54 protein-coding genes and 2 pseudogenes (2 of these 56 running past the window's edge) are annotated in these 57,671 nt (G+C 51.8%); 32 read left to right on the forward strand and 24 right to left on the reverse strand.

Going from position 1 to position 57,671, the window contains the following annotated elements:
- Window positions 1–129 carry the 5' end (the start) of an efflux RND transporter periplasmic adaptor subunit gene (locus AC6I8R_RS25475; RefSeq protein ID WP_497833218.1) on the reverse strand. 945 nt of this gene lie to the left of the window's left edge, so only the first 129 of its 1,074 coding nucleotides appear in the window; its start codon is at window positions 127–129; its stop codon lies off the left edge, out of view.
- A 23-nt stretch (window positions 130–152) separates the two neighbouring features.
- Window positions 153–407 (reverse strand): EF-hand domain-containing protein, encoded by a 255-nt coding sequence (locus tag AC6I8R_RS25480; protein ID WP_208726960.1) that lies wholly within the window; start codon window positions 405–407, stop codon window positions 153–155.
- Between the two features lie 232 nt (window positions 408–639).
- Here AC6I8R_RS25480 and AC6I8R_RS25485 point away from each other — a divergent pair, with 232 nt between their 5' ends.
- Window positions 640–1,212, forward strand: coding sequence for a flavin reductase family protein (locus AC6I8R_RS25485; protein ID WP_497833219.1), 573 nt, complete (start codon window positions 640–642; stop codon window positions 1,210–1,212).
- A gap of 68 nt (window positions 1,213–1,280) precedes the next feature.
- On the opposite strand, the gene AC6I8R_RS25490 is transcribed toward AC6I8R_RS25485, so the two are convergent.
- The 3 genes from AC6I8R_RS25490 to AC6I8R_RS25500 all read right to left on the reverse strand — a co-directional run bounded on the left by AC6I8R_RS25490 (window position 1,281) and on the right by AC6I8R_RS25500 (window position 5,506).
- Window positions 1,281–2,603 (reverse strand): aspartate aminotransferase family protein, encoded by a 1,323-nt coding sequence (locus AC6I8R_RS25490; RefSeq protein WP_208726958.1) that lies wholly within the window; start codon window positions 2,601–2,603, stop codon window positions 1,281–1,283.
- Window positions 2,600–4,066, reverse strand: coding sequence for an APC family permease (locus AC6I8R_RS25495; protein WP_497833220.1), 1,467 nt, complete (start codon window positions 4,064–4,066; stop codon window positions 2,600–2,602). The genes AC6I8R_RS25490 and AC6I8R_RS25495 overlap by 4 nt, the downstream gene beginning before the upstream one ends.
- A gap of 69 nt (window positions 4,067–4,135) precedes the next feature.
- Window positions 4,136–5,506, reverse strand: coding sequence for a type I glutamate--ammonia ligase (locus AC6I8R_RS25500; protein ID WP_497833221.1), 1,371 nt, complete (start codon window positions 5,504–5,506; stop codon window positions 4,136–4,138).
- A gap of 172 nt (window positions 5,507–5,678) precedes the next feature.
- Between AC6I8R_RS25500 and AC6I8R_RS25505 the strand changes: the two genes are divergently transcribed.
- The 10 genes from AC6I8R_RS25505 to AC6I8R_RS25550 all read left to right on the forward strand — a co-directional run bounded on the left by AC6I8R_RS25505 (window position 5,679) and on the right by AC6I8R_RS25550 (window position 16,020).
- Complete coding sequence (locus AC6I8R_RS25505) at window positions 5,679–6,530, forward strand: MurR/RpiR family transcriptional regulator (protein ID WP_021183976.1); 852 nt, start codon at window positions 5,679–5,681, stop codon at window positions 6,528–6,530.
- Window positions 6,514–7,335, forward strand: coding sequence for an N-formylglutamate amidohydrolase (locus AC6I8R_RS25510; RefSeq protein ID WP_497833222.1), 822 nt, complete (start codon window positions 6,514–6,516; stop codon window positions 7,333–7,335). Before AC6I8R_RS25505 ends, AC6I8R_RS25510 begins: the two co-directional genes overlap by 17 nt.
- 3 nt (window positions 7,336–7,338) lie before the next feature.
- On the forward strand, window positions 7,339–7,986 hold the full coding sequence (locus AC6I8R_RS25515) for a cysteine hydrolase family protein (RefSeq protein ID WP_208726954.1): 648 nt from the start codon (window positions 7,339–7,341) through the stop codon (window positions 7,984–7,986).
- A gap of 435 nt (window positions 7,987–8,421) precedes the next feature.
- Window positions 8,422–9,954, forward strand: a complete 1,533-nt coding sequence (locus AC6I8R_RS25520) for an ABC transporter substrate-binding protein (RefSeq protein WP_497833223.1) — start codon at window positions 8,422–8,424, stop codon at window positions 9,952–9,954.
- An 11-nt stretch (window positions 9,955–9,965) separates the two neighbouring features.
- Entirely contained in the window at window positions 9,966–10,883 is a 918-nt protein-coding gene (locus tag AC6I8R_RS25525; RefSeq protein WP_021183981.1) for an ABC transporter permease, read from the forward strand.
- 9 nt (window positions 10,884–10,892) lie between these two features.
- Window positions 10,893–11,816, forward strand: coding sequence for an ABC transporter permease (locus tag AC6I8R_RS25530; protein WP_497833224.1), 924 nt, complete (start codon window positions 10,893–10,895; stop codon window positions 11,814–11,816).
- A 12-nt stretch (window positions 11,817–11,828) separates the two neighbouring features.
- Window positions 11,829–12,824: an ABC transporter ATP-binding protein gene (locus tag AC6I8R_RS25535; RefSeq protein WP_497833225.1), complete on the forward strand. Its 996-nt coding sequence runs from the start codon at window positions 11,829–11,831 to the stop codon at window positions 12,822–12,824.
- Window positions 12,821–13,672: an ATP-binding cassette domain-containing protein gene (locus AC6I8R_RS25540; RefSeq protein WP_497833226.1), complete on the forward strand. Its 852-nt coding sequence runs from the start codon at window positions 12,821–12,823 to the stop codon at window positions 13,670–13,672. The genes AC6I8R_RS25535 and AC6I8R_RS25540 overlap by 4 nt, the downstream gene beginning before the upstream one ends.
- A gap of 5 nt (window positions 13,673–13,677) precedes the next feature.
- Window positions 13,678–15,072 carry a M20 family metallopeptidase gene (locus tag AC6I8R_RS25545; RefSeq protein WP_497833297.1) on the forward strand — a complete coding sequence of 465 codons (1,395 nt, stop codon included), beginning with the start codon at window positions 13,678–13,680 and terminating at the stop codon, window positions 15,070–15,072.
- 15 nt (window positions 15,073–15,087) lie between these two features.
- The gene (locus tag AC6I8R_RS25550; RefSeq protein ID WP_497833227.1) at window positions 15,088–16,020 is read left to right on the forward strand and encodes a LysR family transcriptional regulator; all 933 of its coding nucleotides are present in this window, start codon (window positions 15,088–15,090) and stop codon (window positions 16,018–16,020) included.
- Window positions 16,021–16,077: 57 nt separating this feature from the next.
- On the opposite strand, the gene AC6I8R_RS25555 is transcribed toward AC6I8R_RS25550, so the two are convergent.
- Window positions 16,078–17,094, reverse strand: a complete 1,017-nt coding sequence (locus AC6I8R_RS25555) for a 1-aminocyclopropane-1-carboxylate deaminase (RefSeq protein WP_021183987.1) — start codon at window positions 17,092–17,094, stop codon at window positions 16,078–16,080.
- Between the two features lie 389 nt (window positions 17,095–17,483).
- Between AC6I8R_RS25555 and AC6I8R_RS25560 the strand changes: the two genes are divergently transcribed.
- A complete protein-coding gene (locus AC6I8R_RS25560; protein ID WP_497833228.1) occupies window positions 17,484–18,395 on the forward strand; it encodes a DMT family transporter in 912 nt (303 codons plus the stop codon).
- Between the two features lie 8 nt (window positions 18,396–18,403).
- On the opposite strand, the gene AC6I8R_RS25565 is transcribed toward AC6I8R_RS25560, so the two are convergent.
- Window positions 18,404–18,901: an Lrp/AsnC family transcriptional regulator gene (locus AC6I8R_RS25565; protein ID WP_497833229.1), complete on the reverse strand. Its 498-nt coding sequence runs from the start codon at window positions 18,899–18,901 to the stop codon at window positions 18,404–18,406.
- Window positions 18,902–19,054: 153 nt separating this feature from the next.
- On the opposite strand from AC6I8R_RS25565, the gene AC6I8R_RS25570 reads away from it, so the two are divergent.
- A complete protein-coding gene (locus AC6I8R_RS25570; protein ID WP_497833230.1) occupies window positions 19,055–19,267 on the forward strand; it encodes a helix-turn-helix domain-containing protein in 213 nt (70 codons plus the stop codon).
- Between the two features lie 103 nt (window positions 19,268–19,370).
- Here AC6I8R_RS25570 and AC6I8R_RS25575 read toward each other — a convergent pair whose 3' ends face one another.
- The 3 genes from AC6I8R_RS25575 to AC6I8R_RS25585 are packed head-to-tail and all read right to left on the reverse strand — an operon-like array spanning window position 19,371 to window position 21,720.
- A complete protein-coding gene (locus AC6I8R_RS25575) occupies window positions 19,371–20,231 on the reverse strand; it encodes an NAD(P)-dependent oxidoreductase (protein WP_497833231.1) in 861 nt (286 codons plus the stop codon).
- Window positions 20,232–20,250: 19 nt separating this feature from the next.
- Window positions 20,251–20,556 carry an EthD family reductase gene (locus tag AC6I8R_RS25580; protein ID WP_497831366.1) on the reverse strand — a complete coding sequence of 102 codons (306 nt, stop codon included), beginning with the start codon at window positions 20,554–20,556 and terminating at the stop codon, window positions 20,251–20,253.
- 36 nt (window positions 20,557–20,592) lie between these two features.
- Complete coding sequence (locus AC6I8R_RS25585) at window positions 20,593–21,720, reverse strand: MFS transporter (protein ID WP_021183996.1); 1,128 nt, start codon at window positions 21,718–21,720, stop codon at window positions 20,593–20,595.
- 294 nt (window positions 21,721–22,014) lie between these two features.
- Between AC6I8R_RS25585 and AC6I8R_RS25590 the strand changes: the two genes are divergently transcribed.
- The 4 genes from AC6I8R_RS25590 to AC6I8R_RS25605 all read left to right on the forward strand — a co-directional run bounded on the left by AC6I8R_RS25590 (window position 22,015) and on the right by AC6I8R_RS25605 (window position 26,375).
- Window positions 22,015–22,635 (forward strand): TetR/AcrR family transcriptional regulator, encoded by a 621-nt coding sequence (locus AC6I8R_RS25590; protein WP_497833232.1) that lies wholly within the window; start codon window positions 22,015–22,017, stop codon window positions 22,633–22,635.
- A 192-nt stretch (window positions 22,636–22,827) separates the two neighbouring features.
- Window positions 22,828–23,529, forward strand: coding sequence for a hypothetical protein (locus AC6I8R_RS25595; protein ID WP_497833233.1), 702 nt, complete (start codon window positions 22,828–22,830; stop codon window positions 23,527–23,529).
- Window positions 23,530–23,575: 46 nt separating this feature from the next.
- On the forward strand, window positions 23,576–25,012 hold the full coding sequence (locus AC6I8R_RS25600) for a hypothetical protein (RefSeq protein WP_497833234.1): 1,437 nt from the start codon (window positions 23,576–23,578) through the stop codon (window positions 25,010–25,012).
- Between the two features lie 325 nt (window positions 25,013–25,337).
- Window positions 25,338–26,375: a tyrosine-type recombinase/integrase gene (locus AC6I8R_RS25605; RefSeq protein ID WP_497833235.1), complete on the forward strand. Its 1,038-nt coding sequence runs from the start codon at window positions 25,338–25,340 to the stop codon at window positions 26,373–26,375.
- A 7-nt stretch (window positions 26,376–26,382) separates the two neighbouring features.
- Here AC6I8R_RS25605 and AC6I8R_RS25610 read toward each other — a convergent pair whose 3' ends face one another.
- The 3 genes from AC6I8R_RS25610 to AC6I8R_RS25620 form a co-directional block, all read right to left on the reverse strand.
- Entirely contained in the window at window positions 26,383–27,240 is an 858-nt protein-coding gene (locus tag AC6I8R_RS25610) for a helix-turn-helix transcriptional regulator (protein WP_021184002.1), read from the reverse strand.
- 22 nt (window positions 27,241–27,262) lie between these two features.
- Window positions 27,263–27,895 (reverse strand): YbhB/YbcL family Raf kinase inhibitor-like protein, encoded by a 633-nt coding sequence (locus AC6I8R_RS25615; protein ID WP_497833236.1) that lies wholly within the window; start codon window positions 27,893–27,895, stop codon window positions 27,263–27,265.
- A 509-nt stretch (window positions 27,896–28,404) separates the two neighbouring features.
- Entirely contained in the window at window positions 28,405–28,731 is a 327-nt protein-coding gene (locus AC6I8R_RS25620) for a hypothetical protein (protein WP_208726936.1), read from the reverse strand.
- 431 nt (window positions 28,732–29,162) lie between these two features.
- Here AC6I8R_RS25620 and AC6I8R_RS25625 point away from each other — a divergent pair, with 431 nt between their 5' ends.
- From AC6I8R_RS25625 to AC6I8R_RS25635, 3 genes are all read left to right on the forward strand, one after another.
- Complete coding sequence (locus tag AC6I8R_RS25625; RefSeq protein ID WP_021184006.1) at window positions 29,163–29,564, forward strand: H-NS family histone-like protein; 402 nt, start codon at window positions 29,163–29,165, stop codon at window positions 29,562–29,564.
- Between the two features lie 442 nt (window positions 29,565–30,006).
- Entirely contained in the window at window positions 30,007–30,531 is a 525-nt protein-coding gene (locus AC6I8R_RS25630; protein ID WP_497833237.1) for a cysteine hydrolase family protein, read from the forward strand.
- Between the two features lie 32 nt (window positions 30,532–30,563).
- Window positions 30,564–31,319 (forward strand): AraC family transcriptional regulator, encoded by a 756-nt coding sequence (locus AC6I8R_RS25635; RefSeq protein ID WP_036626115.1) that lies wholly within the window; start codon window positions 30,564–30,566, stop codon window positions 31,317–31,319.
- Here AC6I8R_RS25635 and AC6I8R_RS25640 read toward each other — a convergent pair.
- From AC6I8R_RS25640 to AC6I8R_RS25660, 5 genes and pseudogenes are all read right to left on the reverse strand, one after another.
- On the reverse strand, window positions 31,316–32,893 hold the full coding sequence (locus AC6I8R_RS25640; protein ID WP_497833238.1) for an MDR family MFS transporter: 1,578 nt from the start codon (window positions 32,891–32,893) through the stop codon (window positions 31,316–31,318). The two genes, AC6I8R_RS25635 and AC6I8R_RS25640, sit on opposite strands and share 4 nt — an antisense overlap.
- Window positions 32,886–34,004 carry an HlyD family secretion protein gene (locus tag AC6I8R_RS25645; RefSeq protein WP_497833239.1) on the reverse strand — a complete coding sequence of 373 codons (1,119 nt, stop codon included), beginning with the start codon at window positions 34,002–34,004 and terminating at the stop codon, window positions 32,886–32,888. The genes AC6I8R_RS25640 and AC6I8R_RS25645 overlap by 8 nt, the downstream gene beginning before the upstream one ends.
- Entirely contained in the window at window positions 34,001–35,482 is a 1,482-nt protein-coding gene (locus tag AC6I8R_RS25650; protein WP_497833240.1) for a TolC family protein, read from the reverse strand. Before AC6I8R_RS25650 ends, AC6I8R_RS25645 begins: the two co-directional genes overlap by 4 nt.
- Window positions 35,483–35,842: 360 nt before the next feature.
- Entirely contained in the window at window positions 35,843–36,016 is a 174-nt protein-coding gene (locus AC6I8R_RS25655; RefSeq protein ID WP_497833241.1) for a hypothetical protein, read from the reverse strand.
- 58 nt (window positions 36,017–36,074) lie between these two features.
- Window positions 36,075–36,206, reverse strand: a pseudogene (locus AC6I8R_RS25660) (recombinase family protein); the annotation flags it as partial.
- 286 nt (window positions 36,207–36,492) lie between these two features.
- Here AC6I8R_RS25660 and AC6I8R_RS25665 point away from each other — a divergent pair.
- Both AC6I8R_RS25665 and AC6I8R_RS25670 read left to right on the forward strand, forming a co-directional pair.
- Window positions 36,493–36,882 (forward strand): hypothetical protein, encoded by a 390-nt coding sequence (locus tag AC6I8R_RS25665; RefSeq protein WP_497833242.1) that lies wholly within the window; start codon window positions 36,493–36,495, stop codon window positions 36,880–36,882.
- A 65-nt stretch (window positions 36,883–36,947) separates the two neighbouring features.
- Window positions 36,948–37,343 (forward strand): secretion/conjugation apparatus DotM-related subunit, encoded by a 396-nt coding sequence (locus AC6I8R_RS25670; RefSeq protein WP_497833243.1) that lies wholly within the window; start codon window positions 36,948–36,950, stop codon window positions 37,341–37,343.
- 224 nt (window positions 37,344–37,567) lie between these two features.
- Here AC6I8R_RS25670 and AC6I8R_RS25675 read toward each other — a convergent pair whose 3' ends face one another.
- Entirely contained in the window at window positions 37,568–38,608 is a 1,041-nt protein-coding gene (locus AC6I8R_RS25675; protein ID WP_497833244.1) for a hypothetical protein, read from the reverse strand.
- An 800-nt stretch (window positions 38,609–39,408) separates the two neighbouring features.
- On the opposite strand from AC6I8R_RS25675, the pseudogene AC6I8R_RS25680 reads away from it, so the two are divergent.
- Window positions 39,409–40,519: pseudogene (locus AC6I8R_RS25680) on the forward strand (IS3 family transposase).
- 66 nt (window positions 40,520–40,585) lie between these two features.
- Here the strand turns inward: AC6I8R_RS25680 and AC6I8R_RS25685 are convergent.
- On the reverse strand, window positions 40,586–41,023 hold the full coding sequence (locus AC6I8R_RS25685; protein WP_497833298.1) for a VOC family protein: 438 nt from the start codon (window positions 41,021–41,023) through the stop codon (window positions 40,586–40,588).
- A gap of 938 nt (window positions 41,024–41,961) precedes the next feature.
- On the reverse strand, window positions 41,962–42,222 hold the full coding sequence (locus tag AC6I8R_RS25690) for a hypothetical protein (protein WP_497833245.1): 261 nt from the start codon (window positions 42,220–42,222) through the stop codon (window positions 41,962–41,964).
- 575 nt (window positions 42,223–42,797) lie between these two features.
- Between AC6I8R_RS25690 and AC6I8R_RS25695 the strand changes: the two genes are divergently transcribed.
- On the forward strand, window positions 42,798–43,157 hold the full coding sequence (locus tag AC6I8R_RS25695) for a hypothetical protein (RefSeq protein ID WP_497833246.1): 360 nt from the start codon (window positions 42,798–42,800) through the stop codon (window positions 43,155–43,157).
- A 389-nt stretch (window positions 43,158–43,546) separates the two neighbouring features.
- On the opposite strand, the gene AC6I8R_RS25700 is transcribed toward AC6I8R_RS25695, so the two are convergent.
- From AC6I8R_RS25700 to AC6I8R_RS25710, 3 genes are all read right to left on the reverse strand, one after another.
- The gene (locus tag AC6I8R_RS25700; RefSeq protein ID WP_497833247.1) at window positions 43,547–43,756 is read right to left on the reverse strand and encodes a YdgH/BhsA/McbA-like domain containing protein; all 210 of its coding nucleotides are present in this window, start codon (window positions 43,754–43,756) and stop codon (window positions 43,547–43,549) included.
- A 227-nt stretch (window positions 43,757–43,983) separates the two neighbouring features.
- The gene (locus tag AC6I8R_RS25705; RefSeq protein ID WP_036626135.1) at window positions 43,984–44,175 is read right to left on the reverse strand and encodes a DUF6404 family protein; all 192 of its coding nucleotides are present in this window, start codon (window positions 44,173–44,175) and stop codon (window positions 43,984–43,986) included.
- 58 nt (window positions 44,176–44,233) lie between these two features.
- The gene (locus tag AC6I8R_RS25710) at window positions 44,234–44,515 is read right to left on the reverse strand and encodes a hypothetical protein (RefSeq protein WP_071783572.1); all 282 of its coding nucleotides are present in this window, start codon (window positions 44,513–44,515) and stop codon (window positions 44,234–44,236) included.
- 817 nt (window positions 44,516–45,332) lie between these two features.
- On the opposite strand from AC6I8R_RS25710, the gene AC6I8R_RS25715 reads away from it, so the two are divergent.
- From AC6I8R_RS25715 to AC6I8R_RS25750, 8 genes are all read left to right on the forward strand, one after another.
- Window positions 45,333–46,073 carry a YMGG-like glycine zipper-containing protein gene (locus AC6I8R_RS25715; RefSeq protein WP_497833248.1) on the forward strand — a complete coding sequence of 247 codons (741 nt, stop codon included), beginning with the start codon at window positions 45,333–45,335 and terminating at the stop codon, window positions 46,071–46,073.
- Between the two features lie 87 nt (window positions 46,074–46,160).
- On the forward strand, window positions 46,161–46,643 hold the full coding sequence (locus tag AC6I8R_RS25720; RefSeq protein ID WP_497833249.1) for a hypothetical protein: 483 nt from the start codon (window positions 46,161–46,163) through the stop codon (window positions 46,641–46,643).
- A 57-nt stretch (window positions 46,644–46,700) separates the two neighbouring features.
- On the forward strand, window positions 46,701–47,843 hold the full coding sequence (locus AC6I8R_RS25725) for a tellurite resistance domain protein (RefSeq protein ID WP_497833250.1): 1,143 nt from the start codon (window positions 46,701–46,703) through the stop codon (window positions 47,841–47,843).
- A 49-nt stretch (window positions 47,844–47,892) separates the two neighbouring features.
- Window positions 47,893–49,350: an SrfA family protein gene (locus AC6I8R_RS25730; RefSeq protein WP_497833251.1), complete on the forward strand. Its 1,458-nt coding sequence runs from the start codon at window positions 47,893–47,895 to the stop codon at window positions 49,348–49,350.
- A gap of 16 nt (window positions 49,351–49,366) precedes the next feature.
- The gene (locus AC6I8R_RS25735) at window positions 49,367–52,441 is read left to right on the forward strand and encodes a virulence factor SrfB (protein ID WP_497833252.1); all 3,075 of its coding nucleotides are present in this window, start codon (window positions 49,367–49,369) and stop codon (window positions 52,439–52,441) included.
- The gene (locus AC6I8R_RS25740; RefSeq protein ID WP_497833253.1) at window positions 52,441–55,134 is read left to right on the forward strand and encodes a virulence factor SrfC family protein; all 2,694 of its coding nucleotides are present in this window, start codon (window positions 52,441–52,443) and stop codon (window positions 55,132–55,134) included. Before AC6I8R_RS25735 ends, AC6I8R_RS25740 begins: the two co-directional genes overlap by 1 nt.
- Window positions 55,128–56,117, forward strand: coding sequence for a hypothetical protein (locus tag AC6I8R_RS25745; protein ID WP_497833254.1), 990 nt, complete (start codon window positions 55,128–55,130; stop codon window positions 56,115–56,117). The genes AC6I8R_RS25740 and AC6I8R_RS25745 overlap by 7 nt, the downstream gene beginning before the upstream one ends.
- Window positions 56,117–57,671, forward strand: partial view of a vWA domain-containing protein gene (locus AC6I8R_RS25750; protein ID WP_208726992.1) — the 5' portion only. The gene runs 404 nt beyond the window's last position; 1,555 of the gene's 1,959 nt are visible here — the first part of the coding sequence; its start codon is at window positions 56,117–56,119; its stop codon lies beyond the right edge, outside the window. Before AC6I8R_RS25745 ends, AC6I8R_RS25750 begins: the two co-directional genes overlap by 1 nt.

A 57,671-nucleotide genomic window follows, 5' to 3' on the forward strand; every position in this document is an offset into this window, starting at 1 on the left:
TTGCGGCACACTCACCGACACGGCGGGAACGGGTTGCGGGTGAGCGTTTTGCTGTGGCTTGCACCCCGCCAGTGCACAGCCCGCCATCACCAGCAGCCCGAATCGGCATGCCACACTAAGTATCTTCATGGATAGCACGTTCATCAGCCAGGTTATTTTTTCGCAGCCATAAATGCGCTGAGTTGTGCGAAGGTGATATAGCCTTTTTTCGCCGTATCTATTTCAGAAAAATGCTGCGCAACGCGGGGCATGCCAGCCTGCGCTTCAGCCAGGGTTAACTTGCCATCATGATTGGTGTTCGCAGCATTGAAGCGATTTTGCATCAGTTGTGCGAATGCGGCGGTCGGTGCGGCGTTGGCCGCGCTCATAAAGACCAAACCTGCCACCAGAATCAGAAACTTTTTCATTTGTTACCTCGATTAATCGTTAAAGAAAGCATAAAGGGATGTGAGGAAATTCACGGGGAGGAGAATATAAAAAAGCCGCGTCGGCAGGGGTTATCAATTGTTCCAGACTTATGTCATCGCATGTCATGGAGAGGCAAGCCAACGCTTTTTATCTGCTGTTTTATGAGGGGAAAAGGTAAAATGACGCAGGCCGTGACCTTATTTTTTCCGCCAACAGTGACAGGAAGATGCAATGAACCCCTATTTCACCTCAGTCGAGCTAGAAAAGGCTTACCGCCTGATAAATCATGGGCCTGCAACACTGGTATCCGCCAGCCATGATGGCATTGAAAACGTTATGGCGGCGTCCTGGGTTTGTGGTCTGGATTTCACCCCAGCCAAACTGACGGTGGTGCTGGATAAATCCGCCTATACCCGCCAGTTAATTGAGAAGAGCAACAAGTTTGTTATTCAGGTTCCGAATGCCAAACAGGCGGAAATGGTGCACTACCTCGGGACCCATTCAAAAGCCAGCGAGCAGGACAAGCTTTCTCACAGCGATGTCGAGTGTTTTTATGTTGAGGGGATTGATCAACCTTTTGTCAGCGGCTGCTCCGCCTGGTTGTATTGCGAACTGATTCCGCTGGAAGCGAATCAACGCGATCACGATCTGTTTATCGGCGAAGTCAAAGCGGCATGGGCCGATAGCCGTATTTTCCAGGATGGGCACTGGTTGTTTGAATCGGCCGGGGATGAGTGGAGAAGTTTGCATTACATCGCGGGAAAACACTTTTATAAAATTGGTGAAGTGCTGGACGTCGAGTAGCCAGACATCTTATTCATGAGGACGATCTCGCCAGACCGGCTGGCGAGATCGTCTCAATGCGAGATTCGTTACCAACCCGCATACGCCTGGATTTCTTCACGCGTGACCTGCGGGGCATGGCGTATGGCGAGCGAGAGTTTTTCGACCGCATAGGCCATCTCATCCTGATTGATGATTAACGGCGGCGTAATTTCCAACACATTCCCCCCGACGTAGTACACCACCAGTCCCTCTTTCCATGCCTGATACACGACTTTTTGCGCCAGCGCACGGTCCGGTTTTTTGCTGCCGTCCGGAACGACTAACTCGACTCCGATTGCCAGGCCATGTCCACGGACATCACCGATCTCCGGGATATCCTGCGCCAACTCGCGCAGCAGTTGCATAAAATAGCGTCCGGCCTGCGCCGCCCGCTGTGGCAGCTCTTCGCTTTGCAGCACACGCAACACGGAGCGGCCCACCGCAGTACAAATCGGATTGCCCGCCGTGGTCAGCAATGCATGCGCAGCGGGACCGCCGAGGATCTCTTTTGGCCCCACGGTAGCAGAGAGCGGTAAACCGCCACCGATCACTTTGCCAAAGGTGACGATTTCCGGGGTGATGTTCTCATGCTGGAAGGCATGCATCAGTCCGGGTCGTCCCAGTCCCATTTTTACTTCATCGCAAATCAGCGGCACCCCCGCGTTAATGCACAACCGATGTAACCCCGATAAAAAGCCTTTTGGTGGCACCACCATGCCGCCATCCGACAGAATCGGTTCGACGATGACACAGGCTACATCGCCTTTATCGAGTTGTTCTTTAACTTCCAGCAGGCTGGCACTGACTGCCGCTGCGCCTGCATCATCGCTGCGGAAAGGATTGGGATAGGTGGCGAGATAGAGGTCAGGATCGGCAGCGTTGCCTGCCGAGATATGTACGCCGGACACCTTCATCGCCAGCCCGATGCCGCCGTGATAGCCATGCGCAAACGCCACCACTTTACGTTTGCCGCTGGCGAGTCGGCAGGCGCGCAGCGCCACATCATTGGCATCGCTACCGGCATGGCCGAGATAGACACAGCGATCGCCACTGCCGGGGGTGATCGCCAGCAACTCCTCCGCCAGCCCAACCGAATCCGGATGAACGGCAGACAATCCCCCCGCCCCGGCTGGATTCTGTGCTGCCTGGGTGATGGCAGCCGTAATCGCCGGGTGTCCATGCCCCAAACCGGATGCGGTCCAGGTGGCTGACAGGTCGAGTAACTTTCGGCCACCGGCTTCAGTCAGCCAACATCCCTGCCCGGAGGTAATCGCTAACGGAAAAAAGCGTAACTTCTCGATACCGGCGACTGACTGGGCGTCGCGTTGATACAGCGCGGCGGCTTCGGGTGGAAAAATGTCCTGACTCATACCCACTCCTTCTGTGTGGTGGCGGTTGTCACCGTTTCCGCAGGCGTAACAAACTCTGACGCCAGAGAAAGTCCGATATTGCGCACCAGTTTTGGCGCGGAGATGATGATGATCATCCCGGCAATGCACCAGTAAAACGCCACCAGTGCCGGGCTAAACAGTTCTTCCTGCCCTACCACGTTGTAATACAACGACACCACCATAATGACGATGCCGAGTAGCGGCAGGATCAGTTCCCATTTCGGGATGTTCTGGCTCATGCGGGTGATAAAATTGATCACCCCAACTTCAATCATCAGATAGGTGATCATCAGGCAAACTGAGCCGATGATCGCAAAGTAGAAGTACGCATCAATCGCGCTGTTGCCGGTGCCCATCGCCGGTTTACCGCTCAGCCAGGCCACGACATCGATCAGCAGGCTGACTACCAGTACCAGCGTTAAGGCGTTACGAGGTTGATGATTTTTTTCTGACACCTGCGCGAAGCATGCCGGGCCGAACCCATCGCGGGCGAGGGCAAACAGCAGACGGCTGGAGGTGGCCGCGGCCGATAAATTCGCCGCGAAGGCCGACATCATGGCGGTAAACAACATCGCTAATGAGAATGCGGTGCCGACGTAAGTTTGCGACAGCGTCCCCAGCGAGTTCGCTGAATTTTTGAAGGCAGTTAAACCCGATTCGCTGGTGCCAAAACCGAGTGTCTGCACATACATCATGCCGACAAACAACACCCCGGTCAGCAGGATAGAACCCAGCAGGGCCAGCGGGATATTGCGTTTGGGATTTTCCGTCTCTTCACCCAGGGTGGCACAGGCCTCAAAACCAGCCCAGGAGAGGAAAGCAGCGACCACGCCCGCCATCACCGCCTGAAAACTGACGCCATTCAGACTAAACAATGAGGCATGCTCTGCGCTGGTCGCAGGCTGGTGCACGACAATCACCGCCGCCAGAATCAACATCAATACAATCCCGACGCCCTCAATCACCATCAGCACGCGGGCCACGGTCTGCCCATCTCGCGAATTCAGGATCCAGCTAAATATCACCCCGACTGCCGCGGTGACAATCCACGGGATCTGAAAACCTGACGTGGGGAATAATGCGGCCAGAAAGGCGTTGGTAAATGCGCCCAGTGCCGCCAGCGTGGCAATCGAGAAGAACAGATAGGTGCCCATAATGGCGAAACCGGAAAAGAACCCGGCACGCGGGCCGATGGTTTTTCCCACCAGGCCGTAGGCGCTACCGGCATGATTATAAAAACGCGTCAAACGGATAAAACCATAGGCAATTAACGCGACCCCGATCAGACCGAGCACAAACACAATCGGCAGCGCTTTGCCTACTGAGTCGATCAATCCCTGCGCATTGCCCGACATAGCCAGCGTCGGTCCCACCATCCCCAGCGAGAGCGCCAGCGCTTCCCACAGTTTTAAACTTCGCTTTTTATTTGGTGCATGGTTCATCTTCATCACCCTCATACGACGTGATTGATTAGCGAGATGTGTTATGGGTTTCCCCGGTATTGGTAAGGCTTAAACCGACCATGCAAAGCGGAATTTTTCCGTGATGGTCTTTAACGGCATATGTCCCCAGGTATCCTGTTCGTGCTGACGCACAGCGATCAGTGCCCCCAGCAATTCCGGCGGCAACATCGATTGCGCCAACGGACTTTGTGCGAGACGCGTTAAGGCATCGCTGTGGGAGGTGATCAGTCGATGGATATGTTGCTCATGGCGCTGCGCTTCAGAGAGATCGGCAGGGGCCGCTTGTGTAGGTTGTGGCAGCGGCAGCGCGGCGTTCAGTCCCGCCAGCGCCATCCCCAGCACTGCGCCACAGGCGATATAGGGGTTGGCGGAAGGATCGATACACTTCACTTCAAGGTGCGCGCCATAGGGGTTGCCCTGATTTGCCGCACAGTAACGCACCGCGGCTTCCCGGTTTTCCAGTCCCCAGCAGGCATACGCGCCAGACCAGTGCCCGGGTTGCAGGCGATCGGCGGACAGCACTGACGGGGCCAATAACGCTACCAGTTCCGGCAGATGCCGAACAATCCCGGCCAGCAGGCTGCCTCCCGCATCGGTGATACCGTAGCTACCGGTACCGCCTGCCAGCAGCGGCTGGCCCTCACGGGTAAAGGAGAAGTGCAGATGTGCGCCGTTACCAGCATCATGCTCAAACGGCCTTGGAGAGAAACTGACCCGCAACTTGTGTTGACGTGCGATGCGGCCCAGCAAAATACGGGTCAGCACCAGGCGATCGATGGCCGTAACCGGATTGGCCGGGGCCAGTGACAATTCAAACTGGCGAGTGCCATATTCGGCATGAAATTGCTCAAGGCCGACACCGGCTTCTTCAAGAGTTTTGACGAGATCATTGACCATCGCTTCATGTGCCAGCAGCCCGCCCATACCGTAGGCGTGCCATTCGTTATCCTGCTGATCGTCCTGTTCTGGTAACAAAAAGAACTCAAGCTCACCGGCTGCGAGGGTTTCAATGCCCTGCTGTTGCAAGGCCGCAACCTGTCGGCGTAGAAAATGGCGACTACACCAGGCAGCGTGCTCCCCTTCCTGTTCAAACACATCAACCGGCGCCCAGCAAAAACCATCCGGTAATGTCACCAGCGCGGCGAGGTCGGCACGCAGGCGATGATCGCCAACCGCCGAGAACGCAGGGATCCAGGCGATGGCGTTATCGGCGCAGAATAATGCCCAGGAGGGTGATGCCCCCACCCCTGACTGACAGAGCGTTTTCAGTCGGTTAACCGGAACGGATTTGCCACGGATAACGCCAGCGGAATCCACCAGTGAAGCAAACAAGGTCGTGACACCGAGTGCCCTGAGCCTTTCACTTTCACTCTGTAAATCAATGGATTCTTCGTCGATGATTACGGATTGCTTGCCCATTAAACCGAGAACTCCCGTCATAGTTGGTTTGAGATACGCCCCTTGCTATTTTTTTATGTATGTTACAAGATCGATTAAAAATCAATATATGTAATATATATTAAATTCGTATGGTTCAGACGCAGCGCTTGTGGCACTGTGATTTGCCTGAAGTGGAGTGAAGGAGAGCCGGGTGCTGGCACAACAGATAAAAGACAATATGGCGGAGCTGAGTCCGGCGGAGCGTAAAATTGCCAGGGCCATGCTGGCCGACTATCCCGGAGCGGGCTTAGGTTCGGTGCAGATGCTGGCAGATCGCGCTGGCGTCAGCCTGCCTTCCGTGGTGCGCTTTGCCCGCCGCCTGGGCTTTGGTGGCTTCGTTGATTTTCAGCAGGCGCTGCGTGATGAGATCTCTGAACAGGCCAAAGGCCCGTTACAACGTCTGGATAACTGGGTGACGACAGAAAGCGCGTCGGCCCTGATGGAAGCTGCGATTAAATCTTCGACGCTGGCAATCCAGTGTTCATTACGTGACATCGCGGAATACGAAATCGCCGAGGCCACCCGGCTAATCGGTGCCAAAGAACATCATGTGATCCTCGGCGGTGGCCGTATCAGTCAATCGCTGGCGATGTATTTTGGCCGCAACCTGCAACAGGTAAGACGCGGCGTGGATGTGCTCGCCGAAAACCATCATGACCGGATTCAGCAGATCATCGACGTCAATAAAAACGACGTGTTCGTGCTGTTTGATTTTCGCCGCTACCAGCAGGACATGTATCAGCTGGCGCAGGAGATTGTGGCGCGAGGCGCCACGCTCATTGCGGTAACGGATACCCAACTCTCTCCCATCGCTTCTCTGGCTAAAGTGGTGCTGGCCATCCATGTGGAAACCCCGTGGCTGTTTGATGGTTATGCCGCCGGTATTGTGCTGATCGATGCCATTATCGCCAGCATTATGGAAAGTCAGGGCGATAAAACCGTGCAGCGCTTGCAGCAATGGGAAGCGCTTGGCCCCCTATCTTTGAATGCAAAATCTAAATGAGGTAATTGAAGACGTGAGCGTCCCACTCCTTTTTTCCGATGAACCCGCTCCGGTGATGGTGGAGAACCGGACAGGCGATTCCCCTTTTTTGATCCTGTGTGACCACGGTGGAAAACGCATTCCGCGTCAGCTCGGCGATCTGGGTTTACCTCAGCATGAGATCGACCGACATATTGGCTGGGATATTGGCGTACTGGCGGTTTCCCGGCACCTGAGCCGGTTACTGAATGCCCCGTTGGTGCATCAGCGCTATTCCCGCCTGGTGATCGACTGCAACCGCCTGCCTGGCATTCCCAGCTCGATCCCGGTGGTGTCGGAAGCCACCCCCATTCCGGGCAATATCGGCCTGAGTCAGCAGGATCGTGACCAGCGACGGGACGACATTTTCACCCCGTATCATGATGCTATCCGCGCGATACTGGCCGAGCGCAAGCAGCACGGTATCCCGACGTGCATCCTGGCAATGCACAGCTTCACCCCGGTGTTTCACGGTGAGCAGCGGCCCTGGCAGGTTGGCGTTCTGTATCAGCATCAGGCCGACTATGCCCTGACGGTGCTGGAACAATTGCACAACACCCAGCGCTGGTGCGTGGGAGATAACCAACCCTATTCCGTTTCCGATGAAACCGACTACGCCGTACCGCAGCATGCCAATAAAAATGGTCTGCCTTATGTGGAAATTGAAATCCGCCAGGATTTGATTGCGCAGCCAGCAGGACAACTGGCGTGGGCTGAGGATTTAGCCCACATTTTTACCGACAGCTGGAATGTGCTTACCCGTCAGCAATATAAAAAAGAGGCGTAATTCATGTTTAATCCCTCCAGTCGTAATATCCCGATTGAGAAACAAGCCGCGACGTTGTTATTTGTCGATGTGCAGAACTACAACGCCCGCCGTGATGGTGGTGAATATGTCGGGATGTCTACAGCCGAGCAACACGAGAAGTTTGGTTATTTCTTTGACATTATTGAACGTGAAACCATCGCGAATATGCAAAAAGTCCAGGCGGCGTGTCGTGCCAGTCAGGTTGAAGTGATGTACACCGTGATTGAAAGTCTGACCAAAGATGGACGTGACCGTAGTCTCGACTACAAAATCACCGGCTTTAACGTGCCGCGTGATTCGTGGGACGCTCAGGTGCTGGAAGCTATCGCACCAGCGGATGATGAAATCGTTCTGTCGAAAACCTCTTCCAGCGTGTTTATCTCCACCAATATTGATTATGTGTTGCGTAACCTTGGCACACGTTATCTGGTGATTGCGGGTTTTCTTACCGATCAATGCATTGAAAGCGCGGTACGTGACGCCTGCGATCTGGGCTATCTGGTGACATTAGTGACCGATGCCTGCGCGACACTGACGCCAGAACGTCAGCAAAACTCCCTCAATGCTATCAAAGGTTATTGCCGCCAGGTGACGACACAGGATTTTCTCAACGAACTCGCGGCAGGTTAAACGACTGTCTCAGGATTATCTGGTCCTGTTGGTAAAAAAAGGTGAAGACCCGCATGGTCGGATCAGTTTCCTCTAATCTGGATTAAGGCTTGTGACGGGCTACAACCTATTGTGCTCGTTGCCAGCTTTCACAAAAACAGAATGCGGTTTGCACAAATAACCTTCACACAAAAAGTGCAGGGTGAAACTTTCCTGCACCATCGTAACGCCCAATGGATGGTACTGCGATAACGCGGCGATCCCTGACTGGCTAATATCCCCTCCCTCTCAACCTTAATTATCTCGCTGTGACGTCTGCCTGCTCTCGTGTTTCTCATTTTGAGAAATCGGTTATCGAAAATCGGTAACGACAATATTCCGGCATTGGCGCTGCTCTTGCTACATCAGTGCCATCTGCTTTTGTTGTTAACTTTTCATTGATCGCTGGAGAACGGTATGGCTCGTTACAAGACAAGACAGATTCACAAGTATGCTTTAACCGCATTATTGTTGTGCTGCGCTTCTTACAGCTATGCAGGTAAACAGAACGACACGCTGGTTTATGCCTCTGATAACGAAGTGGAAAATATCAGTCCTTATCATAACAATCTGCGCGAAGGCGTTATTCTGGCGCATATGGTGTGGGACACGCTTATTTATCGCGACCCGAAAACCGGTGAATATAAACCGGAACTGGCATCTGACTGGAAATGGGAATCCCCGACTGCGTTATTAATTCATCTACGCAAAGACGTTAAATTCCACAATGGCGATCCCTTCAGTGCCGATGATGTGGTCTACACCTTCGAGAAAATCGCGGGTCCAAATACCGCCTCCGTGGTGCCGCAAAGTGTTGACTGGATCGATCATGTTGAGAAAGTCGATGACTTCACCGTTCGTTTGCACCTGAAACAACCCTTCCCGGCGGCGCTGGAGTACCTGTCCGGCCCTACGCCAATCTACCCGGCCAAATATTTCCAACAGGTGAAACTGGAAGGTTTTAGTAAAGCTCCAATCGGCACCGGCCCCTACAAGATCGTGAAAGTCATCCCCGGCCAGGGCGTTGATATGGTGAAAAACCCCGACTACTTCAAAGAGAGTCCTCAGGGACAGCCGCACATCGGTAAGGTGCAGTTTGTGGTGATCCGCGACCCGGAAGCGCGTGTCGCCCAGCTGATGACCGGCCAGGTGGACTGGATCTGGCGTGTGGCCGCCGACCAGGTGGAGCCGCTTTCGGCCATGCCGAATATCGCGGTGAAAAGTGGCGAGACCATGCGCATCGGTTTCCTCGCACTGAACACCAATGCCACCGGCCCCGAAGCGGCGCCGCTGAAAGATCTGCGCGTGCGGCAGGCCATCAATTACGCTATTAACCGTCAGGGCATTGTCGATAACCTGGTACGTGGTGGCAGCAAGCCAGTGTACACCGCCTGTTTCCGCACCCAGGTCGCCTGCAACGACAGCAAAGTTATCAAGTACAATTACGATCCTGCCAAAGCGAAGCAACTGCTGGCAGAGGCGGGCTATGCCAACGGTTTTGACACCGACCTGTGGGCCTATCGCGAACGTGATTATGCGGAAGCGATTATTGGCGATCTGCGCAAAGTCGGTATCCGCGCCCGCCTCCATTTTGTGCAGTATCCGGTGATGGCGACCGCCCTCAGCTCCGGCCAGGCGCCGATGGCCTTTAACACCTGGGGATCGTTCTCAATCAATGATACCTCGGCGTTTACTACCCCCTACTTCGGTGGCAAAGGCAGCGATATCTGGAAAGATGCCACGCTGACCGCAATGCTGAAAAAAGCCGATGCCACGGTCGATGCCAAACAGCGCAATGAAGAATATGGCGAGGCGCTGGGGCGTATCTCTGCCCAGGCTTACATTGCACCGATGTTTTCCTACTCAACCCACTACGCCTTCAATGCCGATCTGAACTTCCAGGACTGGCCGGATGAACTGCCGCGCTTTGCCCAATCCAGCTGGAAATAAGGAGCCGAGTTATGGTGCGCTTTATCTTAAATCGGCTGCTGGTGGCGCTGGCGGTGCTGTTTACCGTGGCGGTCGTCAGTTTTGCCCTGCTGCATCTTTCGGGTGACCTGGCGATAGCCATTGCCGGACCGGATGCCAGCGCGGAAACCGTGGCGCAGATCCGCGTACAGAATGGACTGGACCAGCCGCTGCTGGTGCAGTTTTCACACTGGTTCTGGTCGGCGTTGCACCTCGATTTTGGTCGTTCGTTCTACTTCGAAAATACCGTGATGGAGCTGGTCGGTCAGCGTATGCCCATTACGCTCCAGTTGGGCGGTGTGGCGCTGCTGCTGGCGCTGGTGGTGGCGATCCCCCTTGGTGTGGTGGCGGCGGTGTTTCGCGACAGTTGGGTAGACCGCTGCGCGATGTTTATCTCGGTGCTGGGCCAGGCGATCCCCAACTTCTGGTTCGCTCTGGTGTTGATCCTGATTTTCGCCGTAGGGCTGAAATGGCTGCCGGTGGCCGGTAACGGTAGCTGGCAACATTTTGTGTTGCCAGCAGTGGCACTGGGATATTACGCCATGCCGTCGCTGATGCGCCTGACACGCTCCGGCATGCTGGATGTGCTGGGTGCGGATTATATCCGCACCGCCCATGCCAAAGGATTGAGTGCCTTTAAGGTGGTGGTCAAGCATGGGCTGCGTAACGCCATTATCCCGGTCGTGGCGCTGGCAACGGTGGAGCTCGGTTTTATGCTGGGCGGCTCGGTGGTGATTGAATCGGTGTTCTCGTTGCAGGGGCTGGGGCAACTGGCCTGGGACTCCATCTCGCGCAACGACTTCCCGGTGGTGCAGGCCATCGTGTTGATCATCGCCATCTTCTATATCGGGCTGACGTTCCTGGCGGATGTGCTTAATGCCGTGCTCGATCCCCGTTTGCGCAGCAAATAAGGAACCTCAATGAAAACGACTATGGCAGGAACCATGAAAAACGTCATTAGCCCGGAACCCGGCCTGTTGCCGGAACCAACGGCCTGGCAGCGCCTGTGTCGCCGTGTCTTCGGTCATCACAGCATGACGCTGGGCGTGGTGATTCTTGGCACCATCGTTCTGCTGGCGTTGCTGGCTCCGTTAATCAGCCCACACGATCCCTTTGCGCAGGACGTCAGCAGACGCCTGGTGCCGCCGGTATGGTTTGAGAAAGGCGAATGGACGCACCTGCTGGGTACCGACAAACTCGGGCGCGACTATCTCAGCCGCCTGTTGTATGGCGCTCGGGTATCTCTGCTGATTGGTCTGGTATCGGTGATGATCTCAGCGCTGATCGGCGTCACGCTCGGTGTGCTGGCCGGTTACTTTGGTGGGCGGGTTGATGCGGTAGTCAGCTACCTGCTGACGGTGCGGCTGGCGATGCCGGTGATCCTGGTAGCGCTGGCGCTGGCCTCGCTGATTGGGGGTTCGGTCAAGGTGGTGATTATGCTGCTTGGCCTGCTGTTGTGGGATCGCTTTCTGATTGTCTCCCGTTCCGTCACCCGGCAACTGCGTGAGGCCGAATTCATCGCAGCAGCGCGAACGCTGGGCGCATCTTCGCTGTTTATCATGCTGCGCGAAATTCTGCCGAATCTGCTCGGACCGCTGACGGTGGTGGTGACGCTCGAAATTGCCCACGCCATTTTACTGGAAGCCACCCTGTCGTTTCTGGGGCTTGGCGTACAACCGCCCATGCCGTCCTGGGGGCTGATGGTGGCAGAAGGCAAGGCATATATGTTCTTTCAGCCCTGGGTGATTGTGATCCCCGGTGTGGCACTGGCGTTGTTGGTATTGAGTATCAACCTGGTGGGTGATGGTCTGCGCGATATCACGGCGCTCGACGGTCGCAACTAAGAGGGAAATGACATGAACCAGACTGACGCACCTCTGCTTGAAGTGAAAAATCTGCGGGTGGATCTCCAGACGCCGCGTGGCACGCTGCATGCTGTGCGCGGCATCGATTTCAGCGTAAATTGCGGTGAAATGCTGTGCCTGGTGGGGGAATCCGGCTGTGGTAAATCCATGACCTCACTGGCGATGATGGATCTGCTGCCGCGCAATGCCCGACGCCAGGCCGACAGCCTGCGCTTTAAGGGAAACGACCTGCTCGCACTTAACCGCCGTGAACGGGCGGCGATGCGCGGCAACAGTATGTCGATGATATTCCAGGAACCGATGACATCATTGAATCCATCCTGGACGCTCGGCGAACAGTTATGTGAAACCCTGCTGGCACATCGTAAGGTGTCGCGTGCGCAGGCGCGGGAACGCGCGGTGTACCTGATGGAGCGCGTCGGCATTCCGCAGGCGACAGATCGACTGAAACAGTATCCGCACCAACTTTCTGGTGGCCTGCGGCAACGCATCATGATCGCGATGTCGCTGATGTGTGAACCTGAACTGATCATTGCCGATGAACCGACCACCGCGCTGGATGTCACCATTCAGGCACAGATCCTGCGTTTACTGCGCGAGTTGCAACAGGAAATGGGCATGGCGGTGATCTTCATTACCCACGATCTGGGCGTGGTGGCGCGTATCGCCGATCGCGTGGCGGTGATGTACGCCGGGCAGGTGGTGGAAACCGCTCCGGTCAATGAACTGTTCCGTCAGCCGCACCATCCCTATACCCGTGGGTTGCTGGAGTGTATTCCGGTTGCGGGCCGCACACAGCCGGGGCAGCCTCTGCCTACCATTCCTGGCGTGGTCCCCAATCTTACCGGTCCTCAACAGGGTTGTGCGTTTCGCAACCGTTGTAGCCAGTGCCAGGAGGCATGTAACGAGAATCCGCCTTATCAGCCGCTCAATGCACAGCATCAGGTGCGCTGCATTCGTCCTTTGACCATCAGGGAGGCGCTATGAGCAAGCTGACACGGCCACATATTGCCGGCAATGAGGATATCGCCCTGGAACTTTGCGCGCTGAGCCGGATTTTTCGCCTGAATCGCGGGTTGTTTAAGTCCCCTGCGGAGATCCGGGCGGTAGACAATGTCTCGCTGCGTATCCGGCGCGGGGAAACGCTGGGACTGGTGGGAGAATCCGGCTGCGGTAAAAGTACGCTGGCAAAAATGCTACTGGGCCTGCTGCCGCCCACCACTGGCAACGTACTGATTGAGGGACGCGAGGTTGATGCCGCCGATCGGCGTAAATTGAGTGCGCGTATTCAACCCATTTTTCAGGACCCCTGGTCTTCACTTAACCCGCGTCGCACCGTCTCAGATGTCGTTGAAGTGGCATTGCGGCTGCACCACATTGGCACGCCGGATGAACGCAAAAAGCAGGTGCGGGAGATGCTGGATCTGGTCGGCATGCCTTCACGTACCCACAGCCAGTATCCGGGGCAACTTTCCGGGGGGCAGCGTCAACGCGTCGCCATTGCCCGTGCGCTGATCCTGCGTCCGGAGATTCTGATCTGTGATGAACCCACTTCGGCGCTAGATGTTTCGGTGCAGGCGCAGATCCTCAATCTGTTGCTGGCGCTGAAACAGGAGTTTTCCCTGACTTACCTGTTTATCAGCCACAACCTGTCGGTGGTGGAACATCTGGTTGATCATGTTGCGGTGATGCGCAAAGGCCAGATCGTTGAACAGGGAACGCGGGAACAGATTTTTAGCCAACCGCAACATCCCTACACCCGAGCGTTGTTGGCCTCGGTAATGACACCGGAACCGGGGCTCGGTATCCCGGAAATAGAAGGAATTGACGGATAATGACGATCACTCGTGAAGTCGTGCTACAGGCAGCGCTGGACCATTTTCACACCGGTGCCTTACGTGAAACGCTGGCGCGCCGGGTTAGCTACCGGACAGAGAGTCAGCATCCACAGCAGATGGCCTATCTTAATGAAGAGATGATCCCGTACCTCACCGCACTGGGGTTCAGTTGTCAGGTGGTGGCCAATCCTGAAGCAGGGAAAAGTCCTTTTCTGCTGGCGCGTCGTCTCGAAGCCGATGCGGCGTTTACCCTGCTGACTTATGGGCACGGCGATGTGGTGCCGGGAGACGAAGAGAACTGGCGCAGCGGTCTTAATCCGTGGGAGCTGAGTGTCGAGGGCAATCGCTGGTATGGGCGCGGGACGGCCGATAATAAAGGCCAGCACAGCATCAACCTGGCCGCGCTGGCGTTGGTGCTTAAGGCGCGTAACGGACGGCTGGGCTACAACGTCAAAATGATTCTGGAGATGGGGGAAGAGATCGGTTCACCGGGTCTGGAAACGGTTTGTCAGCAGTATCGTGACTGGCTGGCCGCCGATCTGTTTATCGCTTCAGATGGTCCACGCGTGACAGCGTCACGTCCAACTTTATTCCTCGGCTCACGCGGCGTATTCAACTTTACCTTGCGGGTGACATTACGTGATGGTGCGCATCACTCCGGCAACTGGGGCGGATTGCTCAGTAACCCGGGTATACGCCTGGCCCATGCGATTGCCAGTCTGGTGGATGACAACGGTCGCATCTTGCTACCTGCGTTGTTGCCACCACCGTTATCCGCCAGTATCCGTCATCATTTGAGCGACCTTGCGTTGGGAAATGCCCCTGGCGATCCGCAGATTGCCCCGCAGTGGGGAGAGCCGGGCTTAAGCGCGGCAGAAAAACTCTATGGCTGGAATACGCTGGAGACGCTGGCCATCACCAGCGGCAATCCCGAAAAACCGGCGCATGCTATCCCACCAACCGCGCTGGCGCATTGCCATATGCGTTATGTTCCGGGCAGTGATGTGGATAACTTTGCCGACCATATTCGCCAGCATCTTGACCAGCAGGGTTTTCACGATGTGGATGTGGTGGCGCCGGTAAACTGTTTCAAAGCCACGCGTATTGATCCTGACGATCCCTGGGTCGGCTGGAGTCTCGACTCAATTGGCCGTTCAATCGGCAAGGAAGCCGCAGTGCTGCCAAATTTTGGCGGTGGCTTACCCAATGCCTGCTTTCTTGATACGTTTGATGTGCCCACGTTGTGGCTACCCCACTCGTATCCGGCGTGTTCCCAGCATGCACCCGATGAGCATTTGCTCGCCGATGTGGCCTGCGAAGCGCTGCAAATCATGACTGGTCTGTATTGGGATCTGGCTGAGCAGGGCCGGGAGGTCATGCTCGATCGGCAAGGCTGACATCAGGGAGGCCCTGTGCACAACATTGAGATTCGCTACTTTATGGCGGTTGCAACCACCGGCTCGATCAGCGCCGCCAGCCAGCAACTGTTTGTCGCCATCTCCGCCATCAGTCGGCATATCCAGCGGCTGGAAACCCGGCTGGGGGTGACGTTATTTGAACGCAGTCCACGCGGGATGCAGCTTAATGATGCCGGACATATTCTGGCAAACCATGTCCGTCGTAGCATGGCGGATATGGAGTTGGCCGTGGCTGAACTGCAAGGTATTAAAGCCGTGGCGCAAACCACTATCCGGGTGGTGTGTACTGATGGGCTGGCGTTTAACTTGCTACCGAACCTGATGGCAAAGTTTCGCCTGCTCCATCCCCGTGTCAGTTTTATCCTCACGGTCGGCACCGGCAGGCAGGTGCCGGAACTGGTGCGCAATGGTGAGTGCGATCTGGCTATCCGGTTTATCCTCTCTCCTGAGTCCGGTGTGGAAGTGCTGGCGTCTTTTCCCTCCCCGGTACTGATTTTTATGAAGGACGATCATCCGTTAGCGGAACGGGATATTCAGCTGGCGGACCTGAATGCCTGGCCCGTGGTGCTGCCAGACCAGTCAGCGACCATTCGCCAGCTTTTCGACCTCTCCTGCCGTATGAATAATGTCTTCATCGATCCCGTCTTCACCTGTAACCACTTTTCCACGCTGTACGAATTTGTCTGTCAAACTCCCGGCGCCATCAGCGTTAGCAGCCATTATTCGATAATGACGCGGGCGCGGCAGGATGGCCTGATCATCAAGACCATCAACCGCGACCAGTTGAGCCAGCGCAGCCTGCAATTGCAAAGTGAGATGGGAAAACCGCGCAGTGCGATGTTGGATGCTTTTTTTGTTTTCCTGCGGGAAGAGTTACAGCAGCGGGATCAGCAGTGTCGGAAAGAGTTTGATTTGCAGTTTCGTTGAGTCAGATCCGTCGCGGCACGATTTATCGCGCCGCGACGAATGAATTATCCCGAGAGATTAACCGTTACGGAAGATATAGCTGTAAGCACTCAGGGCTGGCGCACCCCCCAGGTGGGCATAGAGCACTTTCGAACCTTCCGGGAATTCGCCATTACGTACCATATCAATCATGCCCTGCATGGATTTGCCTTCGTAAACCGGATCGGTCAGTACCCCTTCGGTACGGGCGCACAGGCGAATCGCTTCCAGCGTGCCTTCGCTCGGTAAGCCGTATTCCGGGCCGCCGTAACGGGTATCCAGCACCACATCCTCTTCGGTGATTTCACGTCCCAGTTCGACCAGGTTAGCCGTATTCTGCGCAATACGCAGGATTTGGGCTTTGGTTTTCTCGGGTTTGGCTGAAGCATCAATACCAATGACATTGCGTGAACGGCCATCAGCGGCAAATCCCACTACCATACCCGCCTGAGTACTGCCGGTGACCGAGCAGACTACGATGTAATCAAATTTAAAGCCCAGCTCTTTCTCCTGCTGACGAACCTCTTCGGCAAAGCCGACAAAGCCCAGACCGCCGTAGGGATGTTCTGAACATCCTGCCGGGATCGGGAACGGCTTGCCGCCATTTTCTGCCGCTTCTTCCATCGCCTGTTTCCAGCTTTCGCGGATCCCGATATCGAAACCGGCAGAATCAAGGCGCACATCGGCACCCATAATGCGTGACAGCTCGATATTGCCAACGCGGTCATAGACGGCATCGGCATAGTTCACCCAGTTCTCCTGCACCAGAACACATTTCATCCCGAGATGTGCGGCCACAGCGGCAACCTGGCGCGTCTGGTTGGACTGCACGCCACCAATGGAAACCAGCGTGTCACAACCCTGCGCCAGTGCTTCCGGGATCAGATATTCCATTTTACGGGTTTTGTTGCCACCGAAGGCCAGACCGCTGTTGCAGTCCTCGCGCTTGGCGTAAAGTTCTACTTTACCGCCTAACTCCGCACTCAGACGTTTCAGCGGGGTAATCGGCGATGGACCAAAAGTCAGAGGATAACGGGGGAACTTTTCAAGATTCATAGCTTCTCTCCGGGATAAATAAAGTCGCACGCCTTAAATTATGCTGCGCAGTTGATATTGGTTTGCGAAATAACAATATCGCATCGTGTTTGTTTTTCACATTTCGTTTTAATCACGTATTTTTTAATAAAAATCCATTCATTTTTAAGATCGTGACTGGAAGTTACATTTTTCTGCGTTATGACGAAATAAAATTAACATCGCTAATGGACTGTCATCGACCACCCCTTTGGTTTTTGATTAAAAATCATCAAGTTACCCTGATTTTGTTGCGCAAGGCTGACGTGATGCAGAACCCCTGAATCCATCATTGCCTTCTATTGAACGCACGCGGCTAACAATGCTATTTCTTTGTCCATTCCTCCCCCATATTAATAATGAATAATCACATGACTGAAAATTACCAATATGCGAGCAGTGCCCGCCAAGGGATGTTGAAAGGCATAATTTCATTAGTCATTGCGATTATTTTATGGGGGTGTAACTGGCCGGTGATGAAAGCGGGTCTTTCACATATCACGCCATTGTGGTTTTCTACCTTGCGTTTTTCCTCCAGTGCGGCCGTCCTTTTTTTATTGCAGTTATCAACAGGACGGATACGTATTCCTGGCCGTCGGGAGTTGCCGGTGATATTCAGTGTCGGCCTGTTACAGATGATGGCGTTTACTGCGCTGGGGTGTATTGCGATGAATTATCTGCCCGCCGGAAAATCTGCCGTTTTGGCCTACACAACGCCATTGTGGGTCGTACCAGCTTCAGTGTTTCTGTTTAAAGAAAAATTATCCTCACTCCAGTTGTCCGGTGCGTTAATTGGCATTATTGGTATTGTGGTGTTATTTAATCCAATAGCTCTCGACTGGCACGATCACGGGCAAATTATCGCCAACGGACTGTTGTTGCTGGCTTCTCTTTGCTGGGCTATCTGCATTTTGCATTTGCGCCATACTGGCTCCCGACTCAATGCCTTTGAACTGGCACCGTGGCAAATGCTGCTCGCTACCCTGGTGCTACTGCCGCTGGCATGGGGATTTGAGGGCAACTGGAGCGGCGATAACTCCCGCGAGCTGTTAGCAATCACCTTATTTGTGGGGCCGGTCGCCACGGCGTTCTGTTTTTGTGCGGTGAATGCCGCCAGTACGTGGTTATCCGGCGTCACCCTTTCATCAATGATGTTGCTGGTGCCGATTACCGGCCTGCTGGTGTCGGTGCCTGCATTGCACGAAGAACTGACATTACCCCTGATGGCGGGCGCGTTGCTGATTGCTCTGGGTATTGCGTTACTGACGCGGAAAAAAGCATGACGACCGTTTTATAAAGGTATTTGTGTGGTAGAAAACACCTCACGCAAACCAATAAATGAACGGATCTGGCGTACACCGGGAAGAAATAATAATTGCTCGGCGTGGAGTTTATTAAAGCTCTGGTTATCTGCGGTGCGAATTAACATAATGTAGTCGAACTCACCGCTGACCATATGGCATTCCATGCAGCCGCGTATTTTACCAGCTTCACCTTCGAAATCTTTAAAGGATTCAGGAGTGGAACGATCAAGAACAATGCCAATCATCACCACCAGACCCGCATTTAATGTTTCCGGGTTGAGTAATGCAACAGTGCTTTTTATAAAACCGAGCTTTTTTAACCGTTCGACACGGCGCAGACAAGCGGGAGGGCTGAGATTGATTTTCTCAGCCAGGGTAACATTAGCGATAGAGCTGTCGCGCTGTAAAATTCGGAGTATTGCCATGTCAAAGCGGTCGAGTGTTTTATCACCACTTGTGATGTCCGGATTCTTCTTTTGCTCCATGATCTTCGCCTTGTATAATATGAATATCTTATTTTTGTCATAGCCTGTTCTTATATTTTTGCTGGCTACGAGAATTGCTTGTTTGCATCCTTTCATTGGAATATAAAAAAATCAATCAGAATTAAATCAACTCCAGTATTGATGAAGGTGAAAATGGCTTCGATTGACATTTATATCTCTGAACGCTTGCGACATTTGAGAAAAGCGCAGGGCTGGAGTTTGAGTGAAACAGAGAGAATGACCGGGGTCAGCAAATCAATGCTCGGTCAGATCGAGCGAGGAGAATCGAGCCCGACGCTGGCGACTATCGAGAAGATATCCGCTGGATTTCAGCTGACGTTAAAAGATTTCCTCAATCTCAACTGAATGTGTTTTGCATCCACCTTTTTCAGATGTGACTGAGGAAAGTATGTTCCATACATGGAACGCATAGGCTCTATTCGTTTCATGCAGTGAACAAATCAATCCCTCACCTCTGCCTGTTCACTGACCGAAGCGTATAATCCGCGATGACCGACCAGTCTTTGTCACCTCCGTCAGCATGAACAGCGCGGGCCATTTGCTCGTTCACTGCTGCCAGCATGGGCAGCTCTGCACTCAATGTTGCGGCGGCTTCTCTGGCGAGTCCCAGGTCTTTCAGGCCCAGACTGGCTTTGAACCCCGGTTCATAAACCTCTGCCATGATGTTTCGTGAATAGACCTGATAGCTCCGGCCGCTAAACAATGTATTGAGTATGAGATCAAAGAATTGTGCTCGATCCAGTCCATTGGATTCCGTGAGCACTACAGCCTCCGCCATCGCTTCAATCGCCATAGTGATCATCATGTTGCAGGCGATCTTCGCTGCATGTGCAGCCGTTTGTTTCTCTCCCATTGCCCATACGCGTTTGCTGATGACGTCCAGCACCGGCCTTACTCGGTCCAACGCATCTGGCTGACCTGCAGCAAGGACATTCAGCTCCCCGCGTGCGGCGACATCCGGCCGGCCCAGCACCGGCGCTGCTACATAACTTATCCCGGCTTGTTGATGAACCAGGGCTAGTTGCTGTGAAAAACTCACCGATATGGTTGAGGAAATAATATGCACGAGATTTGGGTTGGCTCCGGCAAGCAAGTCGCCATCGATGATGACTTGCTGGATTGCTGCATCGTCAGAAAGCAGAGTAATTGCGACATCACCCAGCAACGCCTCTTCCGGCGCATTGACGTTTATGATGCCCTCAATCTCACGGCCTGAGCGGCTCCAGGCATATACCCGGTGTCCGGCAGCCACTAAATTTCGCGCAATGGCACTCCCCATCGCGCCCAACCCAATGATGCCAATGTTCATGATGTTGTCCTCAGATGAATTAGATATGGCTGGCGCGTACACGCACCGGCGCAATATCCGTAAACTGCACGACGTCTGCCATTACCGCAGTGACCTCTGGTGAAGTAAAAGAAGCTTCGATGGCGGTGTCATCGCGGAAAATGCATTCGCATATCGCAACGGTTCCTGGCTGAGGCACTGCCGGATAAAAGGCTGCAACGCTGAGTAGGCCGTAGCGGGCAAATGACGCCATCACCAGCGGAAGATGTTTGCTGTGGTAGTAATCCTGGTCAAAACGGGATCCTGTTGTTCCGGCGTAGGTAACGTATACAGTTACGTGTGTCATGGTTATCTCCTGCTTTAAGCGGAATGAGGAAAAGGATTAATGCCCTGGGCGCGCACCTGCTCTGAATCCCTGTTCCCGTGCCCGCCATGTGATAAGAAATGCGATGATCAGCAGTAGGATGAGCACCGGTGGGAAAACCTGTGCCCCCCAGTTATTGAGCAAAATGCCGCCAACAAGACCGCCAGCTGCGATAGCGCCGTTCCATGCCACCACATTGATCGAGAGCGCAAGATCAGCGCCCTCGCCCGCGCTATCCGCCAACGCGGTTTGCAGCAGCGTTGCTGCGCCACCGAAAGTGAATCCCCATACCGCTACACCGGCATAAATCACCGCCGGTACTTGTGCAGAGGCCATAAACACCACAGAAACCAGCGTAAAAATGGCAAGGCTAGCCAGCACACAGGTACGCAGATGGCGATCTACCAGACGCCCGGTAACCGCGATCGCCAGCAATGCCGCGAGTCCAAAAGTGAGCAGAATGACATCTGTCTGTGAAGCGAGGCCCGCCAAATCAAGGAACGGTGCGATGTAGGTATAAAGAATGTTGTGCGCCAGCATCCAGGTAATAACGACGCTGAGGACCGGGCGTACACCTTTGGTAGTCAGTACGTGCAGCAGCGGCAGGCGTTCATGGCGGGACTGCCCCGGATAATCGGGTACGCTGGTCAGCACCCATATCACCAGCACAACGGTCAGGGCAGATATCCCGGCAAAGGCACTTCTCCAGCCGATTACCCCACCAAGCCATGTTCCCAATGGCAGACCCAGTGAAAGGGCGATTGGCGTTCCGACCATGGCAATCGCCATAGCTTTACCCTGCTGGTGGATGGCAACCATACGACGCGCATAACCGGCCAGCAGGCTCCATGACAGCCCTGCCGCTACCCCGGCAAAGAATCGAGCCATCAGGGTGAGCCAGTAATGTGAGGACAACGCGGTAATCGAGTTGAAAATAAAGAAACCGGCAATGGCAAGCAGCAGCACATTGCGGCGTCGCCAGCTTTGCGTGGCAATGGTCAGCGGTATCGCAGCCAATAGTGAGCCAAGAGCATAAGCAGTCACGGTCTGACCTGCGAGGGAATTCGAGATACTCAAGCCAGACGCGATTTGCGGCAATAATCCGGCTGGCAACGTTTCAGTAATGATGCAGATGAAACCTGTCATTGCCAGGGCAAGTAACGCTGAAACTGGCAGCCTCTGTGTTTCTGAATGGGGTTGCGGAGCTGCTCGCTCATTCGGTTGTGTAAAGATGGTCTCGTTCTCCATACATCCTTCAATGTCGTGATATGTACCGATTGGTATATATATTGGTGTGGAAATTTGTACCCGGTATAACCGGGTGCCAATTTATGGGGTCTATTTGTGTATCGATCGCTACATTAGTCAGAGAGGAAATCTTTGTCAACGACATATGTATCGATTAGTATGTTAGTCGTTAGATTCTGACGGGAGAAAACAATGGCGACTATGGGCCGACCAAGAACGTTTGACAGAGATAAGGCGATTGAAGATGCCATGTTTCTTTTCTGGCAGCATGGCTATGAATCAACCTCACTCGCCCAACTGAAGGCCGGGATCAACAACGGCATCTCAGCGCCCAGTTTCTATGCCGCTTTTGGATCGAAAGAAGCGCTATTCCGGGAGTGCGTGCAGCGTTATATCGCCACTTATGCTCAGGTCACTGAGTTCTTATGGGATAACAACCTGTCACCTCGCGATGCTCTTGAAACGACGTTACGCCGTTCAGCAGAAATGCAATGTGAGCCAGGACATCCATCCGGCTGCATGGTAGGTCTGGGGGCGATGAGCGCGCCCTCCGCTGAAAATGCTGCTGTCGCTGAACCGCTGGAGCGCTCGCGTAATCGCACCAGGGCAGGCGTTGTCGCAACAATTGAGCGTGGCGTTGTGACGGGACAGCTTAACAAAAGCGTCGATGTGAAAGCATTAGCGGCAATGTTCAGTACTTTTTTGTTTGGTATATCAATTCAGGCGCGCGATGGTGCCAACCTTGATGAGCTGAACAAGGCTATCACGCAGATGATGTGGCTGTGGGATAGCAATAAACAGAATGAAGATTGATATTTTCCGTCGTTATAACTGCATCGGGGTCCGAATAACGTATCCTGATGGTTGTTACAGCTCAGCGAAATTCCCCCTCATTTACCTGATGCATTAATCCAGCCGACAGCAAATTTGCAGTGCAGATAAAGTTTCCCGCCTTTTTGCCGATGTTATCTCCCATAGCAAACCGTTACTTTTATGGATGAAAACATGTCGAAAAAATTGACTCTGTCTCTATTGGCAACAACATTAACGCTGACCGGATGTGCTTCAAAACCCCTTCCTCCAACTGAAAAGCGTGTCCAGACTGAAACAATTACTTCAGAAAACCAATCCCAGCTTACTGTTGAAGGTTGGCAGGACCTCGAAACCGATTACAGTCGCCCCTCAGACACACAATTGCGTTATATCACTCAAGGTGACACCACTAAAGCGACGGCATTAAAAACCCTTCAGTTTGTTTCAATGATATTTGTCGGCGGCCAGATTCAGGGATTTAGCAAGGATCAACTTAAAGGAACACAAGCCGTTGGTGTTATGAATCCGTCGCTTTCATACCTGACTCCGCGAGTGAGCGAAGTCCTTAAAGCCGAGATGGATCGTCTACCAGCCAAAAAATACGATAAACCGCTAATTATAAAGCCATTGACCTGGAAGCTGATTTATAAAAATCTCGCAGGCGGTGATGACAATTATCAATTAGTGATGACGACGACACTCACACGTACTGTCAGCGATCCAGCGGGACACCCAACATCCAAACAAATCGAATGCAGCTCGGATGCAACCACGCCGCAATTCACCCTCCCGCAGTGGCAGGAAAATAATTATGCCAAAGTAAATGAGGTCACGCAGAAACTCATGGATAGCTGCGTAACAACCTTCACCAGCCAGGTGCGATCCTTTCTTTGATGCGGCCAACATACAGGCATCATGGGAAAATAGAACAGGGTAAAAAATGAAAAAGTCGATAACGCTGCTGGCAGCACTGACAACGTTGTGTGCCGTCAGTGCGGTACAAGCCAGCGATGAAAAATTGCCGCCGCCGAATGTCAGCAATGTTTTTATCAATCCTCTTTATTTCTATCGTCAGAATGACCACCTCACCTACGTTACGATGGTGAAACTGAATAATGGTTCCAGTGTTGAACGCTGGAATACCGTGGACTGCGGGAATAAAAAATATTATCGATTGTATCTCGATATCTTAAATAAAGACGGCAAACTGAGTGATCGCTTTTACGGTGATAAAAGTTATGGACGCTATGCCCCGCCGCTGGAAATAACCGGTAATGAGGCAAAGGCAGCCGCAATCCTGTGCGATATCAAAGTTAAAAACAGCGACTGGGTTTACAGCGAAAAGAAAAATAATGTCGGTAAGGATATTCCGGAAGCCTCTTCGCTGGTGGATGTCGCGAATGTCATCAAAGTTAAGGACAAGCTGCTTGTCCGGTTGGGTTACGGCTACGATGAGATCGATTACGACCCGCCTTACGATGCTCCTTTTGATCTTAAAGTCGAATACCACGTTTACGACTGTAAAACCGACCAGGACACGGTGATCGGGGCGACAGATGTGGATCCTCACGGGTTCGTTACCGACAGTTTGATCGGTGAAGCAATGAAAAAGCGTGCATCTGACTTTACTAACAGTCCGGCAGTTGTGGAATCATTCAAAACAATGTGCCACATGGACGAACCCCAGCGCTATGCCGGATCAGGAAAATACCAGAGTCATCCGCATAAAACGGTTGCCAAATACAGCGGACCAATCCTTCCTGACTTCAGGGATAATAATCCGAACTGGATAATGAAGTTTCCGCTGACACCGGAGGTGGAGTCGAAGGGGATTGCACTGATTGCGAACTGGGCGGAGCCTCGCTTCAGACAACTCAAATGGACAGAAACGCAGGCCGATGATAAGCCGGTGAAAATAATCGCTGATGTTCAGGCTAATGGTCTGGTACGGCGGCTTGAGGACTACAACGTTTTTCTCGCGCAGCGCATTATGGTCGCCAATGACATTCAACTGGAGGGGGCAATGAGCATCAGCCCTCTTCCGTCCATCACGCAAAGGATCGAAACTACGTTACGTTTCCCTTTATTTAAGGGGCAGCATTATCATGTGCTAACGCTGACCAAGGGGCAAGACGGCGAAAAGGTCACGCGGATTGAGCGAGACTGCGACGTCGTATCCAGTGGAGATGCTGCAAAGATTAACGCTGCATTTACCGGGAGCTACTGGCGCGTGGAATGTACGCAGTCAGGTTCGGATGGCCCGGAAAAATCAACAATCGCATGGTTAAATGATTTGCGGATCTTCCTTCCCCTCGAACGTACTTATCATGGTGTGGTAAAACCGATAGCAATTACGGATGTGGGGATTACCCGTTAATTACGACTCATCAGATATTTGCTGAGTACAGGACGTTTGCCCGGACGGGATAAAATCAGGGAATCTATGGCTTCCCTGATTTTAATTCAGTAATCAGAAGTGACGCTAAAACATTCTAACTTTACATAATGGGAGTTATGTAAAGTTAGGATCCTTAAAAGGATCCGGGTATGATAACCGCCATCAATCGTATTTTTGGCATCAGCAACAAAACTGCTCATAAATTAGGCGTCGCTACGCAAAATTTGCAGGGTAATTTCCCACGCGTTATCCCAGAATTTACGTAGCGCGATCAATTCAATAATCGACCAAATAACACGCGATAATGACGGAATTTGTACAGAACACCGCTCTGGCTCTCAACTTCCCCGATGACGGTGACATTTCAGCGCGACTGAAAGAGTTTGTTCAGGACAGAGATGCGTTTTCAACCAACACCTGGTCACAGTTGATGAGTGTGATGGCAGTATGCTGGCGCTGGTCGCAGGAAAATCAACGCAGCTTTTTGCCAATGTTGTCCAGCGATCTCCGTGACTATCTCTCCTGGCTACAGCAGGCCGGACGGGCCTCAAGTACCATTTCGACCCATGCTTCGTTGATCTCGATGTTACACCGTAACGCCGGAGTCACACCACCGAACGTCTCACCCCTGATTTATCGTGTAATGAAGAAGATAAACCGCATGGCGGTGACGTCCGGCGAGCGCGCAGGTCAGGCCGTACCGTTCAGGCTGGCTGATCTGGATAAGGTCGATGATTGCTGGGCGGGTTCTGAACGCTTGCAGGAATTGCGTAACCTCGCCTTTCTGCATATCGCCTACAGCACCCTGCTCCGTATCAGTGAAATATCGCGCATCCGCGTGCGCGATATCTCAAGGGCTGAAGATGGGCGGATCATTCTCGACATTTCACATACAAAAACTATCGTCATGACGGGTGGACTGATCAAAGCGCTGAGCAGCTATTCCAGCCTGCGTATTGATGAATGGCTTAAGGCATCTGGCCTGTTAAGTGAGCCTGATGCATTTCTTTTCTGTCGGGTTCACCGTTCTAACAAAGCGCTTCCGTCAGAACAGCAAATATTAAGTCGCCCTGCTGTTGAGGACATATTCAGAAAAGCCTGGGATGTTGCGGGTCAGATCGAGCCAGTCAGGGCAAATAAAAACCGCTACCGTAACTGGAGTGGTCACAGTGCGCGTGTTGGTGCTGCGCAGGACATGACTAAAAACGGCTATCCGGTAGCGCAGATCATGCAGGAAGGCACCTGGAAAAAGCCTGAAACCCTGATGCGTTACATCCGTAATGTTGATGCGCATGAAGGTGCGATGGTCGATATGATGGAAAAAAAGAAAGGCAGATACTGACCTGAAGTTATCTCAGCTGTGCTGGCGAATTGCCAAAGCGATAGCGGAATCGTTCGGTAAATCGTGATACCGATTTGTAGCCGCATGCATCAGCAACCTGGGTAAGATTCCAGTGGGTAGTTTGGATCAACATCAGGGCATGGTGCATCCGGATATCCAAAAGCAACTGTTCAAACCGCACGCCCTCCTGCCGCAAGCGTCGGCGAAGTGTCGATTCACTCATCGCCAGTGCATCACCGGCAAGTCTGGCGGTCCATCCTTTATCCGGTGCTTCTCGTAACAGCTTGCTCAGACGTGGAAAAATTCCCTGCTGATGAGGTAATAAGAAGTGAACACGTTGTTCCGCCAGTACCAGAAGAAGGTCAAAGATGCGCAGGCGAACCCGCTCATCACTCATCAGTGGGTTTTGCAGCGTTGCCAGTAAATCTTGCACTGAGTCTTTAATATCGCTCAGTAATTCCACTGTGGTTATCTGCGCATTTTTTCTGGCAGCGGCGAGATATTGCGGAAAATGTTGATAGAAACCGTCGAGCACATCCGAATTCAGGGAAATAAACAGGGAACGAAACGGGGAAGCATCGTTTGCCGGGTACTTAACATAGTCCGCATCGACCCCCTGGTCGATCACGCCCAGCAGCGTTGGTGTGTTCAGTTCATACGAAGTTGCGACGTGGGAGAACTCAATCCTGCCGGAAAGCACCAGCAACAGCGTCGGTTCATAAAAGAAAAATGAACTCGCCTTCTGCTGAATCTTCAATTCTGGCCATGCAACGGAGATTAAATTTGCCCGCCGAAGACTGTCGCGGGAAAAACCAGACCCTGGCACTGGACTCTCTTTAACAGGCAATGCACTTTCACTGGTCATGGTTTTTCCTGATTTTGTATCGTTAAATCTTCACGTCTGGATTCAGGCTATAAAGCCCGGTCAGCTTGGCTTCAGCCAGGACATGACTCTTTTTCACTGCTTGCAGGATGTTAGCTCCAGTCAGTTCGCCTTCGACTGTCAGGGTCGGCGCTGCCAGTGCATACAATGTGAAAACATAATGATGCACGATCTCATCATTCCAGGGTGGGCATGGGCCATCATAACCATAGTAAGTCCCGCCCATAGCATCATCGCCGGCAAACCAGGCGGTATAGTCGTTGATGCCATGTTTCAGTCCACCAGGTGCTTGCGGCCCGGTTTTCCCCTTGGCCGTAATGCCGTTTGACTGTGCACCCTCAGCGATTTCTGTCTGTGTAGCCGGAATATCAAACAGCGACCAGTGATAGAAATCGGTTCGCGGCAGTGAAGCCGGAACAACTTTGCCTTCCTGATTGACGTTTTCGCCGCTGGTCGGGACATCGTAATCATGGCAAATCAATACCAGTGACTGTGTTCCGGCAGGCAGATCTGACCAGCCGAAATGCGGGTTCTGGTTATCAGACAAACGTACATGGCTCTGTGCATCATAAACCGCGAAGCTGTTTTTCCCGGGGATGACATCCCCGTCATTGAAGCTGTGGCTGAATAATTTCATCTCTTCTCCTTGTGCGACTCGGATGGAACGACAATCAACGTCAACCTGATTATAAGAAGCTTCTCGACTTCATGACGATCTAATCCGGTCAAATTTATCCCCGAAGCCGTCATTATGGACAGGATTGGTTATCTGATGTGCATCATCTTGGCTTGTGGTTACTATGGACTTTCCGGAAGTACGATTCAAACAAAACTAAAGTTTATTAAAGTTGTCTTTAATAAAATCCACAGCCATTAAAATCATTTTTAGTACATTGTCAGTTATTAAAGGCAGGGATACATCGTCTCGCTTCCAGGAACAGAGTACCTTCAGCAGTCAGCGTGACTCTGCGTTTGCTGCGGTGAAACAGGCACTGGACCAACATCGACTGTTGCGCGTGATTTTTGTCATCGATGCATTGCGCAAAAAAATCGCCCTGTAATAAGTGAAATAGGATTAATCACATAGGTTTCAACCGGCAAACAATAGCCGAAACCGATATTATATTGCCAAAGATTCTGAACCATCTATTCATATTGAAAAACGATGTCGATCTTTTCTTCGGCAACATTGACGGTTATTTCACATTTGGACCAAATCGCAGTCCCATCAGGCATACCGCTTTCGACAGAATGCTGCTGAAGTTCGCGTAACGCTTCGGATAAGTCGGCAACAGCCAGATGATCAGGCTCGAACCAGTCCGGCTCGCCACTGTCATCCAGATAATCAAATTCGAACTCCCCTGCTCCAGTTGCAGAAAACAGTTTGGCTTTGACAAACAACTCGCTGGCATTCGCGGGTCCACAGCTATAAATAATCTGTCCGATCCTCTGATAAAGAAGTTCGTCTTGCATTGCTTCACCTCGATGAATAATTTTCTCCTACAGTATCATGATGTTGCGATCTTCCATCACACATAATTTCCGAAAGTCACTCTGGCTACTGGGATCCTTTGGATCTGATTTTTGCTCCAGTGAATCCTGTCAGAACAATGCCAGACTGAAGTTACATTTCGTATTCTTCAACGTGAGATGATTTCAAGAGTTAAAGATAAGATTACGTTTTTTCACAAAACCTGCACAACCTATGTCTAAAGAGAAAATTTAAGAGAAGGTGTTACCTCATCTCTTAACAAAATGGGTAAGAGAATTGAAAATATAATAGCTTCATCATGAAAATTCCCTTCACTGGAAAGATCAGTATGTATATACTCAATTTAAAGCAGTATTTGAGGTCATGCAGATAACGACCTTCTTACATTCAAAACCAGATTTTGGAGATGTCCATGAACGAATCACTGAAAGCGATAAATAACATTCGTACACTCCGTGCACAGGCACGAGATCTGGCTCTGGCTGATCTTGAAGAAATGCTTGAGAAATTAAGCGTAGTCGTTGCAGAACGCCGTGAAGAAAGTCATGCCGAAGAAGCCGCCGTTCGTGAGAAAGCTGAGAAACTCGCTAAATATCGTGAGCTGTTGCTGGAAGACGGTATTGATCCTACTGAACTGCTGGGTGCTTTGCAGAGTGCAGGAAAACCTCGCGCAAAACGCGCACCTCGTCCGGCCAAGTACAAATATACCGATGAAGATGGCCAGGAAAAGAACTGGACCGGCCAGGGCCGCACGCCTGCTGTGATTAAAGCGGCAATCGATAGCGGTAAATCTCTGGATGATTTCCTCATCTAAATAGCCTGTCGATGTGATGTGGGCGAAGTGCCCACATCATTGCATTCCTTTTTTTGCCGTCTATTCAATCAAGACCAATCACTGTTGCATCACATCAACAAGTTTCTAATCCTATTTCTCTGGCCCCGCACCCGGGTTAATAACGAGCTACACCACTGAGTGCGAATTGTTGAGCAAGACATGCGCAGTACGATTAATTTTGCATAAGTAAGCACACTGTATACTTTATTCGAAGCTTTATGTTAGTTTCGTCATGAGTACCGCCACCCAAGAGTGAGACAATGCATCTGATTATGGTCACCACCACATCCACTACTACCACCGCAACCTGCGGCGGCGTGAGTGTTTCTGTGGCGAATCCCTAGCAGACAGAATCTCAAACCCCGCCGCTCTGGACGGGGATAAAAACTCCGTTCATCGCCGGTTTGAATGGAGACACTTCATGAAAAATGCATTACTGATTATTGATATGCAACAGGGATTGTTTCATGGTCCACACATTCCCTATGCTGCCAGCTCAGTTTTATCCAATATCAGACTTCTGATCAAAAAAGCCAGATCGTCTGGTACTCCGTTGTTTTTTGCCCGGCACACCGGCCCGGATGGATCACCTTTTAGTGAGCAGAGTTCCCTGACGCAACTGATACCTGAACTTGACGTCAATGTTGAACAGGACAGCGTATTTATCAAAAAATATCCTAACTGTTTCCGTGATACGGTACTGCTACAACAGCTTAAGCTAAGCAATATTGATCAACTGGTGATTGCCGGAATGAAAACAGAGATTTGTGTGGATACCACCTGTCGTGCAGCATTTGATGCCGGGTTTAAAGTGGTGCTGGTTTCAGATGCACATACCACGATCGATAATCCGGCCCTGACAGCGGATAATATTATTCGCCATCATAACCAGACTCTGGCGGGCCCCTTTGTTAGTCTGGTCAGCACAGAGGAATGGGTGGCATAAAACTGAGTCAAATAACTGTGCTTAATAATGCAATGAATCATTTTTTTCCTGAACAGGGTGTGATGCCGGTAACGGCTGTATCGGCAGACTTCATAAATGGACATGTTATTCCTGCGCACAGTCATGACCTCGCTCAACTGCTGTATGCGATTGAAGGGGTCTTGGTCATTGAGACCAGTGCAGGGCGCTGGGTCGTCCCACCCAGCAGAGGCGTTTGGTTAAAAGCGGGTATCAGCCACACGGTGCGTATGCGTGGTGCGGCCAGGATGCGCAGTATTTTTGTGCTGCCCGATGCGATACCGGGACTTCCCGACGAGGACTGCGTTATTGAAGTGTCTCCGTTACTGAGAGAGTTGATTTTGGCGGCGACCAGAGTCGAGGGAGATTACCTGCCAGATAGCCGTGACGCACGTCTGATGCGGTTTATCCTTGATGAGTTGTGCACATTACCGGTTTTACCCTTCAACCTTCCCTGGCCGCAGGATTCCCGCATTTTACGAGTTTGCCAGTTGCTGTCTGCGGAACCCTCTGATGCCAGAACCGCTGACGACTGGGCTGACCTGCTGTCGATGACAGTCAAAACTTTCCATCGTCAGTTCCACAAACAAACCGGCGTGACATTTGGCCGCTGGCGGCAGCAGGCCAGACTGCTGCTGTCGCTGGAGTCTCTGGCGCAGGGCCAGCCGGTCTTACAGGTGGCGTTACAGCATGGCTATGAGAGTCAGAGTGCTTTTGCAGCGGCCTTCAAACGTCAATTTGGCATGCCGCCTTCGGCTTTTTATTCTTAATCGTTGCTTTTTCGCAGTACCAGCCCGGTGATGACGCAAAGCAACATGGCGATCCCCGCGAGATAAAAAGCATCGCTGTACGCCATCAACAACGCATTCCGTTGTATCTCCTGGTTGATCAGTGCCATCACCTGCATACGTAAACGGGTTAAACCCTCTCCATAGAGCGTCGTAGCGTAGCTGATGTGCTGGTGAGACAACCGATTCACCATCGCGACCATGCTTTCCTGGGTACCCTGAGAAAAATCCGTGACAGCGTCACCGAGTCGTACGGCATGAAACCTGGCGCGCTCCACCACTATCTGACTTGACAGCGCGATCCCTACCGCGCCGCCAACATTTCTTACCATGGAGAATAGACCCGAGGCAGATCCAACCTGTTCTTTTTCCAGCCCCTGAATCGCCATCACCCCTAAAGCGACGACGACCAGCGACTGGCCGATGCCGCGTACCACCAGTGAGGGCACAATCACATTGGCCGCCGCATCAGGATTAAGATGGATGTTCATCAGGCATCCCAGAGCCGTGATGAGAAATCCGACGATGATGATGGTTCGCGCACTGCTCCAGCGCATCAAATGCGGTGTGGCGAAAGACATAATGAACTGAATGATGCCATAGGGGATCATCATGATACCGATCTGGCTGGCGTTATATCCCTGTACCTCGGCGAAGTAGTTCGGCACCAAAAAGACCACGCCAAATACCACGGCACCGAAGCAGAACTGCATCAGGCTGGCGATGCCAAAATTGTAACGTCCCAACAGACGAAGGTTGATAAAAGGTGTTTTACTCCTGAGTTCAACCCAGACAAACCCCAGCAATCCGATCACAGCCAGCAGCGTACAGTTAATGATATAGGCAGAAGAAAACCAGTCGTTACGCTCGCCCTCTTCCAGCATGATCTGGAGTGCGGACAATCCCAGCGCCATGGTGATAATGCCCCACCAGTCTCCCTGCCGTAACTTTTCCAGCATCAGTGGCTGGGGTTTAACCGACCAGCCAATCGCCGCCAGCAACAACAGACCCGGTGGCACCTGCAAATAGAAAATCCACCGCCAGGAATAGACGTCTGTCAGCCAGCCTCCCAGTGACGGCCCGGCAGCCTGAGCAACATTGTTGGCAACGGCAAACAGGGCCATGCCCAGCGCATGTTTTCTGGCAGGCAACTCACTGACAATAAGTTGAAAAGAGAGCGGGATCAGCACGCCACCGAAGGCGCCCTGTAACGCGCGGGAGGCGATCATGGTCTGTATATTCGGTGCCATTGAGCAGAGGACCGAAAAGATCACAAAGCCCGTGGTCCCGGTCATCAGGACTCTACGCATCGAAAAAATTGATACCAGCCAACCTGTGACAGGGATGATAATGATTTCCGCGACCAGATAAGCCGTGGTGATCCATGACCCCTCTTCAAATGACGCACCCAGTGAGCCGCGTATATCCGGCAATGAAGCATTAGTCACATGCACATTCATCCCCGCCATAAAACAGCCCACTACGCTGCCCAGCACGGCTACCCAGGTACGAAGCGAAATGGAGTTTGTGGGTTCTATGGTCAGTTGCTTAGTCATGATGGGTGTCCACGGTCACCAAAACGGACATCCCGGGACGAATCACATCTTCTCCGTTCTGTCCTTCTGAGAGCCGAATCTTCACCGGCATACGCTGGACAATTTTGGTGAAGTTCCCCGTGGCGTTATCTGGCGGCAACAGTGCGAACTGTGCGCCAGAGGCTGGCGCGAAACTGTCCACCGTTCCACGAAAGCGCCTGCCACCATAGGCGTCAACGCTGATTTCCGCAGGTTGACCAATGTGCATGTGATTAAGCTGGGTTTCCTTGAAGTTGGCAATCACATAGACATTGTCAGGTACCACCGCGAGTAAAGGTGCCCCCGTTTCAACATATTGCCCGGTTCTGATGGATCGCTGTCCGACGGTGCCGGTAATCGGACTGATGATATTGGTACTGGCTAAATCAATCCGCGCCAGATTCAGTTGCGCCTGAGCCTGGCGCAACGCCGCATCAGCATTGTCCTGCTCGGCTACGGCTCCCTGTCGCTCACTCGCCAGCACCCCGCTCTCCTGTCGGGTGATTGATAATGCAGCCTGTGCCTGCGCAACTGAGGCAACCATTTTTTTCATCTGGGCGTTAGCGGATTCCAGCAGTTGTTCACTGCTGACATGCTGACTGACCAGCCGCTGCTGTCGCTGCGCTTCCTGCACGGCACGGGCGGATTCGGCTATTGCTGCATGGACGGTTGCCATCGCTTCATCAACGCGATTTTTCTGCTGTGCCTGACGTGCATCCAGATTGAAAATCTGCGCCTGCCGGAGACGCTTTTGCGCCTCTGCTGACTTCACGACCGCTTCCGCCTGACTGACTTTCGCCTGATATTCATTATCGTCAATGCGGGCCAGCACCTGTCCTGCGCTGACACGCTGATTATCCTGAACCTCTACGGCCGCGAGATAACCACTGACCCGTGGTGCAAGCGTCACAATATCAGCCCGCACATAGGCATCATCGGTATCGGTCATCCAGCGGGCGGTTGTCCACCAGTAAATTCCCCAGGTCAGTGCGATGATCAGCAGAAATATGGCGATCATCAGAGTACGGGGGCGGGGTTTTGCATAGCGATGAGTAAAGGCCTGCTTTTCAGCAACCTGCGGATTCTTGGTCATTGTTTTATTTCTCTGTTATCGACAAGGGAGATCTGAGATGGAACAGGCCTACGCTGCGGCACGGGTAAGGGTATGGACGGAGCTTGCTGCCAGCCGCCCCCGAGGGATTTAAACAGCGCGATCTGTGTATTTATGAGTTGGGTGTCGGTGCTGGCTAACTGATGCTGAATAGCGATGTCAGTGCGTTGTGCATCCAGCAACTCCAGCGCGGTCGCAGCGCCCTCTTTTCTGGCAATGGACGCGAGTTTTAACGCATGCTGACTGCCTGCCGCCGCCCGTTGTAACGCGGCATTCTGTTGTAATGCCGCGTTATAATTCGTCATACCTTGCTGTACATCTTTCAGTGCACCAAGAATTGTGGCATCGAAATGCGCCAGAGCAGACTGCTCACGGGCATTCGCCTGAGCAAGACGTGCGCGTTGCTCACTCACATTCGGGAATGACCAGGAAATAAGTGGGCCGAGACTCCAGACGGTCGCTCCGCTTTTATCCCACCCATCAGGCTGATGGGCTGAGCTGAACACGCTGCCGCCAATCGATATTTGGGGGTAGAAGTCGGCAGTAGCGACGCCGATGCGAGCCGTTGCCGCAATCAACGCCTGCTGAGCCTTCAGGACATCCGGGCGTCGGCTTAACATTGTCATCCCCTCACTATGAGGAACCGCTATGCTTGCCAGCGAGGGCGTTGACTGACACTGCATTGCCGCCTGAGGTGGGTTGTCAGGCAATTGCCCCATTAATACGGCAAGCTCAGCAAGGGCATTGTGGCGCGCAGCCTGTAAGGGAGGCAGTTCAGCTGCTGCCAGTTCAACCTGGTTCTGCGCACGTATCACATCCAGCTCAACACCTGCACCGGACTGATACAATTGGCTGGCGAGTTGCTGGCCCTGTGTTGCCAGCAGCAAAGAACGCTGTGCGATACCGATCCGCTGGGCGTAACTACAGGCACTTAGCCAGGCTCGGGTGGTTTCGGCTGCAACCAGCACGCGCGTGCCCTCCTCCTCTGCCATCACCGCCAGCGCATCGGCGTTGGCTGCATGGCGCATCGAACGGAGGTGACCAAAAAAATCGATTTCCCACTGCACATCAATACCAATGCCATAACGTGCACCGGTACGGATATGATCGGATTGATCCAGAGCGGCTTCTAACTGGTCATTTGCAGTACTGCCGTACCCGGCCTGAGTATTCAGAGATGTCGTGGGAAGACGCGCTGCATCCGTTTCATCCACCACAGCTTTTGCTGCCCGGAGATTTGCAGCGGCCATACGCAGATCGCGATTATTAGTCAGCGCCTGTTCAACCGCGTGATTCAGATCCGCATCGTGATAGAGGGTCCACCACTTATCAGGGATGGACGCGCTTTGCCCGTCGAGTTTCACGGGTAAAGTGGTTATGGGGGGCTGTTCCGGCCCTGATGTACAACCTGCTAACAGCAGGGGGAATAAGGCAACATAACATCCAGCGGATTTGTTCATTGGGCAAACTCGTTAATGAGAATGCGTCCAGGTTACTAAATTGCTGGGTGTCTTTATGTCGCGCGTTGGACTATCTTTATCGCGAAATGGACATTCGGGCATAGCGAAGGTAGCGCGACGGGAAACTTTCTTGCCCTACCTTTTGGTTGAACAACCAGCGAAGTGTAGGGTCGGGGTGGCCAGATTGGTCTGAACCCGGTCATCTGTGCTTAGGTTCAACATGAAATATTTCAGATGCTTATTATGTTAAATAAATGATTCAGCTTTGCAATAGAAACGCACTTCTCATCTTGGGCCTGGTGTGAATTTTCTCTCAGAAACGATTTTATATTTTATGCAGTCAATTTACCCTCTAACAAATTACACAGGATTTCTTGCAACAAATGCAGCAATTCCCTGGATCATCATTTTAACTTGATCTCCATGGGCAGCATGATTCCGAATTCCCTGATAGAAAGTAATTTCTTTAGACTCAGTTGCACCATAAACACCATGAGAGCAAAGTTCCTGTTCTAAGGTGGACGCTTTTTTCATCGATTCCTTACCACCATCTTTGAAAATGGAAACAGCTATTCCATTTGCCAGGCATTAACTTTTCAAATTGCTTTTTCAGCGTCATCCAGTCGCTGTTTCTCAGACGGGTCAGGGGGGCTATCTGCTCGACCAGCAAAATATCATTACGATGACTGTCCATCTGTAAGCGGCCCAACTCTGGGCGCCCAAGTAATCGCAAAGCAGTCACACTCTAATTACAACATACATATTTTCAAGTGACTAAGATCCAGCCCTTTAGGCTGGCAGAATGCTCTTCAAGGGGGTTCATACGGTCTCATGTCAGATGTTTGCACTGTTTTAGGGGGAGTGCGGCACTATGGTCGCAGAAGTGTTCCGACTATTAACTATGCTATATATGTTTGTTGTAACTAAATACACATTCTTCTCTGGACTTATCATGTGATTCAACCAATGGTTTCTTCCCACTATTTTGCCGTTATCATTTAATAGTGGGTGTGTTGATCATTTTTTTGGTCACTGCACTGTTCTTCAGGCAGATAACCATCGAATGTATCACCACCCTGCTCTACTGGATTTGGAGTCTGGCGGATTTCTCATTTTCCCATGCCCATGCCGCCTGGCGGATTAACCTGCTGGCAGACACACATAACAACGCTGAAACGGTAAGCTGGTCTGTATTCCTCTCCGTCATGAATCACACAGCCGGCATTCTGCTGGTCGCCCTGATTCCGCTTGTGATAACGGGTGTTGTGTCCGTCAAGTGCCATCAGGCAAGCCGCCCCCGCCGCGATATATCCATTCACTCACTTCCCCGCATCATGGCGTCGTTTTCACCCGCGATCGTTCCGGCGTTGATTTATGGTGATAAAAAACTCAGTTACTGAATGTCGACCCGAAATAACATCGTAGTGCACAGACGCCAGATGAGTTTGCTATTGAGCACAGTCTGGTGGTGAACCATCAACTGCGCAGGGAACTGGCGGAGCAGATGTTTATCGCCCAACTTGGCGAACCTCGTATTCATACCCCTTCACGCGACCCCTGTCCCGGAAGCCTGTTGCCCGATTTTGACCAGTTCAGAGATCATGAAAAATCCATGTTCGCGATATTCGGGCTGCAACACTTCCTGGGTAAACGCAAAGAGGCCAAGCAACTGCTTGATCAACTCAACCGTTCAACCCTGAAAGTTGATCGTCATTACCGTAATAAAATCGGTTACCCCAACCTGTCTCTGGCTAACCAGGCATTTCACCAAGTTGCCACTTCTCAAGCCGCACAGGCATGGGTCGGGCAGTATAGCTATGTCCGAACCGCGATCGCCGCGCTGCATGATAACGACCTATAGAGTAACTACGTTCGACACTTTTCACGGAAAAATCATATAAAACTCAGCAAGGCTTGACCAAAAAACAAACAAGCTCTCTCTGCATTCAACGTTCTCACATGGAGAGCTATGTTTAAATTAGTTATTCATTTTTTTCTATATCCATTCTGGTAAGATTTTTCAATAGTCATGAACTGTAATAATTACCTTTCCACACAATCCTGATTAAAATATATTATCGAGTTTTATTCCTTTACGAATACGTCACTTTTCCGATGATGAACTTGGTAGTATTCGTTACTGTGTGACGCGAATACTTCCTTCATTTCAATATCTACGTGCGTTATCTCGTAAAAGGAAAAGTCTGTAGGGATGTTTCTAAGTTTATCCTGAATACAGTTCACATCCAATTCGAGCTGTTTGCGTCGATTTGGCAGTTGTTTAAGCTTTTCCTTGATAGCGCTCATCTGCTCATCAAGTACTTCACGTTTGGTACAGGTTCGCTCGAATGCTGCTAAAGAGTCCTTCACTGCCGAAGTTATCATGTCAGGCACCATCTCAGGTTTGTCATGTGATTCAGTCGTGAGACTTTCTTCTGCAAGAGGCTTGTATTGTTCAGCAATAGCGTTGAGCCTGTTTTTAACGCAATCACTGAATCTGGAGTGATAAATCCTCTGTGAAGAGGGTGAGCTAATTTGAGTGCAGGCATGATCATGAAAACGGCTGTTTCGATTGGGCGGCGAATTCAGTTCATTGCTTTCAACTTCAGGATCTGAACTCTCAGGATATTTGAAGTCGTCGTGGTAATCCTCTGATGCGGGTGTCATAATTGGGCTGCTGCTTTGAGTTTCATAACCTGGATCACGGCAATCGTTGAGGCGGTCCATCTCAGCAAGTGCCTCGTTTATTACTTTAAGTCTATCTTCATCAGAGGAAAAAGATAACTGTCTCAACATGTCGCATGCTATAGCTTTTAATGGTGAAACTGGTATGTGCATCTCTTTGATAGTATGTTTCAGGTTTATGGTACAGTGATCCATCGTGGACAGAGAACGTTTTAATATTTTTGACCGACGTTCGGTAGATACAATCGATAGTTCCTGCACAAGACTTCTGGAAACTGTATTTATTTTCTCGCGATCTGAGTTTCGTGGCTGACTGTAACAAATCGATTTTAACGTATCTTTTGAGTTAGTAAACGAAGAAAAATTTCTTTCCCCTCCCCCTTCACTCTTAAATTTATGCATCGCTAGTACTGAGGTTGCAGAAACATGAGTTGGTTGCACTTTAATATCCTTATCTGTACCTACATGCTGTAGTTGTTTAAATGAATCCGATTGAAAAACAGTTCGGAACGGACTAAGCGAATCTTTAATATTGCAGTTTGATGTAACTCTCCCGAAATAATTTCATCTCGCTAAAAAATCTTCGGTTTAAGGGAAATGAAGTACCAAGCCATTAATGCTGTTTGCTTACTGAATCCCGGATAACAACCACATCACACACTGCCACATTCACATTGGCCGGCACTATCCAGTGCTTCACGCGCTGTTGATATACACTTCAACGGAGTAAGCACAGCAGCAAGGCCAGTGTAATAGCATAGAAGAAAAATACATCATGGATTGTCGTTATAGCAAATCGTTGGTTGGCGATAACACTCTTCCCCTAATAATCAGGAAATCAGTCTGATACGGGAAGCACTTTATATCTGATTTTCATACAATCATAGGCAGCATGAAAAAGCTGCCACAGTGACTCAGATGCAGAAGAACGCAATGCGAATCCAGTACAACCTCACTCAGAAGTAAAGGTGAAGCCCTCTGCCACCAATCGAAGGATAAAATCTGAGAAAAAATACTGCTGCGCCACCATCTTCTCTAAGCAGAGCCTTAAGGGAGATTTCGCTGTAGCCCTAATCACTTTGCGAACATGATGTTAAGGCACTGCCATCCTGGTCACTCCCTACCTGAGAATAACCATGCCTTGATTGTTAGCAAAATCATAGAGGCCAGGATTTAGGTCAGGTGGAGTGACCCGAGCCCGTAGACAAATCTGCCCTATAGTTTGAGCGCAGGAGGAGTCTATGGGCACAACACGTTTTACCCCTGAGTTTAAAGAAGAAGCTGTCCGGCAGATCATCGAACGGGTCTATTCCGTCGCCGAGGTTTCAGAACGTCTCGGCGTATCGGCACACAGCCTTTATAAATGGGTTCGTTCAGTAAAACCGGATAACAGCGGTCATCAGGCGCAGGATTTGCTCTACACGAGAGCGGAAATCCTGAAGCTTAAACGCACCGAGGAAGAACGGGATATTCTGAAAAAGGCAGCGCGGTACCTTGCAAGGGAACACGACTGAAGTACCGCTTCATTAACGATCACCGTGAAATCTGGTCGATCGTAGCAATGTGTCGGGTTCTGAAGGTTGCCCGTGCAGGATTTTACGTCTGGCTTCATCGTCCTGTTACAGCCGGAGAAAAGGATAATCAGCGGCTGCTGGCGTTAATCCGCGACTCTTATGCACTGAGCGGCGGTGTATACGGTTACCGCAGAGTTCACGGCGATCTTCGTGAAATCGGAGAAGTCTGTAGCAGAAATCGCGTGGCCAGGATCATGAAACAGAACAGGATACAGGCCGTACACGGCTATAAAATCCCCCGGGGCGTCAGGGGAAGACCTTCGCTGATAGCACCTAACCGCGTACAGCGGGAGTTCACGGTCGTGAAACCCAATCAGGTCTGGGTAACGGACATCACCTATATCCGCACCTGGCAGGGCTGGCTCTATCTGGCCGTGGTCATCGACCTCTTTGCCCGCAATGTGATGGGCTGGTCGATGAAACCGACACTGTCGCGCGAGCTTGCGCTGGATGCACTGCTGATGGCCGTGTGGCGGCGCAAGCCTGAGGGCAGCGTTATTGTGCACAGTGACCAGGGCAGTCAGTACGGCAGCGATTCTGCCGGGCCCATAACCTGTCGCCGAGTATGAGTCGTCGCGGCAACTGCTGGGATAATGCGGTGGCAGAATCGTTCTTCAGCTCGCTGAAAAAGGAGCGTATAAGAAAGCGGATATACAAAACCCGGGACATGGCCCGGGCGGATATATTTGATTATATCGAAGTGTTCTACAACCGGACCCGGCGTCACAGCCATCTGGGTGGCGTCAGTCCGGAGGCCTTCGAAAAGGCCTCGACGTGAGGACAGAAACAGTCTACCGGTGAGGGGTCACTCCATTAGTGAATAACAGGTCATAATATGTGGGCCTCATTGACTGCGTTCCATCAATTCAAGCGTCTGACCATCAGGGCTTTGTAAATATATTACTCGGGTTCCCTGCATGGGTCCTGACAACACTGTCTGAGGTTTACCGGGCGTCTTCCAGCCGTAGTCCGATACTTTGCCTAAGAGCGTATCAAGATCCTCAACTATAAAAGCAAGGTGAGCGTAGCCTGGGATATAGGGCGCTGAAGGTACTTCTGGCTGCTCAATGTTATTGTATTGTAGTAATTCAATTTGAATATCAACCAGTTCAAGCAAAGCCATTCGTACATCAGCTCCCCGTGCACCTGTTACCTCATCGATTATAGGTCCAGACATTTTTCCTTCGCGTAATAATTTACCTCCAAGAATCTGAGTCCAGAATAATAATGAGTCTTCAATGTTTTTAACTGAAAAACCAACGTGATTAACACTTAATATCATGCGATTACCTGCTGAATTTTCAAAGCTCATCATCCAACTATATAAAAAGCCTGCTTTATTTCTACACGATAAATGCGCAACCGTTTTACAAGCCTGCATCTTTTATCGATAAATTGCGAATGTCCGCTTTTCGCTCTTAGCTGCCCATCAACTTCTATGTCCGGTTATGGATTCAACGGGCATAGCGCCATCAACTATGTCATCCTGCTATATGTCGCACTCATCTGCGCGGTTCTGCTGATATTCCTGATTTGCCGGTCCACCGGTCTAACGAGCATATTCTTCGAAACTAAAGCGAATATCCTCAGCGGTCAGCCTCGATTGCTGACGGAAGCCAAACATCGACAACGAATCAATGGCGCTTCCGCGCATGAATGAATCAGACAAGGTATGAAAAAAACAAAAGCATCTAAATCGCTATCCGGGATATGCCTGATAAGGAAAACAAACTCCGCAAAATGGTCTCGTGGGAAAAAACATCGCATCTAAAATGCGCCGTTCAAATTGCTGAGTCACTCAATACCGATGCGGAGACATCTGCAATGAATGATTGCTGGCTTCAGAGTATTTAAAAGAGAATTCCTGTTTCGAATCCCTTTACCTCTGATAATCCTCTTCAGTTTTTAAAAAATTATCTGCTGAACCGGAGGAAGGTGGAGGCAGGCCGCGTCGCCGCAGGCGCAACGTCTGCTCCACCAGCAGGGGAAGCCTGCCAGGGTATATCCGGTTGCAAAGCGGTTAAGGGACTTTGCGACCCAGCGCCCTGAAGATGGTGACGGCTTCCGGATAGCTATCCGCAAATACCATCAACTGCGAACCGGGTATCAGGAAACCGTGCAGGCCTCAGCCCGTAACGGCCCTACCCTGTGGTGTTTCCAATCTGAAGATCGCTGTGTACGGTATTTCCCTATCAGTCTGAAGGTCAGTGAGGATGTCAGTTACTGCAAATCACCCACCTTGCCAGGCGCGGTCACCGTACATCCGATATTTTTAACGCCATTTATCCCGACCTCACCGTAAACCGCATTGCCGTCACGAAAAATCTGAATGGCACCACCGTCCCCGCCGCCAGAAGGATGGGGAAAAGAAAGATAAATACTTCCGGCTTTGCCTGGCTGGATTGCGAGGATCTCATAGGCGTGTTTTTCAGGGGTTAACTGGTCAAATGTCGCAACCGTACCCTCATCAACATACGTCACCGCCGTTACCTTAAGATACCCGGTAAAGGATTCAATTTTTCCACTTCCTTTACAGTTAATCCCGACAGTCTTAGAAATCCGTTTACCCGTTTTCTCTGCGGTCTTAATGTGTTTAATAAAGAAAGGTTAAGCCGCTGCCCCGGCACATCATTCACGCACATTGAATGGGAACTGCATAACAATCAGTATGAAATTTACGCAACGGGAGACTGTCATTTTACACGGAGCCGCTTATTCCTTTGCCGGGTGCCTACTGAACGCCAGTCACGCACGCTGACCAGCAATTTCCGGGAATGGCTGCCGCGCATCAACAGGATATTAAGGAAGGAAAAGAAAAAATATAGCTGATTCCAGACTCCCTATACTGTTCACCGAGACCTGGCGTATCCGGCAGTAATTTCGGATGATCCAGCACCCCGGCAATATCTGAGAAATCCACACCCTGCCTGTAAGCCACTGCCGGCAGGCAGCATGACAGCGACACGCAGCAATATCCTCAATTTACGGTTGCAGGAACATATTTAAGAAGCGTAGAACTGTCAGTGTTTGATTTACTGACACAAACAGGGAGTGTTATGACAAACAAAGCCATTTACATGATTTATCGCCCCAGTCCTATGTTAGGTCGTTCGCCTCTACAGGGAGGTTTTTTCCCCTACAAACTTCCCGAAAAGTATATCGCAGCCCTTCAGAATGAACTTGACAGGTTAGACCCTGGATGGACAGTTTTCGCTGACGACACCGAGTCAGATATTAATTTACTGGCAGAACGAAATCCCTCTCTTCTCGTTTGCGCTCCCGGTCTTCGGTATCAGTTTTACCATCAGGGATTCGACGAAGATAAAATCATCTGGTTGAGCGTACTGGAGTATGCGTCTGCTGATCCAGAATCCGTAATCAAGAGACTGAGAGAACTCGCCTGTTACGGTTCATAACTGCACGGATACAGAGCTCCTCGCTCATAGCAGATCGTATCTGTATTCAGCCTTAATGTTAGCTTGCAGATTAAGAGGTATCTTTTTGTCGGGTTGTCCACATTCCGGGTGCATAGCCTCCCGTAAACCCTGTGGATAAAATCAGCCCCGCCGTGAACCGGCAGGGCTGTAGAGTGATGGTTAATTATTGACCAACGCTATCGCAGGTACTTCTGTATCAGCGCTGCCCCGTGATGAAGATGACGTGCCGTCACGCAGATGCAACTCACATCCAGAGCCAGTTTTTGTTGGCGATGGTCAAACTTGACTCACTGAATTTATGGTACAGCAAATGCGAAAAAGGCCGCCTTGCGGCGACCTCTTCCGGCACTTCCCTGTAAGACCATCCGTTATTTGTACAGTTCTGCGGTCATGTGAACACGGTTATTGGTGTTCGCTTCGGTGATTTTATACTGCGCATTCTGCTGTGCGGCCTGTGCAGCGATTTTGGCTTCTGCGCCATCCAGGGTGGAAGCGGAAGCAGTGATGCTCTGCGCAAAGCTGCCGAAAGAAATCAGTGACAGGGCCGCAACTGCAACGAAAGTTTTGATAGATTTCATGGTCATTCCCTCAGAAGTTTGTTTAATCGGTGAGGCGTTGTGCCTCGATGTGAGAGAGAATAGACCTGTCGACGGGTGAGTAAAAGCTGAGGGATTTGCTGAAAGAACTCAAAAAAATTGAATGAATGTTAACCAGCAAACTGCTTCATCGATCCAACACAACGCGTATGACACGTCGGTATTACTTCCCTGTCAGATGAGGTCAATGAAGCCATACTGCATTTACGTCAAAAAAGATGCCTGATATACCTCAGAAGAAAAACTCCGGATGCGTAAAGCGGGCCTGAAATGAGGGATATGCAGACCGCTTTTCGGGATGAAATCCCTGCTTTTTTCCACAGCGCAAACCACATGGCCATGCCCCACAGCACGGAAAAGCATACCGCGCTAAAGACGAATTCAATCACATAATGCTTCATAACACCTCCCTGATTTTATCTGTTGTTCCTGTCGGATGTTGACCACTTTCTAAAAGTCTCAGCCTGGTTCACCCAGCAAACGATGTCTGTAATATTTGCGGGCAACGTGAATGAGAATTTGACTATAAACAAAGCCGCCAATCGCTCCCATGACGATAACTCCGGGGAAACCCAATAATTTTGCGCCCGCGCCGGATAACAGTGCACAGAGTAGCAGCCCGACCCATGTTTCCCAGTGCCGAAAGGTTGAGGTATAGATATCGTTCCAGCGTTTGCCACACTCTTTTGAAGAAAGTTGTGATAGCTCGGGGATGCTTCTGAGTGACCAGTAGATTTTCATGCTGATGTCCTTATTGCGATGAATACAAACAGGAGAACATAAAAACGGGGCTTATAAAAGGCTTACACACTGTTGCGGTAACACCTGACATCGGACCAGCGGTCCTTATTGGCGATAAAATTAATGCCAATTGAGCACGTTGCTAACCCTGTGCAACCTTGACATCAGAACATTCATCTGGAAAACAGCGCAATCCAGCCTCACATGTCATGTTAATGCGTAAAGAAAGTGTAAGGTGTGGGAAAGTGTATAATTTAGTTGTATTGAAATATATTGTTTCATACCTACTCGTGCAGCCTATAGAATACTAATCATATCAGGTTGATTTCACTGACCTCTGAAGGAAATTAAGCATGGATCGTGTCTTGAAATACTTTCCTTTTTAAGTTAAATACAAAAAAAATCCCTATCGGCAACGATGAAAATTAAAGATGCTTTTGCATCTGTTTCGACGAATATTCCCGATTGGCATTGAGGTTTTCCAACCTCTGGCTATGCAATTCTTTTTGGGATATTGGGTTAGGACTGCTCCTTGTATTTTGGTGAAAAAAACAACACGACTATTTCTTCTCTGATACTAAAGATTTCAACAAACACGCCGATAACCTCTCCGGAAATAGATGCGACGTATCTCATCTGGTTTCAGAGAAGAGCGAACACTCCAGAAAATAGGTTTATCTGCACCTGTGAGATGTATCGCCACGGATTTGCCTTAACAGATGACAGTCAAATCCTGATTTAAAATTTTAACAGCAAAAGTGTCTATGGACAGCACACTCATTAAGCGCTGATCCATTCGACCATTTAAGGAAAAAAGATGTCGAATAAGTTTAAACGTAGCACTACCTGTCTGCTTGTTTCTCTTTCCCTTCTGCTTGGTGGTTGTGCTAATACCGGAAGCTCCCTGCTCTCCAGCACCAAACCCGATCCCCGACTGACCAGTGGCGAACAATCCCAATTATTTAGCAGTTCAGCAGCCCAGGGCTGTGGCATGGGGGCTTTGGCGGGTGCAGGCATTGGTGCTCTGGCAGGGGCTCTGGCCGGAAATGGCAAAAAAGCGTTGGTGGGTGCCGCTGTGGGCGGTGCTGCCGGTTGTGCTGCCGGTGTAGCGACCAACTATTACCTGGACAGTCTGAAAAAAGATTACGCCACCACCGCCGATCGACTGCAAGCGATGGATAAAGACATCAATAAAGATACCGCAGATATCGCCAAAACTACCGCAGCGATGAAAGCGGTGATCAGTGATAACAGCGCGACCCTGACCCAAATTAGCATCCAGAAAGACAAAGCAGGCTTTGATAAAGCCAGTGCCAAAAAAGAACTGGCGCAGGTTGATGCCAATACCAGCTTCATGAAAAACAAAATCAAAAATATGAAAGAAAGAAGCGACGCTATTAAGGTCGCGCTGCAGGGACAGACCACCAGCACAGCGGCAGATAAAGCCAAGCTGAAACAACTGAACACCGAATATAGCGAACTCAATGGCCAGATTACCGCGCTGGAATCTGAAGCGAATGGCTTGTACAGCCAACGCCAGGCTATTTCATTAGGTTGATAATGACGGGCCGATATTATTATCGGCCCTGTTTAGATTTATTGCTGAACACATTTCGAACAGCACTCTCAATTCATGGACGCCCTTATGAGAATTTATGTATTAGTCACTTCCCTGTTACTCGCCGGATGTGCCACATCTCCTCAGGATTGCGATTTGCATGCTCAGGATCCCAGCTTTCTCACCAAGTTGAGCTGCACAACTTCTGGTGGATATAGACAAAAAGTCGACGAGCAAGAGCGCCATGTGCTGCAAAGTCAGCGGGACAATAAAATTGCTCAACAAAATCTCTCCGATACCCAAATCAGGGAGCAAACCTCCAGTCAGAAGCTGGCAGATGAACAAACCAGGCTGAAAGCGGCACGTTCTGATCTGGCGCAGACACTGAAAAAGCTCAAATCGAGCAAGGGCAATAACCAGCAACGCCAGCAAGAAATTAAGCAACTGGAAGCGTTGCAGCGTCAGTCTCAGCAGGCCAACAGCGCAGATGAAGTCGCGGTCATTGAAAAGAAAATTGCCGCAGCCAAAGCACGCGTCGCCGAACTTGAGCAAGCTAACGCACTTCAATAATGCGCCACCTGGCCAATCAGCATCTGCTGCTAATAACGACAAACACGAATCCGGGCTATGCAACGATTAACAAGATCAGCGCAAATTGATGATGCCACCCTCGCCACCTATGAAGAAACGGTTGCGATTATTCACCGTTATCTTCCGCCTTCCCTCGCGCTGCTTTATGCCACTGCACGTCGAAGCGCCGAAGGGAATCTGGAGTGGTGGACAGCGCGACAAGGTCTTGCCACTCCGCTGTCAGCACTGAGCGACACCGAACAAATCGAAACTCAGCGTAAGCGTCAGCAGTATCAGGACACGGTCGCGGGCTTAATTGACCAGCTTACCGCGCGTGGGGAAACCCAACCGGCTCAGGCATTGCAAACGCTGCTCACCCATTCACAGGATCTGGATTGTTATAGCGTCGGTGGCGAGCCGGTATTAATCAATTGGGCCATCCCGGTACCGGCTCCCTTGACTCAGGTGCCACCACCAGCGAGGCGGTGGAGATTCCTGCCCTGGTTGCTGCTGGGATTATTGCTGCTGATTGCTCTCGCATGGTGGTGGTTCTGTTATCACCACCGCACCGATGCTGCCCTTCCGGTACAGCACACGCCACCTGCGGCAGTTGGCGAAGCCTCGCCAAATAAGACCGAGTTAACGCAGGATAATCCCAGCGTCAGCCTCGCTAAAACAAACGACTTCGGCCGTATCAAAGTCAATCTGACCTGGCAGCAAGGTCAGAATCACCAACCGGTCGATCTGGATATTGCCGCGTTCATTAAATTGAAAAATGGCAGGAACACCGGTGTTGAGGCACTCAGTAAATACCTGGGTGACTATGAAAAAGCCCCCTTCATGCTGTTGCAAAAAGATCTGCGCGATGGCGGCAACAAAGATGGCGAATGGCTGTTCATCAACGGCAGCCAATGGCAGGAGATTGATGAGGTACTGATCTACAGCTTCATTTACGGCGGCGCGAACAACTGGCAGGGACTGGATGCCACGATCACGCTCTCTGTTCCGAATCAGCCACCTATCTCAACCACTTTGGTCAATAGCGGTGAACGCAATGAAGTTGCGGCGATCGCGCGAATAAAAAACGTCGATGGCGACCTCAAAGTTGAGCGGCTTAACAGCTTCTTCCCGGACCGGGAGTCACTGGCTAAGCACTATGGCTGGAATTTTGAATGGACGCCTGGCGCCAGCAAAAATTAGCCACCGTCATCTGACTTGCGTTAATTAACAGCCCTACAAGGTTTAGACAATGCGAAATTCGATTCAGGGACCACTGTTACGTACCGGAAACAACTCGTCTTTTAAGGCGCTGGGGGAGACGGGTTATCCGGTGTTTAAGATGGCCTTTCAACTCCGTGAAGCTATTTACCGTCTTGATGCCGGGCGCGATTTAGCCCGCCATCTTGCCATCCCGCAAAATGAGCAAGGTGGCGATCGTACAGATTGGTACAGCAGCTTTGCAGGCGATGTCATTCCCTGGCGCAGTGCCACGGAAAGCGAGCGCGCCTCTGCACGTCAGCAGTTCACCGGATTCCAGATGGCGGTTCAGGCGTTGAGTGAGCAGATGCTGAACGCTGAGAACAGCGGGGCAGGCGGCGATCGGCGGGTATTCGCTCAGTTATTAAAATCCGTCGTTAACTTCCCCGATGATGATTTTCTTTATCTGGTTAACGGCGTGCTGGTGATCACCTTCTGGGGTTTTGTCCATCCAACAGGTGAGCAGAGCAACCCGATGCACTGGCTGCAACCCAGCTCAGTACCCGAGCCAAAAGCCGTCGCCCCCCTCACCCAGCCACTGGCGCAAGCGGCTCCAACGGCTGTTCACACCGTTGAGACGGTGACACACACCCAACGGCGGAAATGGAACTGGCGATGGTTACTCTGGCTGCTGGTCGCACTGCTGGCTCTGGCGCTAATTCTGGGATTACTGCGTGGCTGCGTTCCGTCGCTTTCCCTGCCGGGACTGCCGAAATTATCCGCTGAGAATAACCATAGCGAACCGGTCGGCAACCTGGACAACAGCCAAAACGTGGCGGTCAATCCTTCAGCCAACTCCGGCTCTCCTGTTGCGGGGAGTACGGATGCGACCAGCAGTGGAGCAGTGGCGAGCACCGCTGAGGTGAATCAAACCGGTACAGGGAGTGTCGATGAGCCGCCGATGGCGGATACCTCCACATCAGATGCACCGGCACTGCCGGACTCCCGTGAGCTGCCAGCACCTGATTCCGCCGCGACAACTACACCACCCGTGATGCCAGAACCACAAAACGTTGCGCCGCAAAATCCTGCGGTCACGCCCAATAGCGTGCCCCCCGTCCAACCCGTGCAGGGTCAACCACTGACGCTTCCTGGTACGTTACCTGATGGACCTGCGCAGTTTCTGAACGGGCAGTGGCGAGTTAACGGCGGAATCCAGGACAAACTCACCGGCCGTCCGTTGCAGTTGCAATACAACTTCAAGCAAGGCGCAGGCACCGTCAGCGTCCGTCAGTCCAATGGCGTCACCTGTACCGGTGCGGCTAAAGGCAATGTGCAACAAGGCGCGCTCAATATTACAAATCCTGAGCAGATGAAGTGTACCGATGACTCAAACTTTATTGGCCCAACCATAGAGTGCAAAGCGCCCGCGGCTGGTCACACCGATTGTGTCGGCAAGAATGAGGGAGATAAAACCTTCCCCATTCGTATGCTGCAAACCCATTCTTAACAGGGACGAATAGATTATGTTGCCTGAAATTGTTTCTTTTGATCGCCAGGTCACTCTGGTCGGCGACTCCGGAATTCAGTTTATGGATTTCGGTTTGACCTTCAAACGCCAGACTGCCGGGACGGGCGAATTTGTCAAACTCGCCAACGGCGTACTGACACGTCTGATTTACAACGAACCGCGTGATTACTATTTCTATCAGCCGACGCCAGACAAAATTGAGAAGGCGCAAAGCCAGTACGACATTCCTGTTGAGCAGAGCCTGAAACTGCTGGACAGCGTCTGGTTGCCGCTGCCCCTGTTCCGTTTTAGTTTGCCCAATATTTACCAGGAAGGCCCGCTGAACTGGGCGCGTTTTCGCCTTGTGAAACTGCCTGAAGCTGACCTGGATGGTCACACGCACCGCATGACGCTGGCCATTGATACCCGCATCATGGCTAAACAACAATCGGCTGCGGATCTTAGCCCAAATCATGAAGATGTGAATGCCGGTGCGACCTTTGCAGTAGCCACTGCCACTTACGCGCTCAACTGGTACTTAACCCAGGAGTGGGTCAAAGATTGGCTGGTCGATGTCTTTAATGAAGCCAGCAAAGGGCGGGATATTGACGATCGAGAGGAAGAGATCGCCCAGCAGTATCCGCTGGCGCACTACCTTAACCTGCTGTCCCTGATGGCAGAACCGCTTGAGGGCCTGCAAACCCAAACGGTAGCCTCTATCGCGATACCCCAGTTTAAAGTGATTGCCAATCGTGAAGTGAACGCCATTAAACCGATCCCGGTCGATCTGATTCTTGATGTGGGTAACTCCCGCACCTGCGGCATTTTGATTGAAGATCACGGGCAGTCAGGATCCGGCCTGATGCACAACTACGTGCTGAAGCTGCGCGACCTTAGCACACCTGAACATATCTATATCGACCCGTTTGAAAGTAAGGTGGAGTTCGCCCAGGCTTTTTTTGGCAAAGACCTTTATTCCGTGCGAAGCGGTCGCCACGATGCTTTCCAGTGGCCAACCATCGCCCGCATTGGGGGTGAAGCCAGTCGCTTAGCGTCACGCCGCCGGGGGAGCGAGGGTTCTACCGGGCTTTCCAGCCCTAAACGCTATCTCTGGGATGAGAAATTTTATGGTCAGGGCTGGCGCTTTAACGGCAGCTCATTGCAGGAAACCAATCCCCTTGCCACTGCCGCTCCTTTTGCCAATTTAATTAATGAGAAAGGCGATGCCCTGCATACCATCGAGGATGAGATGGATCGCATCCCGGTGTTCACACCACGCTATTCCCGCAGTTCACTGATGACCTTTATGTTGGCGGAAGTATTAACGCAAGCCATCAGCCAGATCAACAGTCCCGAGCAACGTATTCGTGAAGGCCATGCCGGTCTTCCGCGTCAACTTCGCCACATCATCCTGACGGTCCCACCGGGTATGCCGATGGCGGAACGCTGCATTCTTGATGGAAGAATGCGTCAGGCCGTGGGCCTGGTATGGAAATCACTGCGCTGGCATGCGGGTGAGAATGATCCTTATATTGATGAGAAGGAAGAACACAGCAAGGGCAACATCAAGATCCCACTGCCAAAAATCCGCGTCGAGTGGGATGAAGCGTCCTGTGCTCAACTGGTGTACCTGTACACCGAGATCAATCAGAACTTCGCCGGTCATCCGGAAGTCTTTTTCAATACGCTTGGCCGCCCGGACCGTCAGGATCGGGAAACCCTCACCATTGCATCAATTGATATCGGCGGCGGCACAACAGATCTGGTTATCACCGATTACCGCCTTGATCGCAATGGCGTGACCGGCGGTGGCGCCAACGTGCATATCATCCCCCACCAGCGATTCCGCGATAGCTTCAAAATTGCCGGGGATGACATTCTGCTCGACGTTATTCAGTCGTACGTATTACCGGCTTTCGAGCTGGCGCTGCGTGAAGCGAATGTACGTTCAGTAGATACGTTGCTGTCCCAACTGTGCGGTTCACAAAATATCAGTGCCGCCGAAGCGGTTCTGCGCCAGCAACTGACCCTGCAAGTGTTTGTGCCACTGGCGCTGCACCTCCTTGCCCGCTATGAGCAATATGATCCGCAGAATGAGCAAACCTATCTGCTGATCAATCAGCGCGTCGGTGAATTACTGCCCGCGAACAGCATCAGTGACGAGGTTGATAGTTTTGTACGTCGTGAAGTGAAAAAGGCGGGAGGCATAGAGGATTTCAAACTCGCGGATATTGCCCTTAATATCACGCTGACGAAAATGCACACCGATATGTGCTCAGGCAAATTCAACATCGACAAAGTGCTGACCGCGCTGTGCGAAGTGTTGTCCTGTTACCAGTGTGACCTGCTGCTGCTGACCGGGCGACCGTCGCAGCTGCCAGGGATTCAGGCGATTGTCCGTCGCAACCTGCCGTTACCTCCAGGACGCATTCTGGCGTTGCATGGTTACCAGACCGGCACCTGGTATCCGTTCCATAAAAACGGTCATATTCACGATCCCAAAAGTACCGCCTCGGTGGGTGCGATGCTGTCGCAATTATGCGCGAACCACAGTATTCCCAACTTCCATTTCCGTATCTCGGCGTTGAAACCGTATTCCACCATTCGCCATATCGGCACCATTGATATGGATAACCTGATCCACGATGCCGACGTTATCTACCGTGATATCAAATCTGAAGACGGACAAATCATCCTGCCGGTATTTATGAATGATGAGGGTGAAGCAACCACCGCAAGCATCGTGATGCGCGGCGACCTGCGCCTGGGTTATCGCCAGTTGGACGCAGAGCGCTGGTCTGCATCCCCCTTATATACGCTGCGGTTCACCGAGTCTGGGCGTGAAAATTTCTCTAAAGCGAAATCCATCGACAGCGGCTCTCCGTATCTCAAAGTCAGGCTGACGATTGATAAAGGTAAGGCTGCGCAAAAATTAGGGCTGATCAGCGATCGTCTGACCATTGCTGATGTCAGCAGCAACACCGACCGATCTTTCGGCAAGAAAGATGTCGAGCTGGAACTCAATACCATGCCCGATACAGGACTCATTGACAGCCGGCACTGGCTCGATAGCGGGAGCGTGAAAAAATAATGAACAACGAACAAACTACTCTTCAACAAGGATGGGCGGCTATCGCCCGGGGCTGTCAGGATGCGCTGGGCTGGGTGGACAATGTCCGCACCGGCTCTCGTCGCCTGGACACAGAAGCCGACCAACTGAATCTGAGTTTGCTACGTACCCGTAATCTGGCGAACAGCCTCTCTCAGGTTTCTGGCACGCCAATGACGGTAGGCTTCTTCGGCATCTCTCAGGCCGGTAAGTCTTATCTTATCTCTTCAGTAGCCGCAGGTAGCAATGGCGAACTGAAAGCACGCTATGGCACCAAGGTGGTGGACTTTATCAAAGAGGTCAATCCGGTTGGCGGAGGGAAAGAGGCGACCGGTCTGGTCACGCGCTTTACCCGATACGCGCCCGAAGCCCCGCAGGGCTATCCGGTTCCTTTGCGCCTGTTCAGTGAAATCGACCTGGCCAAGATCCTCGCCAATACCTGGTTCAATGACTTCAACCATGAAAATCTGACTTATCAGCTTGATGAAAACCATATCGAAGAACGCCTGCGACCTTTCCTGCAACGCGCAGGTAAGGCTGATGCCAACAATGGTGTCAGCAGGGAGGACGTTGTTGCCCTGTGGGATTACCTCAAAGATTCATTCAAAAAATCAGTAGAAAAGTTTGAGCATGCCTGGTGGCCGCAGGTGCTTAAAATCGCCCCCACCCTTACTCCCCATGAGCGTGCAGACCTTTTTTCTCTCCTGTGGGGAGAACAACCGGAACTCACTGAAACATACCGTTCCCTGGCCCATGTGCTGGCAAAACTTAACCACGCAAAAATGGTGTTTGCCCCATTAGAAACGCTTACCGAGCATAGCAACGGCAGCATTATGAATGTCGACAGCCTGAATCGCCTCGGTTCAAGTCAGGATCGCCTGGTCGAGATACGTTTCTGGCAAGAGAACCAACAAACCGGTAGCGCCCACTTGTCACAAGCGGAGCTCGCGGCATTGACCGCGGAGCTCATTTTCCCGCTGGCAGAGGTCACGCCAAACAGCGTGATGGAACAGGTCGACTTACTCGACTTCCCCGGTTATCGCGGTCGCCTCAAACTTCTCGCCCTGAAAGATGCGGCTCAGTCGGGTAAAAATCCGGTATCGCAGCTGTTGCTACGCGGCAAAGTCGCCTATCTGTTTGAGCGCTACACCGATAATCAGGAGATGAATGCCCTGGTGGTCTGTGCCAGCTCGTCTAAACAAAGTGACGTCTCCGATGTGGGTCCGGTTCTCACCCGCTGGGTCGAGAAGACGCAAGGCAAAACGGCTGAAGAACGTGCCAAAAGTAAAGCTGGCCTGTTCTGGGCCATTACCATGTGCGATGTGCGCATCCAGGACAATCTGACGAAAACGGAGAGCCAGCTCAATGAGGCCTGGGAAGGCATGATACATATGACTCTGCTGGAACGTTTTGCCCAGTATGAGTGGTTGAAAGAGTGGTCACCGGGCAAACCCTTTGATAACTGTTTCCTGGTACGTAAACCAGGCATAGATACGCCGTTCCTGAAGCTTGAAAATGTCCCAGGACAGGAGAGCCTGAAAGAGGTGGCGATTACCGATCGCTACCAGGACATCATCGACACTATGGGGCGCGCCTTTGTCACCCGTCAAAATGTCCAACGCCATGTTGCTGCACCCAATGAGGCATGGCAGGAGATGCTTAAGCTCAACGATGGCGGCGTTTCTCGCCTGACCGGGGCACTGCGTGGCGTCGCCCACCTGACGTTTAAATTAGATCGCCTGCGTGAGCAGCTGAAACAATGTCGCATCGAAACCGCAGAAAAACGCCTTGGCCGCTGGTACCAGCATGACGGCGACGGCCAGTTAGAAAAAAAACAAGCCATTGCCAAAGAACTGTGGCAGGGCTTAACCGCCAGCCCGCAGAGTTTGGGGGAGATGATCAGTCGTTTAGATCTGCCTTCTCATGAGCTGAACAATATCTATCTGAGCATTCGCGATCAGGATCAAGTGCCGCAAGTCAGCGAGGTTGAGCGTCCGCAAAACACCTTTGCTGCGAATCCCTTTGGGAGTAACCCGTTTGGCAGCAATCCTTTCGGTCAGGATTCGGTCGAGGAACAACCCTCCGCGATTGCACCCACGCCAGAACGCATCGGTCAGGATGACGAATTCGCTCATCAGGCCTTTAAAGCCTGGGTCGCGCATTTGAGAGAACTGTCGCAGCAAACCACGTATTGGCAGCAACTGGGGCTGAACAGTGAAACCATCAATTTGTTGTGTGAAGAGTTGATTACCGCAGCCACACGTCTGGATCTGGAAGGTACGCTCAAGCGCGCGCTGGCAGGTCAGGAACAGGCGGGAACACGTCGGGAGCAGTTGCTGGCACGCCAGACGCAACGTGCTCAACTGGCGCTGCGAGACTTTATTGCCTGGTTTGGCTACCTCTCTTTGCCCGAAGCGCAAATCCCTGACAGCTACGTTGGCGAGAAAAAGAAAGTGTTTGCCCGCCAGGCCACGCTTGCCCGCGATGAATTGCCGCAACTGACAGCGGTCGCGCCTCAACCGGGGATGGCCTATTTGGGCGACTGGCTCTCGGCATTAATGGCGCTCACGTTGAACAACGCCGGCCACAGCGCAACCAGTGATATCTCCATTGAACAAAATCAGCAACTGGGCCAGATCATCGGCCAAATGAAACAAGAGAACCCGTCATGCTAGCTAAAATTTTACCGTGCCAACCTTCAGAGCCGGGATTTGCACAATTGATGATTCGCCTGCGTGGCGAAGACGCCTTGCTGGCCAATCTGAACTTTACGTTGTGCAACAACGAGCAGAATTACTTGCAGCCTGACGGCCACTGGAGCCCGGAGCCACACTGGTTCACCATCAATGGCGGGTATGCATTCAATAATGGCAGCGGCTTCCGTATCGGCCCGGACATCCTTGACCCCCTGCTGACCAGCCCCAGTCAGGTACAAATTCAGGCTAAGTTGGCCTCCGGTAAAACCCTGATCACCACACTCCAGTTGGCACGCGATGAGTTGTTCTCTTCTGGTGCCCGTGGGCAAACCGCCCACTACGGTGGCAGTAGCGTGTTGGATACACCGGACACCGCACCTGAAACCGTTCCGGAGACTGAGGCCGAACCCACGCCTGATGAACCCATTCGCACACCCACAGCCGCGCGGCCCAAACGCAACACGTCTCTGGTTCCGATCATCATCGCCGTGCTGCTGGTGCTGCTGATTGCCGCCGGCGCGCTCTGGTGGTTTATGGGACGCGACAACGCCACGCCACCCGCGGCAGCGAAACAACCGGAAGCCCCGGTGGTGGCAGAGACCGCCAAAGCAGATGCTAACGCGTGTTCAGCCGCCAACCTGACAAGTCAGACCGAGCTTGATTTTGTCCAAAACTGCGTACAACAGAAGCTCGACAGTGACAAGTTGCTGGCCATCATTCAGGCAGCCAAACAGGCGAAGCAGTGCGGTGTGGCCCAGCGTCTGTACGCCCACAGTGCTCAGGGTGGTGATACCAGGATCGCGCTCGCCTATGCCGCTGAATATGATCCCCAGGGTCACCAGCCAAGCGAATGTTTCAAAACCCCGGACCCGGATACCGCTGCTTACTGGTATGAAACCGTGCTGCAAACCGATCCAGAAAATCAGAAAGCCAAACAACGCCTTGCGGAGCTGAGAAAATAATGACCAGACATTTTCTTCGGCTCGCCCTGCCGTTATGTGGCCTGCTTCTGACCAGCCAGGTGTTGGCAGCAGAGGGAGACAAACCTCTGCTACAGGAAGGCAAGAAAACCTTATTTCAAAGGGTTCTGACGACGCCAGGCTGCAAACTGGCAACGACGGCTGGCGATGATAAGGGCCAACTGCAACCCGCATTTAGCAGCTTTTATGTCTATCAAAAAGCGGATGTGAACGGCCAAAGCTGGGTCAAAGTGGGGCCAGATAGCTATGGCAAAACCATTGGCTGGTTACCCCAGTCCTGCACCGTTGACTGGAAAATGCAGCTGACCCTGGCCTTTACCAACCCGGCGAACCGCGACCGGTTGGTGTTCTTTAAAGACAAGAAAAGCCTGGATGATATTCTCTCTGCGCCGGACCCCGTCTCAATTGTTGCGCCGCTGCGCGCTCATCTCAAACGCGACGGTCATGCTGACGGTGTTTTAGCGCAAGAGCCGGAATACTTTGTTGATCTGCAAAAGCAGTTCTACCTGTTGCCGATCCTCAGTGGCGAAGAGATCATGACAGAGAGTGGGTTTTATACTCGCTTACTGAACGTCGCTTCTGTCAGCAAGGCAGACCCCAACGCGAAACAGGCCGATGACGTTAATCAGCTTAAAGGCTTTAATGCCTCGGTCGTTTTCGTCATCGATTCCACCATCTCGATGGGTCCGTATATCGATCGCACCAAGGAAGCGGTCAACAAAATTTATGACAAGATTAAACAGGAACACTTGCAGGATCAGGTTAAGTTTGGTCTGGTTTCCTTCCGCTCCAACACCAAAGCCGTACCCGGCCTGGAGTTCACCTCGAAGATCTTTGCCGACCCCAACCAGGTGAAGGACGGCAATGATTTCCTGCAAAAAGTCGCGGGCCTGAAAGAAGCCAAAGTATCCAGCTCTTTGGTTGATGAAGATGCTTACTCCGGCGTTCTTTCTGCAATCGACAGCATCGACTGGACGCCTTTCGGCGCGCGTTACATCGTATTGATCACCGACGCGGGTGCCATTGATGGCAGCAACAAACTTTCGTCTACCGGGCTTGATGCGAAACAGCTGCGCCTGGAAGCCGGTAACAAGGGGATTGCGATTTATACCCTGCATCTGAAAACCCCGTCAGGCAAGAATGACCATGCGAAGGCGGAAGGCCAGTACCGCGACCTGTCTAACTTTGACAGCACGCAGTCCAATCTCTACCAATCCGTTGATGCCGGTGATCTGAAAACCTTCGGTCAACAGGTTGATACGTTGGCAGGTGCCATTACCGAGCAGGTCAAAGCGGCCTATATGGGCGATCCGGCCATCGGCAGCGCACTCTACTCTAAAGATGATGGCAAAAAGCAGACGCCCGAAGAGAAATTGCTGGGGGATACTGCCCTGATTGGTCATGCCATGCAGCTGGCCTGGCTGGGTAAAAAGAACGACACTCAGGCTCCGCTGGTGTTTAAGGCCTGGATCAGCGATCGCGATCTCATCAAGCAAAACATCCCCACCACTGACGTTCGTGTACTGCTGACCAAAG

It is taken from the genome of Pantoea sp. X-Soil-OKNW-713, from assembly GCF_059730685.1.

Coding starts and splice junctions, on each gene's coding strand:
- AC6I8R_RS25515 (WP_208726954.1), top strand. CDS start 7,339: ATGTTTAATCCCTCCAGTCGTAATATCCCGATTGAGAAACAAGCCGCG.
- AC6I8R_RS25495 (WP_497833220.1), bottom strand. CDS start 4,066: ATGAACCATGCACCAAATAAAAAGCGAAGTTTAAAACTGTGGGAAGCG.
- AC6I8R_RS25730 (WP_497833251.1), top strand. CDS start 47,893: ATGCGAAATTCGATTCAGGGACCACTGTTACGTACCGGAAACAACTCG.
- AC6I8R_RS25580 (WP_497831366.1), bottom strand. CDS start 20,556: ATGACACACGTAACTGTATACGTTACCTACGCCGGAACAACAGGATCC.
- AC6I8R_RS25715 (WP_497833248.1), top strand. CDS start 45,333: ATGTCGAATAAGTTTAAACGTAGCACTACCTGTCTGCTTGTTTCTCTT.
- AC6I8R_RS25555 (WP_021183987.1), bottom strand. CDS start 17,094: ATGAATCTTGAAAAGTTCCCCCGTTATCCTCTGACTTTTGGTCCATCG.
- AC6I8R_RS25635 (WP_036626115.1), top strand. CDS start 30,564: ATGAATCATTTTTTTCCTGAACAGGGTGTGATGCCGGTAACGGCTGTA.
- AC6I8R_RS25565 (WP_497833229.1), bottom strand. CDS start 18,901: ATGGAGCAAAAGAAGAATCCGGACATCACAAGTGGTGATAAAACACTC.
- AC6I8R_RS25685 (WP_497833298.1), bottom strand. CDS start 41,023: ATGATATTAAGTGTTAATCACGTTGGTTTTTCAGTTAAAAACATTGAA.
- AC6I8R_RS25615 (WP_497833236.1), bottom strand. CDS start 27,895: ATGAAATTATTCAGCCACAGCTTCAATGACGGGGATGTCATCCCCGGG.
- AC6I8R_RS25740 (WP_497833253.1), top strand. CDS start 52,441: ATGAACAACGAACAAACTACTCTTCAACAAGGATGGGCGGCTATCGCC.
- AC6I8R_RS25585 (WP_021183996.1), bottom strand. CDS start 21,720: ATGACAGGTTTCATCTGCATCATTACTGAAACGTTGCCAGCCGGATTA.
- AC6I8R_RS25605 (WP_497833235.1), top strand. CDS start 25,338: ATGACGGAATTTGTACAGAACACCGCTCTGGCTCTCAACTTCCCCGAT.
- AC6I8R_RS25705 (WP_036626135.1), bottom strand. CDS start 44,175: ATGAAGCATTATGTGATTGAATTCGTCTTTAGCGCGGTATGCTTTTCC.
- AC6I8R_RS25510 (WP_497833222.1), top strand. CDS start 6,514: ATGCAAAATCTAAATGAGGTAATTGAAGACGTGAGCGTCCCACTCCTT.
- AC6I8R_RS25650 (WP_497833240.1), bottom strand. CDS start 35,482: ATGAACAAATCCGCTGGATGTTATGTTGCCTTATTCCCCCTGCTGTTA.
- AC6I8R_RS25700 (WP_497833247.1), bottom strand. CDS start 43,756: ATGAAATCTATCAAAACTTTCGTTGCAGTTGCGGCCCTGTCACTGATT.
- AC6I8R_RS25525 (WP_021183981.1), top strand. CDS start 9,966: ATGGTGCGCTTTATCTTAAATCGGCTGCTGGTGGCGCTGGCGGTGCTG.
- AC6I8R_RS25570 (WP_497833230.1), top strand. CDS start 19,055: ATGGCTTCGATTGACATTTATATCTCTGAACGCTTGCGACATTTGAGA.
- AC6I8R_RS25490 (WP_208726958.1), bottom strand. CDS start 2,603: ATGAGTCAGGACATTTTTCCACCCGAAGCCGCCGCGCTGTATCAACGC.
- AC6I8R_RS25575 (WP_497833231.1), bottom strand. CDS start 20,231: ATGAACATTGGCATCATTGGGTTGGGCGCGATGGGGAGTGCCATTGCG.
- AC6I8R_RS25530 (WP_497833224.1), top strand. CDS start 10,893: ATGAAAACGACTATGGCAGGAACCATGAAAAACGTCATTAGCCCGGAA.
- AC6I8R_RS25520 (WP_497833223.1), top strand. CDS start 8,422: ATGGCTCGTTACAAGACAAGACAGATTCACAAGTATGCTTTAACCGCA.
- AC6I8R_RS25610 (WP_021184002.1), bottom strand. CDS start 27,240: ATGACCAGTGAAAGTGCATTGCCTGTTAAAGAGAGTCCAGTGCCAGGG.
- AC6I8R_RS25540 (WP_497833226.1), top strand. CDS start 12,821: ATGAGCAAGCTGACACGGCCACATATTGCCGGCAATGAGGATATCGCC.
- AC6I8R_RS25735 (WP_497833252.1), top strand. CDS start 49,367: ATGTTGCCTGAAATTGTTTCTTTTGATCGCCAGGTCACTCTGGTCGGC.
- AC6I8R_RS25590 (WP_497833232.1), top strand. CDS start 22,015: ATGGCGACTATGGGCCGACCAAGAACGTTTGACAGAGATAAGGCGATT.
- AC6I8R_RS25645 (WP_497833239.1), bottom strand. CDS start 34,004: ATGACCAAGAATCCGCAGGTTGCTGAAAAGCAGGCCTTTACTCATCGC.
- AC6I8R_RS25500 (WP_497833221.1), bottom strand. CDS start 5,506: ATGGGCAAGCAATCCGTAATCATCGACGAAGAATCCATTGATTTACAG.
- AC6I8R_RS25625 (WP_021184006.1), top strand. CDS start 29,163: ATGAACGAATCACTGAAAGCGATAAATAACATTCGTACACTCCGTGCA.
- AC6I8R_RS25535 (WP_497833225.1), top strand. CDS start 11,829: ATGAACCAGACTGACGCACCTCTGCTTGAAGTGAAAAATCTGCGGGTG.
- AC6I8R_RS25655 (WP_497833241.1), bottom strand. CDS start 36,016: ATGAAAAAAGCGTCCACCTTAGAACAGGAACTTTGCTCTCATGGTGTT.
- AC6I8R_RS25640 (WP_497833238.1), bottom strand. CDS start 32,893: ATGACTAAGCAACTGACCATAGAACCCACAAACTCCATTTCGCTTCGT.
- AC6I8R_RS25620 (WP_208726936.1), bottom strand. CDS start 28,731: ATGCAAGACGAACTTCTTTATCAGAGGATCGGACAGATTATTTATAGC.
- AC6I8R_RS25630 (WP_497833237.1), top strand. CDS start 30,007: ATGAAAAATGCATTACTGATTATTGATATGCAACAGGGATTGTTTCAT.
- AC6I8R_RS25710 (WP_071783572.1), bottom strand. CDS start 44,515: ATGAAAATCTACTGGTCACTCAGAAGCATCCCCGAGCTATCACAACTT.
- AC6I8R_RS25485 (WP_497833219.1), top strand. CDS start 640: ATGAACCCCTATTTCACCTCAGTCGAGCTAGAAAAGGCTTACCGCCTG.
- AC6I8R_RS25695 (WP_497833246.1), top strand. CDS start 42,798: ATGACAAACAAAGCCATTTACATGATTTATCGCCCCAGTCCTATGTTA.
- AC6I8R_RS25560 (WP_497833228.1), top strand. CDS start 17,484: ATGACTGAAAATTACCAATATGCGAGCAGTGCCCGCCAAGGGATGTTG.
- AC6I8R_RS25745 (WP_497833254.1), top strand. CDS start 55,128: ATGCTAGCTAAAATTTTACCGTGCCAACCTTCAGAGCCGGGATTTGCA.
- AC6I8R_RS25725 (WP_497833250.1), top strand. CDS start 46,701: ATGCAACGATTAACAAGATCAGCGCAAATTGATGATGCCACCCTCGCC.
- AC6I8R_RS25595 (WP_497833233.1), top strand. CDS start 22,828: ATGTCGAAAAAATTGACTCTGTCTCTATTGGCAACAACATTAACGCTG.
- AC6I8R_RS25720 (WP_497833249.1), top strand. CDS start 46,161: ATGAGAATTTATGTATTAGTCACTTCCCTGTTACTCGCCGGATGTGCC.
- AC6I8R_RS25600 (WP_497833234.1), top strand. CDS start 23,576: ATGAAAAAGTCGATAACGCTGCTGGCAGCACTGACAACGTTGTGTGCC.
- AC6I8R_RS25480 (WP_208726960.1), bottom strand. CDS start 407: ATGAAAAAGTTTCTGATTCTGGTGGCAGGTTTGGTCTTTATGAGCGCG.